General features: G+C 42.8%; 57 protein-coding genes, 1 pseudogene and 1 riboswitch (2 of these 59 only partly in view). Of the genes and pseudogenes, 43 read left to right on the top strand and 15 right to left on the bottom strand.

The genetic code is table 11. From position 1 onward, the window contains the following. From MHI27_RS22920 to MHI27_RS22895, 6 genes are all read left to right on the top strand, one after another. Positions 1 to 124, top strand: partial view of a LysR substrate-binding domain-containing protein gene (locus tag MHI27_RS22920; protein WP_341146056.1) — the end only. 761 nt of this gene lie to the left of the window's left edge; only the last 124 of its 885 coding nucleotides appear in the window; its start codon lies beyond the left edge, outside the window; it ends in the stop codon at positions 122 to 124. A 421-nt stretch (positions 125 to 545) separates the two neighbouring features. Next, positions 546 to 1,169 (top strand): hypothetical protein, encoded by a 624-nt coding sequence (locus MHI27_RS22915; RefSeq protein ID WP_405174779.1) that lies wholly within the window; start codon positions 546 to 548, stop codon positions 1,167 to 1,169. Positions 1,170 to 1,243: 74 nt separating this feature from the next. Then, on the top strand, positions 1,244 to 1,432 hold the full coding sequence (locus MHI27_RS22910) for a hypothetical protein (protein WP_042129995.1): 189 nt from the start codon (positions 1,244 to 1,246) through the stop codon (positions 1,430 to 1,432). 574 nt (positions 1,433 to 2,006) lie between these two features. Beyond that, the gene (locus tag MHI27_RS22905) at positions 2,007 to 2,990 is read left to right on the top strand and encodes an ABC transporter ATP-binding protein (RefSeq protein ID WP_341059884.1); all 984 of its coding nucleotides are present in this window, start codon (positions 2,007 to 2,009) and stop codon (positions 2,988 to 2,990) included. Then, the gene (locus MHI27_RS22900) at positions 2,968 to 3,741 is read left to right on the top strand and encodes an ABC transporter permease (RefSeq protein WP_076284690.1); all 774 of its coding nucleotides are present in this window, start codon (positions 2,968 to 2,970) and stop codon (positions 3,739 to 3,741) included. The genes MHI27_RS22905 and MHI27_RS22900 overlap by 23 nt, the downstream gene beginning before the upstream one ends. A gap of 128 nt (positions 3,742 to 3,869) precedes the next feature. After that, entirely contained in the window at positions 3,870 to 5,009 is a 1,140-nt protein-coding gene (locus tag MHI27_RS22895) for a 5-methyltetrahydropteroyltriglutamate--homocysteine S-methyltransferase (RefSeq protein ID WP_076300776.1), read from the top strand. Positions 5,010 to 5,399: 390 nt separating this feature from the next. On the opposite strand, the gene MHI27_RS22890 is transcribed toward MHI27_RS22895, so the two are convergent. From MHI27_RS22890 to MHI27_RS22875, 4 genes are all read right to left on the bottom strand, one after another. After that, entirely contained in the window at positions 5,400 to 5,537 is a 138-nt protein-coding gene (locus MHI27_RS22890) for a hypothetical protein (protein WP_405174778.1), read from the bottom strand. 65 nt (positions 5,538 to 5,602) lie between these two features. Then, positions 5,603 to 6,544, bottom strand: a complete 942-nt coding sequence (locus MHI27_RS22885) for an NAD(P)H-binding protein (RefSeq protein ID WP_405174777.1) — start codon at positions 6,542 to 6,544, stop codon at positions 5,603 to 5,605. 78 nt (positions 6,545 to 6,622) lie between these two features. After that, a complete protein-coding gene (locus MHI27_RS22880; RefSeq protein WP_405174776.1) occupies positions 6,623 to 7,522 on the bottom strand; it encodes a LysR family transcriptional regulator in 900 nt (299 codons plus the stop codon). 89 nt (positions 7,523 to 7,611) lie between these two features. Next, positions 7,612 to 8,802, bottom strand: coding sequence for a coenzyme F420-0:L-glutamate ligase (locus MHI27_RS22875; RefSeq protein ID WP_405174775.1), 1,191 nt, complete (start codon positions 8,800 to 8,802; stop codon positions 7,612 to 7,614). A gap of 205 nt (positions 8,803 to 9,007) precedes the next feature. On the opposite strand from MHI27_RS22875, the gene MHI27_RS22870 reads away from it, so the two are divergent. After that, complete coding sequence (locus tag MHI27_RS22870) at positions 9,008 to 9,955, top strand: helix-turn-helix transcriptional regulator (protein WP_405174774.1); 948 nt, start codon at positions 9,008 to 9,010, stop codon at positions 9,953 to 9,955. Between the two features lie 64 nt (positions 9,956 to 10,019). Further along, complete coding sequence (locus MHI27_RS22865) at positions 10,020 to 10,565, top strand: DinB family protein (RefSeq protein WP_405174773.1); 546 nt, start codon at positions 10,020 to 10,022, stop codon at positions 10,563 to 10,565. Between the two features lie 61 nt (positions 10,566 to 10,626). Here MHI27_RS22865 and MHI27_RS22860 read toward each other — a convergent pair whose 3' ends face one another. Both MHI27_RS22860 and MHI27_RS22855 read right to left on the bottom strand, forming a co-directional pair. Beyond that, a complete protein-coding gene (locus MHI27_RS22860; RefSeq protein ID WP_405176781.1) occupies positions 10,627 to 12,234 on the bottom strand; it encodes a response regulator in 1,608 nt (535 codons plus the stop codon). A 14-nt stretch (positions 12,235 to 12,248) separates the two neighbouring features. Further along, entirely contained in the window at positions 12,249 to 13,937 is a 1,689-nt protein-coding gene (locus tag MHI27_RS22855; RefSeq protein WP_341124437.1) for a sensor histidine kinase, read from the bottom strand. A 431-nt stretch (positions 13,938 to 14,368) separates the two neighbouring features. Here MHI27_RS22855 and MHI27_RS22850 point away from each other — a divergent pair, with 431 nt between their 5' ends. From MHI27_RS22850 to gnpA, 4 genes are all read left to right on the top strand, one after another. After that, positions 14,369 to 15,847 (top strand): carbohydrate ABC transporter substrate-binding protein, encoded by a 1,479-nt coding sequence (locus MHI27_RS22850; RefSeq protein ID WP_405174772.1) that lies wholly within the window; start codon positions 14,369 to 14,371, stop codon positions 15,845 to 15,847. A gap of 90 nt (positions 15,848 to 15,937) precedes the next feature. After that, positions 15,938 to 16,879 (top strand): sugar ABC transporter permease, encoded by a 942-nt coding sequence (locus tag MHI27_RS22845; RefSeq protein WP_341124440.1) that lies wholly within the window; start codon positions 15,938 to 15,940, stop codon positions 16,877 to 16,879. A 9-nt stretch (positions 16,880 to 16,888) separates the two neighbouring features. After that, complete coding sequence (locus MHI27_RS22840) at positions 16,889 to 17,743, top strand: carbohydrate ABC transporter permease (RefSeq protein WP_339242971.1); 855 nt, start codon at positions 16,889 to 16,891, stop codon at positions 17,741 to 17,743. Positions 17,744 to 17,769: 26 nt separating this feature from the next. Beyond that, positions 17,770 to 19,923: a 1,3-beta-galactosyl-N-acetylhexosamine phosphorylase gene (gnpA, locus tag MHI27_RS22835; protein ID WP_405174771.1), complete on the top strand. Its 2,154-nt coding sequence runs from the start codon at positions 17,770 to 17,772 to the stop codon at positions 19,921 to 19,923. Positions 19,924 to 20,356: 433 nt separating this feature from the next. Here the strand turns inward: gnpA and MHI27_RS22830 are convergent, their stop codons facing one another. Beyond that, a complete protein-coding gene (locus MHI27_RS22830) occupies positions 20,357 to 21,262 on the bottom strand; it encodes a helix-turn-helix domain-containing protein (protein WP_405174770.1) in 906 nt (301 codons plus the stop codon). A gap of 173 nt (positions 21,263 to 21,435) precedes the next feature. On the opposite strand from MHI27_RS22830, the gene MHI27_RS22825 reads away from it, so the two are divergent. Then, positions 21,436 to 22,290, top strand: a complete 855-nt coding sequence (locus MHI27_RS22825; RefSeq protein ID WP_405174769.1) for a sugar phosphate isomerase/epimerase family protein — start codon at positions 21,436 to 21,438, stop codon at positions 22,288 to 22,290. A gap of 131 nt (positions 22,291 to 22,421) precedes the next feature. Next, on the top strand, positions 22,422 to 23,435 hold the full coding sequence (locus MHI27_RS22820; protein WP_042190630.1) for a Gfo/Idh/MocA family protein: 1,014 nt from the start codon (positions 22,422 to 22,424) through the stop codon (positions 23,433 to 23,435). An 87-nt stretch (positions 23,436 to 23,522) separates the two neighbouring features. Here the strand turns inward: MHI27_RS22820 and MHI27_RS22815 are convergent, their stop codons facing one another. Continuing rightward, on the bottom strand, positions 23,523 to 23,741 hold the full coding sequence (locus tag MHI27_RS22815) for a hypothetical protein (RefSeq protein ID WP_042190628.1): 219 nt from the start codon (positions 23,739 to 23,741) through the stop codon (positions 23,523 to 23,525). Positions 23,742 to 23,838: 97 nt separating this feature from the next. On the opposite strand from MHI27_RS22815, the gene MHI27_RS22810 reads away from it, so the two are divergent. The 5 genes from MHI27_RS22810 (at position 23,839) to MHI27_RS22790 (ending at position 26,988) form a co-directional block, all read left to right on the top strand. Next, positions 23,839 to 24,000 carry a hypothetical protein gene (locus tag MHI27_RS22810; protein ID WP_405174768.1) on the top strand — a complete coding sequence of 54 codons (162 nt, stop codon included), beginning with the start codon at positions 23,839 to 23,841 and terminating at the stop codon, positions 23,998 to 24,000. A gap of 7 nt (positions 24,001 to 24,007) precedes the next feature. Further along, on the top strand, positions 24,008 to 24,538 hold the full coding sequence (locus tag MHI27_RS22805) for a hypothetical protein (RefSeq protein WP_405174767.1): 531 nt from the start codon (positions 24,008 to 24,010) through the stop codon (positions 24,536 to 24,538). Positions 24,539 to 24,554: 16 nt separating this feature from the next. Further along, positions 24,555 to 25,202: a hypothetical protein gene (locus tag MHI27_RS22800; protein ID WP_405174766.1), complete on the top strand. Its 648-nt coding sequence runs from the start codon at positions 24,555 to 24,557 to the stop codon at positions 25,200 to 25,202. Between the two features lie 100 nt (positions 25,203 to 25,302). After that, complete coding sequence (locus tag MHI27_RS22795) at positions 25,303 to 26,415, top strand: hypothetical protein (RefSeq protein WP_405174765.1); 1,113 nt, start codon at positions 25,303 to 25,305, stop codon at positions 26,413 to 26,415. After that, on the top strand, positions 26,416 to 26,988 hold the full coding sequence (locus MHI27_RS22790; RefSeq protein ID WP_405174764.1) for a type 1 glutamine amidotransferase family protein: 573 nt from the start codon (positions 26,416 to 26,418) through the stop codon (positions 26,986 to 26,988). 56 nt (positions 26,989 to 27,044) lie between these two features. On the opposite strand, the gene MHI27_RS22785 is transcribed toward MHI27_RS22790, so the two are convergent. Next, on the bottom strand, positions 27,045 to 27,617 hold the full coding sequence (locus MHI27_RS22785; RefSeq protein ID WP_042190616.1) for a hypothetical protein: 573 nt from the start codon (positions 27,615 to 27,617) through the stop codon (positions 27,045 to 27,047). Between the two features lie 310 nt (positions 27,618 to 27,927). On the opposite strand from MHI27_RS22785, the gene rnhA reads away from it, so the two are divergent. From rnhA to MHI27_RS22770, 3 genes are read left to right on the top strand one after another with little or no spacing between them, the layout of a single operon-like run. Next, the gene (gene rnhA / locus MHI27_RS22780) at positions 27,928 to 28,590 is read left to right on the top strand and encodes a ribonuclease H (RefSeq protein ID WP_076284676.1); all 663 of its coding nucleotides are present in this window, start codon (positions 27,928 to 27,930) and stop codon (positions 28,588 to 28,590) included. A 44-nt stretch (positions 28,591 to 28,634) separates the two neighbouring features. Continuing rightward, on the top strand, positions 28,635 to 29,303 hold the full coding sequence (gene ung / locus MHI27_RS22775; RefSeq protein WP_076284675.1) for a uracil-DNA glycosylase: 669 nt from the start codon (positions 28,635 to 28,637) through the stop codon (positions 29,301 to 29,303). 31 nt (positions 29,304 to 29,334) lie between these two features. Further along, the gene (locus tag MHI27_RS22770; RefSeq protein WP_042190609.1) at positions 29,335 to 29,739 is read left to right on the top strand and encodes a hypothetical protein; all 405 of its coding nucleotides are present in this window, start codon (positions 29,335 to 29,337) and stop codon (positions 29,737 to 29,739) included. 93 nt (positions 29,740 to 29,832) lie between these two features. On the opposite strand, the gene MHI27_RS22765 is transcribed toward MHI27_RS22770, so the two are convergent. Continuing rightward, positions 29,833 to 30,942 (bottom strand): AI-2E family transporter, encoded by a 1,110-nt coding sequence (locus tag MHI27_RS22765; protein WP_076284674.1) that lies wholly within the window; start codon positions 30,940 to 30,942, stop codon positions 29,833 to 29,835. Between the two features lie 199 nt (positions 30,943 to 31,141). Then, a complete protein-coding gene (locus tag MHI27_RS22760; protein WP_405174763.1) occupies positions 31,142 to 31,441 on the bottom strand; it encodes a hypothetical protein in 300 nt (99 codons plus the stop codon). Between the two features lie 309 nt (positions 31,442 to 31,750). Between MHI27_RS22760 and MHI27_RS22755 the strand changes: the two are divergent. From MHI27_RS22755 to MHI27_RS22730, 6 genes and pseudogenes are all read left to right on the top strand, one after another. Next, positions 31,751 to 31,933: pseudogene (locus MHI27_RS22755) on the top strand (DeoR family transcriptional regulator); the annotation flags it as partial. A 51-nt stretch (positions 31,934 to 31,984) separates the two neighbouring features. After that, positions 31,985 to 32,524, top strand: coding sequence for a DeoR/GlpR family DNA-binding transcription regulator (locus tag MHI27_RS22750; protein WP_405176780.1), 540 nt, complete (start codon positions 31,985 to 31,987; stop codon positions 32,522 to 32,524). A gap of 146 nt (positions 32,525 to 32,670) precedes the next feature. Then, positions 32,671 to 33,582, top strand: coding sequence for a 1-phosphofructokinase (pfkB, locus tag MHI27_RS22745; RefSeq protein ID WP_341052500.1), 912 nt, complete (start codon positions 32,671 to 32,673; stop codon positions 33,580 to 33,582). Between the two features lie 38 nt (positions 33,583 to 33,620). Continuing rightward, positions 33,621 to 35,549 (top strand): fructose-specific PTS transporter subunit EIIC, encoded by a 1,929-nt coding sequence (locus tag MHI27_RS22740; protein WP_042190597.1) that lies wholly within the window; start codon positions 33,621 to 33,623, stop codon positions 35,547 to 35,549. A 259-nt stretch (positions 35,550 to 35,808) separates the two neighbouring features. Further along, positions 35,809 to 36,309, top strand: coding sequence for a Crp/Fnr family transcriptional regulator (locus tag MHI27_RS22735; RefSeq protein WP_042190595.1), 501 nt, complete (start codon positions 35,809 to 35,811; stop codon positions 36,307 to 36,309). Between the two features lie 317 nt (positions 36,310 to 36,626). Continuing rightward, positions 36,627 to 37,298, top strand: coding sequence for a YitT family protein (locus MHI27_RS22730; protein ID WP_076284668.1), 672 nt, complete (start codon positions 36,627 to 36,629; stop codon positions 37,296 to 37,298). Positions 37,299 to 37,555: 257 nt separating this feature from the next. On the opposite strand, the gene MHI27_RS22725 is transcribed toward MHI27_RS22730, so the two are convergent. Then, complete coding sequence (locus tag MHI27_RS22725) at positions 37,556 to 38,452, bottom strand: rhodanese-related sulfurtransferase (protein WP_405174762.1); 897 nt, start codon at positions 38,450 to 38,452, stop codon at positions 37,556 to 37,558. 481 nt (positions 38,453 to 38,933) lie between these two features. On the opposite strand from MHI27_RS22725, the gene MHI27_RS22720 reads away from it, so the two are divergent. The 8 genes from MHI27_RS22720 (at position 38,934) to metE (ending at position 49,750) form a co-directional block, all read left to right on the top strand. Then, positions 38,934 to 39,728, top strand: a complete 795-nt coding sequence (locus MHI27_RS22720) for a TIGR00266 family protein (RefSeq protein WP_042190589.1) — start codon at positions 38,934 to 38,936, stop codon at positions 39,726 to 39,728. A 1,076-nt stretch (positions 39,729 to 40,804) separates the two neighbouring features. Continuing rightward, a complete protein-coding gene (locus MHI27_RS22715; RefSeq protein ID WP_340971935.1) occupies positions 40,805 to 41,506 on the top strand; it encodes a response regulator transcription factor in 702 nt (233 codons plus the stop codon). Beyond that, on the top strand, positions 41,503 to 42,501 hold the full coding sequence (locus MHI27_RS22710; protein WP_405174761.1) for a sensor histidine kinase: 999 nt from the start codon (positions 41,503 to 41,505) through the stop codon (positions 42,499 to 42,501). The genes MHI27_RS22715 and MHI27_RS22710 overlap by 4 nt, the downstream gene beginning before the upstream one ends. A gap of 85 nt (positions 42,502 to 42,586) precedes the next feature. Continuing rightward, complete coding sequence (locus MHI27_RS22705; RefSeq protein ID WP_076300832.1) at positions 42,587 to 43,357, top strand: ABC transporter ATP-binding protein; 771 nt, start codon at positions 42,587 to 42,589, stop codon at positions 43,355 to 43,357. After that, a complete protein-coding gene (locus tag MHI27_RS22700) occupies positions 43,332 to 45,281 on the top strand; it encodes an ABC transporter permease (protein ID WP_405174760.1) in 1,950 nt (649 codons plus the stop codon). The genes MHI27_RS22705 and MHI27_RS22700 overlap by 26 nt, the downstream gene beginning before the upstream one ends. Positions 45,282 to 45,298: 17 nt before the next feature. Further along, the gene (locus MHI27_RS22695; RefSeq protein WP_042190577.1) at positions 45,299 to 45,922 is read left to right on the top strand and encodes a DedA family protein; all 624 of its coding nucleotides are present in this window, start codon (positions 45,299 to 45,301) and stop codon (positions 45,920 to 45,922) included. Between the two features lie 49 nt (positions 45,923 to 45,971). Then, positions 45,972 to 46,832 (top strand): undecaprenyl-diphosphate phosphatase, encoded by an 861-nt coding sequence (locus MHI27_RS22690; RefSeq protein ID WP_042190575.1) that lies wholly within the window; start codon positions 45,972 to 45,974, stop codon positions 46,830 to 46,832. Between the two features lie 257 nt (positions 46,833 to 47,089). Then, positions 47,090 to 47,296: riboswitch (cobalamin riboswitch) on the top strand. 153 nt (positions 47,297 to 47,449) lie between these two features. Then, complete coding sequence (gene metE, locus MHI27_RS22685; protein ID WP_405174759.1) at positions 47,450 to 49,750, top strand: 5-methyltetrahydropteroyltriglutamate--homocysteine S-methyltransferase; 2,301 nt, start codon at positions 47,450 to 47,452, stop codon at positions 49,748 to 49,750. A gap of 138 nt (positions 49,751 to 49,888) precedes the next feature. Here metE and MHI27_RS22680 read toward each other — a convergent pair whose 3' ends face one another. Then, complete coding sequence (locus MHI27_RS22680) at positions 49,889 to 50,041, bottom strand: DUF1540 domain-containing protein (RefSeq protein WP_076120659.1); 153 nt, start codon at positions 50,039 to 50,041, stop codon at positions 49,889 to 49,891. A 368-nt stretch (positions 50,042 to 50,409) separates the two neighbouring features. Here MHI27_RS22680 and MHI27_RS22675 point away from each other — a divergent pair, with 368 nt between their 5' ends. Both MHI27_RS22675 and MHI27_RS22670 read left to right on the top strand, forming a co-directional pair. Continuing rightward, complete coding sequence (locus tag MHI27_RS22675; protein WP_042190570.1) at positions 50,410 to 51,189, top strand: hypothetical protein; 780 nt, start codon at positions 50,410 to 50,412, stop codon at positions 51,187 to 51,189. Positions 51,190 to 51,426: 237 nt separating this feature from the next. Beyond that, entirely contained in the window at positions 51,427 to 52,557 is a 1,131-nt protein-coding gene (locus MHI27_RS22670) for a DUF4349 domain-containing protein (protein WP_405174758.1), read from the top strand. Positions 52,558 to 52,729: 172 nt separating this feature from the next. Here the strand turns inward: MHI27_RS22670 and msrA are convergent, their stop codons facing one another. Both msrA and MHI27_RS22660 read right to left on the bottom strand, forming a co-directional pair. Then, positions 52,730 to 53,716 (bottom strand): peptide-methionine (S)-S-oxide reductase MsrA, encoded by a 987-nt coding sequence (gene msrA, locus MHI27_RS22665; RefSeq protein WP_341059928.1) that lies wholly within the window; start codon positions 53,714 to 53,716, stop codon positions 52,730 to 52,732. Between the two features lie 99 nt (positions 53,717 to 53,815). After that, entirely contained in the window at positions 53,816 to 54,436 is a 621-nt protein-coding gene (locus MHI27_RS22660) for a TVP38/TMEM64 family protein (RefSeq protein ID WP_076284445.1), read from the bottom strand. Between the two features lie 165 nt (positions 54,437 to 54,601). Here MHI27_RS22660 and MHI27_RS22655 point away from each other — a divergent pair, with 165 nt between their 5' ends. The 5 genes from MHI27_RS22655 to ric all read left to right on the top strand — a co-directional run. After that, positions 54,602 to 55,537 (top strand): Gfo/Idh/MocA family protein, encoded by a 936-nt coding sequence (locus MHI27_RS22655; RefSeq protein WP_405174757.1) that lies wholly within the window; start codon positions 54,602 to 54,604, stop codon positions 55,535 to 55,537. Between the two features lie 25 nt (positions 55,538 to 55,562). Continuing rightward, entirely contained in the window at positions 55,563 to 55,886 is a 324-nt protein-coding gene (locus MHI27_RS22650) for a hypothetical protein (RefSeq protein WP_405174756.1), read from the top strand. Positions 55,887 to 56,010: 124 nt separating this feature from the next. Further along, positions 56,011 to 56,328 (top strand): helix-turn-helix domain-containing protein, encoded by a 318-nt coding sequence (locus MHI27_RS22645; RefSeq protein ID WP_042129916.1) that lies wholly within the window; start codon positions 56,011 to 56,013, stop codon positions 56,326 to 56,328. A gap of 250 nt (positions 56,329 to 56,578) precedes the next feature. Further along, positions 56,579 to 57,310: a hypothetical protein gene (locus MHI27_RS22640; protein WP_076300835.1), complete on the top strand. Its 732-nt coding sequence runs from the start codon at positions 56,579 to 56,581 to the stop codon at positions 57,308 to 57,310. 200 nt (positions 57,311 to 57,510) lie between these two features. Then, a protein-coding gene (gene ric / locus MHI27_RS22635) for an iron-sulfur cluster repair di-iron protein (RefSeq protein WP_405174755.1) crosses the window boundary here: on the top strand, positions 57,511 to 57,671 show its 5' portion. 589 nt of this gene lie beyond the right edge of the window; only the first 161 of its 750 coding nucleotides appear in the window; it begins with the start codon at positions 57,511 to 57,513; its stop codon lies off the right edge, out of view.

Here is a 57,671-nt window from a genome sequence, read left to right as displayed (position 1 = left end):
GAATCACGAATTGGTACGGGAAATTGCTCTAATATGGCACAAGAGTCGGTACATTTCTCGGGCTGCTTTGGAATTTCGTGAGGTAGTTGTAGAATATTTCGGATCGTTATCCAAAGAGGTTTAAGACAATTGGGGATGGTTATCTAGAGGTATTTAACTGGATGCAAAAGAACAATTGCATCCAGCTCAAGGACGCATAGTCTATAGAAATATTTTATAATGAAGATGTAGAAGAATCAGGTAGTGTTTAGTTATCTGATGTTGGTTCTTCCATAAACCATGAGATATGGGTGCATCTCTTACAAATAAGTATAGCAGCGTTTTTATTCGCCCAGTCAAATCCTAGAAAGGATGCTCCGCTTGTGTTAAGCAGTTTATAATCCAGATGAAAGGTATCGTTTTGACAACAAGGACAGGTTATTCGCGCGCCTGCAGCACTGTATCTCATTTTAAAAACCTCCTGTGAATTTGTATAGTTCTTTAACGCATCGGAGGTTATTAAGGTTTCATGTACTCGAACTTACTAGTCAATTTGGGGTGGAATTATGAATAGCTGGGAAATAGCTTTGTCAAAGGTATGTGAGCTTTATTTTTCATCGGAAGTGAATTCGAAATTAGAATGGATCTTGGTTGGCTCGGTGGGTTCGGTTTTACAGGGCTGTGAAATGACTCCGGGAGACGTTGATATTTATACAAAAAATAAAGAAGGGATTGCACAATTTGCAGAACTTCTGAAGGAATATTCCTTGCTGGATAAATGTGAATTCCCTCATGGAGAGAACTGGTTATCCTCTTTAGAAGAACCTACATACACTCAGACCTTTTCTTCGGGCTTCTCATGGACAAAGGGGAGTTGGATCATCGATGGGTTTAAAGTGGAAGTTGTTCATATCTCCAATTCAGCGGGAATTCCTGATTCTATGGATGGTGATGGGATATGGGAAGGTGGTCAATTCATTTGGAATCGTTTTAGGAATGTAACAATCGGACGGTACACTATTCCTACGGTTCCTCTAGAAATACAGCTAGAATCAAATTTAAGAAGACAACGATCAGACAGGACACAAGCGATTATTACTGCATTGCAAAAATATGGCTACGATCAAGAACTAATCGAAAAAGCTCTATCAAAGAAACACTTACCTTATTTTTATTCTCAAATGAATTGAGCTAAGAAGGTTATTACTAAAAAGGGAATTAACTGGTATAATATGGTTTATAATCGAGAAAGGTGTTGATTTCTATGTCTGACTTTTTTGATCCAGGACCTAATCCAAATGTGACGGACCCTGGCGGTCATAAAGCAAACCATGATGTCAATGCGCAAAAATATCATACACAAGGTGTTCCTGGATTTTGGAGCGAGGTAATCAATCTCTTCATCGTGGTGGCAATAATTGCAGTTATTTTCTTACTCATATGGATCTTCTAATGGCCTTGTAATGAAAAAATGACAGCCCTCATTTAACTTGAGGGCTGTCATTATCGTTATTGAGCTGAGTATCCTCCATCGATGGAATTAATTTTCTGCCAATCCTCATCTGAGACAACATTAAATTTCATTCCATAAACATTCTGTTTCTGGCTTACTTTCTCTAGCGCTATCTCATTAATGTCTGCGGCAATAACGATAAGATCATTGTTAGTGTCAAAAATAGCCCGCCTGCGGTCATAACGCCACTTTTTGCAACTCCAAGCATTAAAGCCAGTCCTACTAATACCCACCACGCAAAATGGATTTTTTCTTGTTGTGATTCATGATGTCCTCCTCGTTTTCTCTATGATGAAATAACCTACATTTGCTCCATGCCGGACATTCACCCAATCATTCTTAAAAAATGCGATATTTCCTATAGACATATCATAGTTGTCGTCTATACAAATCTCATTCCTCAGACGGAGAAAGTATCCATCTGGAGCCAGTTATCTAAATTTAGATACTCAAATAAAATAAATTTAACAATGGAATCACTCTTTTAAATCGTACGGGAGAGGATGGTTATAAGGTGGAGAAAATTATAGAAGTACGGGGGATTAGCAAGGTCTACGAGAAAAGAAAGACGAAAGAGAAAATACATGCCGTTCGTGATGTTTCTTTTCATGTGAATCGTGGAGAGGTGCTCGGTTTACTAGGTCCCAACGGTGCTGGGAAAACATCAACAATAAAGATGCTCTGTGGTTTGTTAGAATCGGATGGGGGTTCTATATCCATTAATGGCTTAGATATTTGTAAGAAGAGACTCAAAGCGTTAGAGCATATCAGTGCTGTATTAGAAGGGAACCGGAATTTATATTGGCGTCTTACGGTTCGGGAAAATTTAGAATATTTTGCAGGTAACCGGGGGTACTCTCGGAAGCAAATTTCCGATCAGACAGATAAATTATTAGAGCAATTCAACCTTAAAGAAAAGGAGAATGAGCTGGTTAATGGATTATCTCGGGGGATGCAACAAAAGCTGGCAATCGCTGTGGCGTTATTAGCTAATACGGATGTCATCTTGCTGGATGAGCCAACGCTCGGTTTGGATGTTGAGGTTAGTTATGAATTACGAAATATTCTAAAAACGATAGTGAGGGAAGAGAAACGTACGATCATTATTAGCTCACATGATATGCCTGTCGTTCAGGAGCTGTGTGACCGTGCCATTATCATTAACAAAGGTGAGGTTGTGATTGACGACAGGGTGGAGAATTTACTTAAGTTATTTGAAACAAGGGCATATTCCATTAAATTAGGTGAGCAATTAAGCCCTGAACAGGAGAATAAACTGTTGAGTATATTCCCTTTAAGTACTTATAAAGCAAGCTCTCATGAAACGATCGTGGAAGTGAATTTAGAGCATGGTCAGGATATCTACGAGTTGTTCGATCTTCTGAAAGAGGAAGGAACGATGGTGGAAAGTATTGATCGAATAACCATTGATTTTGAACAAGTGTTTATTCAGATTGTGAAGGGAGGTAAGACTCATGAAATGGCTCCATTTATTTAATGCTAATTTTCGTAAGGAATATATTGAGTTGAAACGATATTTGCCGAACACGATTGCATTAGTAGTCACTTTTTATATTATATTTCTGGCTGCATTTTTTGGAATTATGTTCATAGGAGATCCAGCTAGTTTTGATACGAATGTCCAATATTCAATTGTAAGTGTAGTCTTTTGGAGCTTAACGATGATGACGATGAACTTTATTGGTTATTCGGTAATCACAGAAGCGACGCGTGGAACGTTAGAGCAGTTATATATGTCTCCCATGGGTGTGTGGAAAATTATGCTCACGCGGATCGTCAGTCAATTGGGCTTACAGTCCGTCATTATGATTCTCTTGCTGTTTGGTGCGATGCTAACCTCGGGACAATGGTTGAGTCTTAATCCCATGACAACGATCCCAATCATTATAGTTACTATGATAAGTATGGTAGGCGTTAGTTTTATGATTGCTGGTTTGGCTATTATTGTGAAACAAATTCAAGCATTTCTACAGATTTTCCAATTTGTCTTGATGGGACTTGTATTTGTTCCGATCACTGTAGCTCCGTTTTTAGCTTTTGCCCCATTCGTTAAAGGCGTGAATATGGTAAGAACGGTGATGCTGGAGAATCTAACGTTAACGGATCTATCTTTATCTGACTATGGCGTATTAATATTAAATTCGCTGGTTTATTTGATTCTAGGGCTCGTTGTGTTTGATCGCTGTGAGAAAATAGCCATGAAGAAGGGGCTTCTGGGGCAATACTAGCGCACACAATCGTTTATTTATTAGGTATAGCTAATACTTATAACCTGCCATAACTCATTGGTGTAACGGTATAGGCAATCGGATATGCTATATTAATTTTAATAATTTGTTCACGAGGAGATTAATATATGAGCACTCAAACCGAACCTAAAAAGCGAACCGTTACTCCATTTCGATATGATATTGTTGGCAGCTTCCTGCGCCCTCAGGCGTTGAAAGAGGCTAGATTAAAATTCAAGAACAGCGAAATTACAGCAGAGCAGTTGAAGGAAGTAGAGAACGACGAGATTGTGAAGCTCGTGCAAAAACAAAAAGAGGTAGGTCTTCAAGCGGTAACCGACGGCGAATTCCGCCGCTCTTGGTGGCATCTCGACTTCTTCTGGGGCTTTGATGGTGTAGAGCGGACCATTATTGATCAAGGCTACCAATTTAATGGCGCGGAGTCGAGACCAGAAACTGCCCGACTGACCGGAAAAATAAGCTACAGCAGCCACCCTTTTGTATCACATTATGAATTTTTAAAAGGCGCTGCTGGTGAGGACGTTGTTGCGCGTCAATCGATTCCTGCGGCTGCGCAATTCCTGTTTGAGCTGGATCGGGTAGAAAATAAGGAAAGCACGAATGAATTATACCCGAATCGTGAAGAGCTAATTTCGGATATTGCCAAAGCATACAAAGCGTCAATTCTAGCCTTTTATGCAGCGGGCTGCCGCAGCATTCAAATCGACGATTGCACGTGGGGAGCGCTGTGCGACGAACAGTTTATAGCATTTATGAATCAGGTTGGTGTGAATGTAGCTGAATATGCGAACGAGCTTGCGAAGTTGAACGAAGAAGTGGTATCCGGTCTGCCGGAAGATCTCGTTGTAACGACACATGTATGCCGAGGCAATTATGTTTCTACTTATGCTGGAGTAGGCGGAGGTTATGAACCTATCGCACAAACACTTCTGAACATCAATAACTACTCAGGTTACTATCTGGAGTTTGATACTGAACGTGCAGGTGACTTCAAACCATTACGCTTCCTAAAAGACAATCAGCAGGTCGTGCTTGGCCTGTTCTCTTCCAAATTTGGTGAGCTGGAGAGTAAGGAAGATATTCTAAAGCGTATTGAGGAAGCGAAGCAATATGTCGATCTAAACCGGATTTGCCTGAGCCCGCAATGCGGCTTTGCTTCCACGGAAGAAGGTAACCACCTTACAGAAGAGCAGCAATGGCGCAAGCTTGCTTATATTAAAGAGATTGCTGAAGAGATCTGGAATTAACTCTAATTAAAAAGTAGACAGAGACAATACACCTTTAACCATTCGGATGTTTATCCGTACGGTTAAAGGTGTATTTTGATTTAAAGAGTGTACATGGATTTACTTGGCGTGCTGTCACTATACCAGTGGATTGAGAGTAATTAGGGAAAAGCTCCCTAATAAAAGCCGATAATTACTTTAAATGAATGGAATCAGGGAATTCCTCCCTAAAAAACAGAGTGAAATCAAGATTTACCGTCAAATCAGTCGAATTTCAGGGAGGATTTCCCTAATTATTAGTCTGATGACCAGAATCCTCTGATAATAAGGGAGGAATTCCCTAATTATCTCCAGGGCGAGCATATGATTGAGCTTTACGGAGCAGAGAGACAGAGAATTAATTTGGAATTATTAACTCGCGGCACTTGCTGAGTTGCCCACGATTGTGGTTGCAATGGCAGAAAATTGTGAGTGTTCAGTAAGTAGAGGAAGCTTGGAATGCTCCTTCTGACCTTGGAGAACGAGTTGTTTTTGTGCCATCCTCAGCATTAAAGAAATCCCCCCCGTTTATTAAACGGGGGGGATTTAGTCTAAGAGGTATGAGGTGCCACTTATTAATTGTCTTTAGAGTGTCTTTCGCCAACCTGGAATTCATCGGCGTGTTCAAACATATATTTCACGGTCAGTGGCTCTTGCCCCGTCAATTTTTTAAAGTCGTCTGTAAAAATATCCATTTTCCCTTCACGGATAGCCTGTCCAAAAGTAACCATGCCTTCGGAAGAAAAGGGTGCTTCGGAACCTTCTTTAAATGCACCGTCGGTAGTTCTAGGCACACCCATGGCTTCGAATACGGCATAATTCTCTTCATCCGTATTTTCTTTGTAGGTGATATGATTACCGGTTACTACATTCCCGATCTTAATGAAGTCAGTAATCGTCATTAATTCTTGTCCATTGATATCAAGGATCGCTTCATGATAATTTTTGGAGGCTAGGGCATGAGCAACGGCTTTTGCACAATCCTTCCGCGAGATATAAGCCATTTTACCGTCACCCTGATTGTTTGTTAATACCCCGTCACCCTTCACATAAGTGAAGTAATTGGTAATCATCGCTTCCGCGTATTGGGAATTACGAAGGAAAATATAATCGAGCCCTACGCTTTGAACATAACGTTCGGTATAAATATGATCGATTTTTTCAACGCTTGGATTGGTTTCATCAGCCGCATTTACTAGAGAAGTATAAATGATCTGTTTGACTCCGGCTTCTTTGGCAGCATCAACCACATTTCTGTGTGCATTTTGGCGTTTCTCCCCAACAAAAGGCATGGAGATCAGAGCAAGTTTATCAGCATGAGCAAAAGCTTCGGCAAGGCCTTCCTTGTTATTAAAGTTGGTCACATGTGTTTCAATCCCTTGTTCCGCATATTCTTTCAAACATGCTGGATCGTAAGCGCAAAAAATGATTTGGTCCTTATCTACCAGCTCTAACAAATATTCCGCAGCTTGCTTCCCTAGATTTCCATCGACACCCGTCAACAATAATTTACCCATGATCATCGTCACTCCTTGTGGATATGATTTATACCCTTATAGTATGTGAAAAAATGAACATAGTCTAACACATAAAACTTATGGTCGATTGCTAAAACCAATTTGGATCTGCTGAAGGAAGGAGGGCAAGGCAGGGTTTGTATTATTTCTGAGATAACCAGCTTCGATTGCAAAGGTATGATGTGAATCCTCTAATGGGATTAACCGGACTTTATCTTGAAGATAGGCGAGCTGATAGTTATCCGGAAAAAAGCCAATTAAATTCTCCGTGATGATATAAAACAATTCTGTCTCCACATCGTCTGCGGTTCGAAGGATGTTAGGCTGATAGCCGTCTTCAATTGCATGCTGGATCATTAGATGATAAGAGTTTCCAATAGCTGTTGGATTCAGCATGACTAGTGGATGTTCATATAACTCCTCTTTGGCGATCGATTCATGATGAAAAAGAGGATGGTGATGACTCACAGCCGCACAATAACGTCCCTTATATAAGGGATAGGTTACAATGTCCTCTTTTCCCTGAAACTCGGAGTCAAAGGCAATAGCTACGTCGTAGATCCCCTTTTGCAAGTATTCTGCAATATCTTTTAGCAATACTTTATTCAGTTCCAGCTTAATATTCGGATGATGATCCTGAAATGAGGGAATCAATTTCAACAAACTTTGGATATCCGTCATCGCCGCATATTCGATACTCAGGGATTGCGTATTATACTTTTGAAAGTTTTCCATGCTCATCTTCATATGGTTATATTGCTTCCAGAGGATGAGAGCTTCGCCATAGAAAAGCCATCCGGCTTTGGTTGGTTCGATAGGGATCTGCTTTCTGTCAATCAATTGAATGTTGAATTCCTCTTCAAGCGCGGCGATTTGTTGACTAATGGTGGTCTGCGATACATAGTTCTTTTTAGCTGTTTCGGTAAAATTTCTGCATTCAACGAGATCAATAAAATATTTAATCCTTCTTATGTTCATAGGATCCTCCGCTTACCGCTGTTTGCTTTATTATACCCCAGATAGCAAGAAGAGAGCCTCATTTACGAGACTCCCTTTTTGTACTCATCCTATTTTGTATAGTTATCGAAATAACCTTGAATATAAATCATCGGTGTTCCTTTATCGCCACTACCAGAAGTCAAATCAGATAATGAACCAATCAGGTCCGTTAATCTACGAGGAGTAGTCCCTTGTGCTTCCATCGCACCAACCAGGTCATCATTTTTATTCTGGATGTATTTAGAAATGGCTTGTTTCAGCTCTTCACCACGAAGATGAGAGAAGTTGTTATCGGCCAAATATTTCAATTTCACTTCATTTGGTGTTCCATCAAGTCCTGCAGTGTAAGCAGGAGATACAACTGGATCTGCGAGCTCCCAGATTTTTCCGACTGGATCTTTGAATGCTCCATCGCCATAAACCATAACTTCTACAGTTTTACCTGTAATTTCTTTGATTTTTGTTTGGATACCATCTACGATAGGTTGGCAGTTGTTTGGAAATAGTTTTACGCTTTCTTCTGTTGCTTTATTGGATCCAAGCAGACCATAAGCTTCGTTAAAGCCACTGCCATCAATGGATTGTGTAAGAATATCATCCAGACCAAATACTTTTTCAGCACCGTTGTTTGTGAGAATACGCTTGGTTCTGAAGCGAGTGTGAATATCGCAAGTTAATACATTTTTTGTATAGTTTAAAATGGTTTTTGGGTTGTTGGAGAAGATGACTTCGCAAGCCACACCTTCAGCTTCAATCAAACCTTTATAATATTCGATATAGTCAACACCTGTGAATGGGTGCTTAATATAGCCGAAAAGCTCACGGAATTGAGCCTCTGTTAACACATCCGTCCATGGATTAACGCCCTTAGCATCTAATTCGTCGATGTCTACAAGATGGTTGCCCACTTCATCAGCTGGATAGCTTAGCATTAAGACTACTTTTTTTGCTCCTTTGGCAATTCCACGTAAGCAGTTAGCAAATCGGTTACGGCTAAGGATAGGGAAAATAACACCCACAGTTTCTTCACCGAATTTTGCCTTTATATCAGCAGCAATATTATCAATTGTCGCATAGTTTCCTTGTGCCCGAGCCACAATGGATTCCGTTACGGTTACAATATCACGATCCTCGATCGTGAAACCTTCGACTGTTGCTGCATTCAATACCGTTTGCACTACGATTTCTTCAATGTTATCCCCATTGTTAATGATAGGCCCGCGGAGTCCACGTACCACTGTTCCAACTACTCTTTCCAATATGATCTCTCCTCTTATAAGAGTATACTCTATATATAAGTAATGGTTATAAACCCTATATTACTATACCCTTTTAGAGCGATATAAGTAAAATTAATGTTTATAATATCTAATATAAAAATGGTTTATAGATATAGAAGCTTTTAGAGGTTTTTTGCATTGTCGTTAGAGATAGAAAATCAATTTCTCGGGGAGGGAGAGCCGTATGAACAAAATGGACCGTTTGTTAGCTATAGTGCTTGAATTGCAGCGTAATAAAGTGTTGCGAGCGGAGGATTTGGCGGCTACGTTTGAAACGAGCGTGAGAACTATTTATCGGGATATTCAGGCACTTAGTGAAGCGGGCGTATCCATAATAGGAGCGCCAGGGCAAGGCTACTCCTTGATTGAGGGCTATTTCCTGCCACCCGTTAGTTTCACGCTGGACGAAGCAGTGACATTGCTTATCGGGACTGACTTTATCGAGCAGTGGTTTGATGCCCACTATGGCAATAAGGCTAGAAGTTCTAAAGCAAAAATAGAAGCTATCCTGCCAGAAGCCATCCGCACTGAAGCATCACAGATCCGCAAAAGTTTTCGTTTATTTGCATCCGCAGCAGATATAGCACCAATACAAGAAAAGGCATGTCTGGAAGCTATTCGTCGAGCGATATTGGAGAAAAGGAAAATAAGATTTCGTTATTCCAAAAGAATCGCCGAAGCCGATGGGAACCGTCAAAGTATTCGTACGGTTGCTCCTTACGGACTTGTGCTTCATCAAGGATCATGGGTACTCGTCGCCTGGTGTGAATTGCGTCAAGACATCCGTCATTTCCGGTTATCCCGAATGAGGGAGCTTATTGATCTGGAAGATAAATTTATACGGCCAGCGGATTTTCAATTGGAGGTATACCAACCTCCTGATGATCGTAACGTTCATGTGATTATCTTAGTCCATTCTGACATAGCTGATAAGGTAAGGGAATCGAACAATTTCTATATGGAAACTATAGAGGATCATGCGGAAGGCTTACGGGTTACTTTTCGAGTTCGAGAGCCAGCGGAATTGCTGCAATGGGTGCTGGGCTGGGGAGGTGGCATGGTTGTGCTAGAGCCGGAATCTTTTCGCCATCAAGTGAGAAACGAACTAGAAATAATGTTAAAACGCTACTGACATAACGCTGTCAGTAGCGTTTTTGTATACTTGGATAATCAATGACTACAGGAGCTGATATATAATGATTACAACAAAAGAAGCCTTACAACGTTTCGAAGAAACTGCGACATACTATATTCATGAAGTAGAGCGATTCAATCTGGAGCAGCTGAAGCAAAAGCCAAGTGAAAACGAGTGGTCCATCGGACAGATGGTTCAACATCTCATTAACTCGGCACTGTATATGCAGCTTCGTAATATTGATCAATGTCTGGTGCTCAACCAAGATCCCTTGGTATCTCATGTGGGGAAAACCGAGGATGGTGCGGCTATATTTGCACAAGGCAGTTTTCCGCCCATTCGTATTCAGGTTCCGCCTTCCGCCCAATATACGCCGGAGCAGCCGGAGAGCAAGGAACAATTAATTCAAGGGCTACATTCAGTCATCCAAAGAATGAGAGAGATCGAACCGTCTCTTGAAAAAGCGTCCAAACAAAATACCGTATCTCACCCGCGATTCGGTGGACTATGCGCGGAGGAATGGTTCCTGCTTATTGAGATGCACTATCGTCATCATCTTCTGCAGCTGGAGCGATTAAACAATGAATTGTTTCGGAAAGTGTTGTAATACCAAAAAAGAGGCCGTTGCTGATCTACAGCAACGGCCTTTCGTCGTAAAAGAAAGGATCTTAATTTCCTGAGCCAAGCGTCGCTTGAACATAATCTTTATATTCACTCGGATTAACTCCAAAATGCTTCTTGAAAAGTCTGGTGAAATAAAATTGATCATGTATACCGATTTGCGTAGAAATCTCTTTGACATAAGGGTTGCCCTTTAGAATTAACTCTGCGGCTTTCTCCATTTTTACGGTGTTAATGTAATGAATGATACTCTGGCCGACTTCTTCTTTAAAGATTCTGGATAGATAGTTCTCACTTAAGTTGACCTGCTTGGCAATCAGAGATAAGGTCAGCTTTTTCTGATAATTTGCATTGATATAATCAATAGTTTGTTTAACATCCCTATTATGGGTAGTCACAATCTGTTGTTTTTGATGTGAGAATAATTGAAATAAAAGCTCCATCTGCGTTAGAATCTCAGCACTTCGTTTACTGTTTGCAATATTCTCAATAGTTGTTTTCAAAAGCTTTGGATCTTCAACGATAATGTGAGCATCGCATAATGGAAGATAGTGCAGACAATTGACGATGAATGTTTTGGCTTCAGCCGGCTTTATTTGTTTCGATCTGCAGGTCTCAAGGAAATTTTGAGTGGCTTGATTAACGGCTTCAACGCCCGAACGTTTCCAGGCCTGTATTAAATTCGTAGAGAACTCATGAACGTTTTCGAAATCGAGCGTATCATTTAAATGGACAATCTCGGGATCAATAATCGTTATTTCGTTGTAAAATTGGATTTCCAAGGATTCTTTACATCGTTCTAGCATTACTTTCGCCTCAGCGTATCCTCTAATGGGCTGGGAATAAACAATGGTAGGGGTAATGGAAATATACATTTTGATCAACTGAATGACTCTATGGATAAAGTCGGTACGGATAATTTGCTGATTGTCTAAGGTATCAGTGGAGATTAGCAGCAACAATGCATTCGATTCAAGCTGAATAATTTCGAATTGATCTACGGTTTCCAGGATATCTAAGATGATGTTTTCAATGAAGGATACCGATAGCTGGTTTTTCCGTTGGCTAGGGCTGGCGCTATTTTGCTCAAAGGTGATGTAGAACAAGTAGCAGCTATTTTCACTAAAAGCGAGTGTTATAGAATTTTGCTGCTCAAGCTGATTCATATCATAATATGGGTCGGTAAAATAATCTTTTAAAATCGCATTCTTCACACTCTTTAAATTGTGTTGCAAGAGCTGAGATTGTGTCTCTAGCTGCTGCTTGGACTGAAGCTGTTCTTGGATTAGCTGCGTGGATTTCTCCAGCAACTGGATGAGGTCCGCAGTCTTCATACTAATCTTAAGCATATAATCTACAGCGCCAAGTACTAATGCTTCACGAACCAATTCATACTCCCCGTGGTTACTTGCCACCAGGATTTTCCCGGCAAACCCTCTGTTATTGAGTTCTTTTATCAGCTGCAAACCATCCATATTGGGCATTTTGAGATCTGTAATGATGATATGTGGATTAAACTTCTCAACAAGGGTTAAAGCTTCAACTCCGTCAGAGGCTGTAGCACAGATCATATATCCAAGCTCTTCCCATGGAATCATGGTTCTGAGCGCGACTTTTACAATGGGTTCATCATCCACCAGCATTACATTATACATTGGATACACTAGTATCACCCCTTATCTTCTTCGTAGGTTTGTTTGGGGATAATCAGGCGGCAACAGGTTCCTTGACCCACCAAGCTTGTGATGAATAGTCCGTAGCTCTCACCATATTGAAGCTTAATGCGATCGGCTACATTAGAAATTCCGATACCGGACAGCGTATCAGCCTTTTCCGATTTTTTCGTGTCAAAGCCTTTTCCGTTATCAATGATTTCTATAACAAGTGTGTATTCATTTTTTGCGTATGCCCTAATGCGGATAAGAACTTTTCCTCCAATATCCGTAACCCCATGGATGATAGCGTTCTCAGCGATCGGCTGCAGAATAAGTTTAGGGATCAGACTATGTAATACCGATTCATCTAGATCATATTCAACATCAAATCGATCAGCATAACGTATTTTTTGAATAGCAAAGTAATTGTCCAGATTATTAAGCTCTTGTTTGATGGTTATTTCCTCATCTTGATCGATGATGGTACTGCGCAGTAATTCTGCGAGAGAGGAGATACCATCACTTAGCACCGGAACCTGGTTAATCATTGCGAGCCATCGCAAGGAATTTAGAGTGTTGAATAAAAAATGAGGGTTAATCTGTGATTGTAGCATTTGTAATTCAAGCGAACGCTGCCTCTTTTGATCTTTCTGTTGATCCTCTATCAGTTGCTCAATCCGGCTGACCATGCTATTAATCCTATTAGCCAGAACACCCATCTCATCGTTGCTGTGATCTTCTATACGATTGGATAAATTGCCATAAAAAATTTGATTACAGAAGACAATGATTTGTTTGATAGGCTTTAGGATACTTTTATACAAGACGATGATAATTAGGATACAAAGGATTACAATGATGCTGACGACGATAAGGAGTCCAGTGGTGATTTTACTTGTCTCAGAATTAATATAAGAGAAAGGAACCGTAGAAATCATGTACCAGCCTAATTGATTATTATTGATATAGGAGATCTGATGCATTTTGCCATTGACTAAGCCTTGAAAGGAATGGTTCTTCTGAGCCTCTTGTTCCTTGATTTGCTTAAACAGTTGACCTTTATCATAGGCTTCTCCAAGTGTTGTACCCTTTAGGTTGGAGGACATCACTATTCCTTCTCTATTCATGATAAGCAGATTAGAACCTGTTCCTAAGTCCACACTGGAAAGAATGACTTTTGAGAATAACTCCCCGCCGATAAAAACAAACACATAACCTAATGGAACGCCAATGTCTTCTTGATCAAAAATTTTACGCCCCAGGACAATCGTATGGGAAGCACGATAGCTTTTTACATAATTAAGACTGTCATAAGGGGCATTCAGATCTACCTGTTTCATGATTTCCCCATACTTTGGATTGGGAATGCCGTCATAGCCTAATTCATAAATAGGTTCGTTCTTGGAATCTATGATCCGAACGTTCTGAACATATCCCGGATAAATGGTTCTGTACACATTATCCATAGCGTGGTTAATAGTAGCATTGCTAGGAGCGGGTTCATTAGGTGCTGCCGTTAAACGCTCCTGAATAATAGGATTGGTAGAAACAGATCCGGCAAGATATTGATAGTTATTAAGCTCGCTTAACATCGTTCGATTGAGCAGTGTCAAAGCCTGAAAGGTAGATTTGCTTAATTTATTGTTAATGGATTTGGAGTAGATAGTATAGGAATAGAAACCTATAAAGATGATTGGAATCACGGAAACGATTAAGAAGATAACGGTTAAGCGATTTTGAATTTTAATTTTTCGTATGATTTGTGGGGGACTAGGAAAATACCGCTTCCCTTTGTTATGACTCAGGTGGATGACCTCCCATTCGATATCCTTTACTTACAAGTTAACATAAAAAGAAGAATGGAATATATATGCATGGGAGAAAAGCAAGAATAATCTATGGAATCGTTAGTATTATCCATTCCTTTAACCGCTAAGTTTACAAGTCATGTGATGCTGATGAATAAACATATCTGAAACCTGAATGAGAGATGGATAAAATAATACATAGGTACGTTTGTATTGTAAATGTAAATAAAACGTAAACACTTCTATACTTAATTTATCAGATAAAGCGTTTTCAATAATTAATCTGTGGTTGGGTCATTAGTAAGAACATCTTAAGGAGGGCGTTTATGAGAAAGACAATGAGTACGTTATTAGCAGTTACGCTGTTGGGTGTAGGATTGATTGGCTGTGGGAATAGCACGAATACACCAGCTGCCTCAAAGGATTCGAATTCAACAAAAGCTACGAGTACAGCGGAAGCGACAAGTACAACGAACGCCGAGAATACTTCTAAAGAGGATGCTAAGAAGGATTTTGATAACAAGGAACTGAGTATTGCTGTATTCCAAGGGGGATATGGCGCCGATTATTGGAATGAAATTGTCAGTAAATTCGAGAGTACTTATCCAGGGGTAAAAGTGAATATGACGATCAACCCTAAGGTTGGTGAAGTGATTAGACCACAGATTGTTGCCGGTAATCCTCCTGACTTCCTATCTGTTACGGATACAGAGCAAAGTGGGATTATGCTTTCACTCATTAAAGAAAAAGGACTTCTAGATATCAGTGATGTATTCGAAAGCAAGGCCTTAGATAAAGATGAGACGCTAAAGGATATGATTCTTCCAGGAATGCTGGACAGCACAAGATTTCAGCCGTATCAAGACGGGAAGATCTATCTGGCACCTTTTAACGCTGGACCGATGGGCTTGATTTACAACAAAACTTTGTTCGCGGAAAAAGGCTGGAGTGTTCCTGAGACTTGGGACGAGTTCTTTGCATTAGGCGATGAGCTGAAAAAAGAAGAGAACTTCTTGGTCAATGCAGATGGAACGAAAACGAAAAGAGCGTTGTTCACTTACCAAGGTATTTATCCGGACTATTTGGAAGAAATTCTGTATCCTGCGATTGCTAGTGCGGGCGGTAAAGAAACGTTGGATAAAGTCTTTGCTTATGAGGAAGGTTCATTTAAGAACGACACGATCAAAAAAGTATTGGATATATTCTACAAAATATCTAAAGACGGATATCTGATGGATGGCACGGTCGCTTTGAACCATACCCAATCGCAGACCGATATGATGATGGGGAAAGCGTTGTTTATTGTAAACGGCAACTGGATGGAAAATGAAATGAAGGATTCACCAAGAGAAAATGGCTTTGAATTTGGGATGACAACCGTTCCTGTATTTAATAAAGGAGATCAGAAGTACGTGCTTTCCAGCTATGAGCAATTCTCCATTCCAGCAAAAGCTAAAAATCCAGAGCTGGCTAAAGAATTCTTAAAGTTCCTGTATACGGATGAGTCCGTTAAATTATTCGCGGAAAAAGCTAATGGTGCGTACGCACTTAATGGTGCGAAGGAGCTGTCGAAGCCATACTTGACCAAAGGTGTATATGACATGTTTGAGGCTTACAATGGTTCCATTTCAATTCTGCAAGGCTGGCAATCCTTACCGAAGGGCTCCAAAGTTAGTGTAGTCACTGAAATGTTCAAGAATACGATGACGCCAGTCATGACAGGTCAAATGACCACTGACCAATGGATGGATAATGTTGAAAAAGCTTTTGCACAGATTCGTAAAGAGAAAGAAGCTAGTAAATAATTTATAGCATCTCATGCCAATGCATCCTGTTAAGAATGGATAAGGACATCTATGAACAGGATGCATTTTGCATGAAGAGGAGTGAGAAAGATGTCTGAGATGCAACTAACGGAAGTAGCTCCTAGAAACAGAAAAATAAAGACTAAGTCAACGAAAACTAAAAATCCGAAGCTATTCATAGCCGTATGTACCATTCCTGCGCTCCTGTTGACTCTCGTATTTATGATCATTCCAACCTTTCGGGCATTCGTTATGTCTTTTACGGATGCAACCGGGATGAGTGATGAGAACAAGTTTATCTTTCTGGATAACTATAAATATATGTTCCAAGATGAGATGTTCCTCAAAGCGCTTAGTAATACGTTCAAGCTGATGCTGGTCGTGCCGGTAGTTACCTTAGCCTTTGGCTTAGTGCTTGCTTTTCTATTGACGCAGACGAAGCTGAAAGAGAGAGGCTTTTACCGGACGGTATTCTTTTTCCCCAGCATTATCTCTTTGACGGTAGTCGGGATCATATGGTCCTTTGTGTTTCATCCGAACATGGGGATCTTGAACAATATTCTCTCAAGTATTGGGCTGGATCAACTGACTATGACTTGGCTTGGGGATAGCCGAACTGCATTATGGTGCGTTGCGGTCACTCTGATCTGGCAGGCGGTTGGTTACTATATGGTGATGTATATCGCTGCAATAGATGGGATTTCTGCGGATGTGTTCGAGTCGGCGACCATTGATGGTGCAGGATATTTCCGGAAGCTTGTCAGCATTACGATCCCACTGTTAAAAGAAATCATTGGAATAACCTTCGTGCTGTCCCTGGCGGGTACGATCAATTTAAGCTTTATAGTCGTAACAATCATGACCGGCGGTGGACCGGCAGGTGGTACTACTGTATTACTCCATTACATGTACACTCAAGGGTTCCAAAATGCGAACTTTGGTTATGCCATGGCTATCGCAATCTTTACGCTTGCGTTTGCCTTTGTCCTTTCTTTTCTGTCTAGACTACTTACAAATCGAGCAGAAGGGTAGGGGAGAAGGGTGAATAGTAATCAACAGAGTCTTATAAAAATGAACATTATCAATTGGATCACTCGGCTGTTTCTGATTGTAGCTACTATTGTTTTGTTATATCCGTTTGTATGGAATCTTTTAGCCTCATTTAAGAGCAATACGGAATTTCTAACCGATCCATTCTCCTTTCCACAAGCCTTACACTTGGATAACTATGTACGTGCTTTTCAGAAATCCAAGATGGGAAGTTATTTCCTGAATTCTATCTTTCTAGTGGTGCTTTCCACTGCGATTCTAGTTATTTTTGTGGTCCCTATAGCTTATGTATTAACGAGATTTAAGTTTTGGGGTTCCAAAATGATTCTTAATATTTATATGGCCTGTATCTTTCTCCAAGCTTCTTATATCATGGTTCCTTTATTTATTCAGGTGAATTCTTTCGGGATGCTGGACAATCGCGGGATGCTCGGTTTGATCTATGCTGTCCTTCAGTTTCCTTTTGCGATCTTTGTGTTAAGCGGATTTCTGCGATCTGTCCCTAGAGATTATGAAGAGGCCGCCAAGATTGACGGTTGCGGGAATACAGGGGTACTCGTCAGAATCATTGCGCCACTAGCTAAGCCGGGAATTGTAACGGTCTGTATGCTGGCAGCGATGGGCTTTTGGAATGAGTATCCACTGGCATTAGTTCTAATTCAAACGGATAGCAAAAAAACATTACCGGTGGGTTTAGCCAATCTGTTTGAGGTTCAAAGGTATGCTACAGATTGGAGCGCACTATTTGCCGCATTGATCTTGGTACTCATTCCAACGATTCTCCTATATGTGGTAGGACAAAAACAATTGCTCCAAGGAATAAGCGCTGGTGGAATTAAGGGCTGAACTACAAAGTCATGGAGGGAATTTGTGTGGACAAAGGAAGATTTACACTACCTGGTGAAACAGGAATGGAAGAGGTCATAGCCGATCTTGTAGAGAGATGGGGCGTAGATGCTGTACGTGACAGTGATGGCACGAGTCTATCGCAGGACATTCTTGATATGGGTCTGCAAATCTATTCAACGCTTTGTCTGGTACGTGAGGACAACGAGTGGGCAAAGCAGCATCCACAGTATAGACAGCAGATTTATCTGATGTCTGCACCATTGATTGTGACACCGAAGGTGAAGACCATCGATATTATGGCAGATTTTTTTGCAGATCAATTTGTTCCTAATACAGATGTGGATATTAAAAAGTATTGGCAGGTTGTAAACCGGACCACAGGAGAAATAGTACCTTCGGCACATTGGAGTTATGCAGAGGGGATCGTCACGCTTGACCAGGCGGAACAGTTTCACAAATATACCGTCAGTTTCTTGGCCTATCAGATTTGGGAACCGGTCTCTATGTACAATCACATCACGAATAACTGGACGGAAGAGCATCGCTTACCACTGGATGTTCGTTATCCCGAGGCGCAAGAGCATGTATTGAAGGTGCTGAAAGATTGGCTAGCAAAGCATCCGAAGACTGATATCGTTCGTTTTACTACCTTCTTTTATAATTTCGACTTGATTTTTAATAAGGAAGGTAAGGAGAAGCAAGTTAATTGGTTTGGCTATCTAAGCTGCGTAAGTCCATTAGCATTAGATCAGTTTGAACAAACTTATGGATATCGTCTGACTGCGGAAGATTTTGTGGATCAAGGACGATATAATACACCGTTTATGAATCCGACGCCAAGGTATTTGGACTGGATGGAATTTAATCAGAAATTCATTGCAGGTTATGCCAAACAATGTGTTGATATGGTGCATGATTTCGGTAAGAAAGCCATTATGTTCTTTGGGGATCACTGGGCAGGGACAGAGCCTTATGGTAAATATTTTTCCGAGATTGGGCTAGATGCAGTGGTCGGGGCTGCCGGAGATGGGGTTACGACCCGTATGATCGCGGATATTCCGATTAAGGATACCGAAGCCCGGTTCTACCCTTACTTCTTCCCAGATATATTCTTTGAAGGTGGAGATCCTGTTGGAGAGTCCATGCCGATCTGGATAAAATGTCGCCGGGCACTTATGCGTAAATCGGTTGGAAGAATGGGGTATGGCGGATATCTAAGTCTGGCGTACCAATTCCCTAATTTTATTGATCATGTGACGGAGATTGCGACTCAGTTTAAAGGAATTCATGCAAATGCTGAAGGGACTCAGCCGTATAAGGCATCGTTTAAAGTGGCGATTCTTAATACTTGGGGCTACATTCGCAGCTGGCAGACGCACCAAGTGGCTCACTCTTTATGGAATCAAAGATGTTATTCCTACATAGGGGCACTGGAGTCACTCGCAGGCTTGCCTTTCGACATTGAATTTATAAGCTTTGATGATATTAGACAACACGGGATTGATCCTAGTATCGGTGTGATCATTAACGCGGGTGATGTCCATACTTCTTGGAGTGGCGGAGATCATTGGAGCGATCCAAAAGTGGTGTCTAGCATTCGTGAATGGGTGCATCAAGGCGGCGGTTTTATTGGAATTGGTGATCCAACGGCATATGAGCATCAAGGGGTTCTTTTTCAACTAGCGGATATTTTAGGTGTTCAAAAGGAAATGGGTTTTACAGCAAGCGTTAATAAGCCTAAGGTAACGCCAGTAAAGGAGCATTTCATTACGGAAGATCTGGAAGGCGACATTGATTATGGTGAAGGGATGACCATGATTTATCAAGCGGAGATTGGAGCACAAGTCTTGGATATACACGACAATAGCTGCAATCTTGCCGTGAATTCATTTGGGCAGGGTCGAGGTGTTTATATTGCAGGGCTGCCGTATAGTATCCAGAATACTAGATTACTGAGCCGGGCGATCTTTTGGGCTGCACATCAAGAGGAACAATTGTATTCTTGGTTCTCATTGAATCCGAATGTAGAGTGTCATGCTTACCCTGAGACTGGCCGCTATTGTGCTGTAAATAACACAGCGGAGACCCAAAAGACGACGATCCTGATGGAGAACGATTTGAGAATAGAGCTGGAATTGAACGGGATGGAAAGTGTGTGGCTGGATATGAATATGTAACTTCACTTTAAGACATACATTTAAGGAGTCAGTCGTAACTACGGAGAATATTTGGACTTGCGGCCGCTGTTGTCTCAAACTTTCCTGAATTGTACCGCTTCGATAGAGTAATTGGGGAATTTCTCCCTGAAATTCCGGGATTTTTGGTCATTAGATTAATAATCAGGGAAAACCTCCCTAAAGTTTTGCTGATTCGATAGCAATTAAAGGAATCCCCCTTATTATTAGGGAGGATTTCCCTGATTTCGTTCGTTTAGAGCGAATTTTGATTATTTTCAGGGAGTTTTTCCCTAATTAGTTTTAGAGCCGCCCCCTTCTTCGATTTTTCAGGGAAGGGGGCTTTTGCTTTTTAATCATAAGCATGAATCCATCAACCGCAATGTTTTTGGCGAGTTCTTCTTACTTGGATTGAGATGTTCTGGGGTTTCCGTATCTAGAGAATCCGGGACAACTTGCGATACGCCCGCGGAGAAATCCCCTCATTCGCCGTGAACACCCTGCTGAAATAATGGATATCGGGATAGCCGACCTGATCGCCCACCCTCTCAATCGGCCAATCCGTTTCTCGCAGCAGCTTACGCGCTTCCCTATGCCGGATCGAGCGGAGATATTCTCCGGGAGGCATACCTGCGACCTCTCGAAAGAGCTTGGCAAAATGGTCCTCATGCATATTCATGGATGTGGCCATGGATTTATTGGTCCAGCGTTCTGTTAACCGCTCTTCTATCTCGTCTATTAATGCCCTGATCCGCTCGGTGTGAACTGATGACTTAGCTGCATCTCGGGAGCTTTGCGTTCGAAGCAGCGAAGTCAGAATACCAAGTAGTAGCCCTCGACAGACCCACTCATAGCCGGCAGGCCGCATAGTGAATTCATGAACGAGCTGTTCCATGGCATGAACACATTCGGGTGGCGGGGAGTAGATCGGTTCTTGTGACAATGGCATGAAGGGGACAGTTACGGCTTCAAAGGCGAATTTATCGTGTATGACTTCATCCTCATTAACTACCATATCTTCATCATGTGTAATAATTGATTCCCCAAAGAAATCAAAATGGATTCCAATAAGCTTAGTGTCTGAATCTGACAGGATAATATTCTGATGATATACCCCAGATGAGAGGAAAATAAGCTGCCCAGCGTTCAGTATATATTCTTCCTTATCCATCTTTGTTAATAATTTGCCCTGGCGAACATATAGTAGCTCGAAGTCATATAGCCTTCTTCTTTGGAAGGTGCAAGGTGGAAGTGTCTGCAATTGTGCATAGTGAATTCCGGGTGCCCAATCACGAGAGGGTACCTGCTTTCTTAGTGGGTAAGAGGGATCTTTGTCAGACATGTCACTGCCTCCTGAATGATTAATAGAATAGACCGGAATAATGCAAAAAGTCTCTTCTTCGCCTAAATAAATCGAATTTTAAATCTAGTATAATATAAATAATTAAAGGATACAAAGTGCATCTAAGCCTAGGAAGTGGAAAACGGAAAAGAACAAATAGGAGGAGGATTTAAATGAAAAAGGGAATAAACATCTGGTCGTTTCGCGAAGGAACTGAAATTAAAGAATGCGTACGTCTAGCCAAAGCGGCTGGATTTGAGGGGATCGAGCTGTCATTAAATGAGTCAGGTGAACTTGGCCTGCAAACCACTGAGAAAGAAGCGCGTATCCTTCGTGATTCTATTAATGAAACGGGTCTGGAGATCGCGGGGCTGGCAACAGGTCTATATTGGTCTTATGCGATGACTAGTGAATCTGAAGCGAATCGAACCAAGGCAATCGACGTATGCAAAAAGCAACTGGAGCTGGCGGCTGCGCTAGGTGTAGATACAATTCTTGTCATCCCTGGCGCTGTTGGTGTGGATTTCATCGAGGGCTGTGAGGTTGTTGATTATGAAAAAGCTTATGATAGAGCGCTGGAAGCGATTAGTCATTTAGCCAAGGATGCTGAGCAAGCAGGCGTTTCGATTGGTCTTGAAAATGTGTGGAATAAATTCTTGCTGTCTCCGCTTGAATTACGTACTTTTATTGATACGGTCGGTTCCAGTTATGTAGGTTCCTATCTTGATGTTGGAAATATCGTGCATTCCGGTTATCCAGAGCAGTGGATACGGATTCTAACCCATAGAATTAAAAAGGTGCATTTCAAGGATTACCGTCGGACGGCTGGTGGGCTTCATGGATTTGTTGATCTGCTTGCCGGAGATGTCGATTATCCAGCAGTTATGAAAGCGCTTGAAGACATTGGATACAACAATTATGTTACCGGTGAAATGATACCGTCATACACACATTATACGGAGCAAATTATTTTTAATACTTCTGCAGCTATGGATGCCATTCTCGGACGTACCACTTTCAAAGCTTAAAGTAAGGGGGAAGGTGATGCTCAGTCTATAGCAATCATTGAGGCTGAGATACAATCCGCTGGGCTGGAAGGTGCTTGGATAGAGCTTAGAGCTTGTTTAATTATTAATCATTTAGCTGGGGAGGCTTCACTATGTTGAAAATAGGTTTGATTGGCTTTGGATTTATGGGCCGGATGCATTTTGATAATTATGTTCGCTTAACGGAAGAGGGGCATCCCATCGCCCTTAAAGCCATCTGTGACTTGCGAATTGAGGAATTGAAAGACGGTAAAGCGGACGGCAATATGAGTACCGCTCGAGAAGTGTATGATTTAACAGCTTACAGTCTCTATGATGATCTGGAGAAAATGATAGCGAATGAGGAACTGGATATGATCGATATTGCAGTTCCTACTTACCTGCATGCTGAAATGGCTTGTTCGCTGCTGGAACGAGGATATCATGTCTTTTGTGAGAAGCCGATGGCTAGAACTTCAGTAGAAGCGCAGAAAATGGTAGAAGCAGCAGAGCGCAGTGGAAAGAAATTGATGATCGGGCAGTGCCTGCGTTTTTGGCCAGGGTATGAATATTTGAAAGAAGTTGTGGAAACTGAGCAATTTGGTAAAGTGACAGAAGGGTATTTCTACCGTGGTTCAGGGGCTCCTAAAGATTGGTTTCTGGATGAGAAGCTAAGCGGTGGATGCATTGTGGATATGCATATTCACGATACGGATATGATTAACTATCTGTTCGGCAGACCGGATAAAGTATCGACCTTGGGACGAAATGTTCTACCGGGAAGCGGATATGATATTGCTTCTACACACTATTTTTATAAGGATGCAAAGGTGATCAATGCTCAGGTGGACTGGACGCTGGAGGGCGACTTTGGATTCTACATGGGGTACAGGGTTAACTTCGAGCGAGGAAATGTTGTATTTGATGGTAGTGGAGTCAAGGTGAATCCCAATGATGGAGCAGGCTTTACGGTGGAGCTTTCCCCGGATGCGGGTTACTACAGAGAGCTGGTCTATTTCTTGGATGCGATTATTCAAGATAAGCCGATTATCATTTGTACGCCTGAGAGTGCAGCAGATTCTTTGGAAATCATAGAGGCGGAAGTACAGTCAGCGAATGCCGAAGGGGAATGGATTGTACTTAACTAGCAGGATATAGAGGATGCATAGGCGTGACTGGAGGAACGATCATTGCAGATGATTTCTCAGTCACGTCTTTTTGGCATGCATTCTCAGCTAACCTTTATTGCGCTGGAATTTTGTGTTGTCCCTAGCATAGTGTGATACGGAGCCGTCATATCTTCTAAGGCGTACCTGTACATCGGAGAACTCTTCAACGATTCCTGAGGCAACCTCAGAATACATTCCATCAGGATCAAGCTGTAGGGCAGTGATATAAGTTTGGGATAAAGCGGCTATGAAAAAATCAATATTTTTATTAAGTGTATGTGGCATGGTATTCCCTCCGGTGATATCTTCAACATGTATGAATATAAATAATCCTAAGGAACTATTTTACCACGATTTACGGATGAATTTGAGGAGGAATTACTTGATTTCGGTCAAAAATATGCGAAATTTGGTTGTAATTGTATTAAAATCCGAAGATCATCCGAAGGCAGGTAGCGAAGTTGTTTCGCTGTCTGTCTTTTTTTTACTTTCTGGTTTGAAAAGAAACCTGCGGACGGATATGATTTGTGTAGTGAAAGGATGATCGCCAAATGACTGAACAGCTACAAAGAGCCAAGGAGTTATACACACGATTCCTGGGTCATTTTTTAGATATGCATAAGGCAGGTTTGCTTAAGGAGTATAAGAGTTTTGAAATTCCTAGAGAACAAGAGATAGAATGGCTCAATGAAATGGCCTTGGCGTACGCCGAGCAGTTGTCAATCCGAGATTGGGATGCAATTACTGCACTAGACGCTTTATCGAGAAACTATCAAGACAGCTGGATTGTGGAGAAGGTATCTTCTTTTGCCTCGCGGAATATGATGAGTGCGGATAGTCTGGTTAGATTGATCTACACAGAGAAACTGGTAGGGATTATTGGTTCTCATAAACAAGTGATCTCAAAAGAACTATTATTTGAGGCCTGTAAAGTTGCTGTGCAAATTCTCGAAAATGTAATCTCACAGCCGCTGGTCATTGACCCTGGACATGAGCTTAAGGAGCTTGGCCTTAAAGATAAGAGAGCTTTGAACAGTCGTGCAGAGCAAAGCTTAGAACAGGTGAAGGTGCTAATTAATTAACCGTTGGAGGGGAAATATGAAATTACTCGTAGCGCAACCTAATCACGAACCCCATTTGGAGCATTTGCTCAAAGAAATGAGCAGACAGGATTCTTTTGACGCGGTGTTGTATCCAGAAGGTTATGTAGCAGATGAAGCCAGTGTGAAGACTTTATGTGAAGTCGCCAAAACATATGAAAAGCTGATCATTACAGGATATAGGAACAGCAATAACAAGGATAGAGCGCTAATGATTCATCCTTCTGGGGACATCATTTTGGAACGAGCCAAATCGCCGATGGATGAACAGCTGTATCGCCCGTCAGTTGCGGAAGCGGATGGCCTTAGTATTGGTTATTTGCTGTGTGTTGAGCTTCTGCAAGGATACGCTGGTTTGGAAGGACAGGCTAAGTCGTTAGATTTCATCGCACATCCGATTGGGGTAGGCATGTTCAGCGAAGAACAATTTGAATTATGGATCGAGGAAGCCACTAGGATTGCTGTGAAATATAACACGATGATTATTGGGACAAGCCATGCTGACGGATCTTACCGAAATTGTGGAATTTCGATTCCCATCTCATATTGGATCGACTCTACCGGACAACCTATTTATATTTCGCGTAATGATACGAGAAGTCGAATGATTAATCTCGATACTAGGCAGGTTTATGTTCTAGATTAGGGAATAGCCGAAGTTGACACACTGTTGTCAAATTGGGTGTGCTACGATTTCATAACAGATTAACTTCTGATGATTTATAGAAGAAAATGAGGGATACACAATGGCTGAACCTTTAAAAGCGATGTACAATGAACAATTTCTGCATGGTTTTGGCGAAAAGATTCGCAGTGTACATAGTGTTTTCGACACTGATGCATTTGTAATTTCGGCTATGGCTGAACCTTGGGATACGCTCGAACTGAAGGCAAGGATGCGGCGGATTACGGAGACACTGGGAAGTCATTTACAGCTTCCTTATGAGGAAGCACTGGCGATTCTGTTCGCTATTACTGAGGATTGTGTGGGATTTCCATACTTGATCTTTCCAGATTTTGTAGAGGTATTTGGTCAAGGGGCTGAGCATTGGGAGCTGTCTATGCAGGCGCTGGAAAGGTTCACACCGAAGTCGTCAGCAGAATTTGCGGTTAGACCGTTTCTCTTGCGTGAACCGGAGCGGATGATGGAGCAAATGTTAGTATGGTCGAAGCACCCCGATGAGCATGTGCGCCGGTTAGCAAGTGAGGGGTGTCGTCCTCGTCTTCCATGGGGACAGGCTCTCCCCATGTTTAAGCTAAATCCAGCCCCTGTGCTGCCTGTGCTTGAGCAGCTTAAGGCGGATTCTTCCCTATATGTGCGCAAGAGCGTGGCTAACCATTTGAACGATATTGCGAAGGATCACCCGGAGGTGGTACTTGAGACAGCTCGCCGCTGGATAGGTATAGATCCCCTCACAGACTGGATTGTGCGGCATGGTTGTCGTTCTTTAATCCGTAAAGCTAATCCGGAGATTATGGCTTTATTCGGATATGCGGAGCAAGCAGACGAAGCAACACCACTCATAACGAGTGCTTCTATAACGATTGATCCTACCCAATTGCGAATTGGAGAAAACTCTGAATTACAATACGAACTTCAAGTTTGTGAAGGAGCTCCAGCCCGTGTTCGAATAGAATATGGCATCTATTTCGTGAAGGCTACAGGTCGAACCTCTCGTAAACCTTTCTTATTATCGGATAAAACAGTACCTGGGGGTACAATTCTGTCAGGCAAACGGACGCATCGCTGGGCGGATTTAACCACTCGTCGTCATTATCCCGGGGAACATCGGATTGTACTGTTGGTTAACGGGCGGGAAGTTGCAGATACGTTGTTGAAACTTGAGGGGGATCAGTAAATGAAAAAAGAAGTATTGATTTTTATTTCTAATGGATATGCAGATTGGGAAGCTGGCTATATAAGTGCCGAACTAAACAAGCCAGAAAGTGAATACAAAGTTAAGACAGTTTCTTTAAATAGCGACAATGTACAATCTATGGGCGGATTTACTATTATTCCAGACTATACTATAGATAGTTTACCCGCCCAGTTTGAAATGTTAATTTTAATTGGGGGTACAGGCTGGAAAGATAATTCAGCGATTACTCCAGTGATTGAAAGTTGTATTCAGAATAGAACTCCTATAGCGGCTATATGTGACGCATCAACCTTTTTGGCAGAGCGTGGCTATTTAGATGAGATTCCTCACACTGGAAATTCATTAGATTACTTAAAAGAGTTCGCTCCTAATTATAAAGGACACGCAAATTTTTTAGAAAAACAGACCGTTTCGAGTGAGGATATCATTACTGCTAATGGTACGGCTTCTTTGGAATTTACAAGAGAAGTCTTGAAGAAGTTAAAGGTTATGCCATTAGAACAAATCGATGGATGGTATAACTTTTTCAAAAATGGGTTTTATCAAGAATAATGAAGTCATGAAAAAAGGTGTTCTCAGGTCTTATCGACTTGAGAGCACCTTTTTACTTACTTTTTCACTTCTGTAACACCCGTTACTTTTCCTTGATCCGAGGTATCGAAGGTGGATTGATACTTAGCATCTGCGAAGTAAACATTCCCTTCAACCGTTGCATTTACTAAACTGAAGCCATCTGCTTCGACGTATACATCACCAATAAATGTGCCGCCTTGAATACGGGCGTTTTTACTTTTGATCGTAAGTTTTGGTGCAGTTAGTTTATAGGAGTTAGTAATATTGTGCTCTGCATCTTGTGTGTAGAGAGCGATTTTTCGAGCAGGTTCATCTTTATTCGTGAATTGTCCGTCCAGCACGAGATCCTCGGTGAAGGTTAAGTCTTTCAGCGTAGCAGCAATCCAAGTACCGTCCGCACTGATTGCCTTTTTAAAGGCCTCTTCATTATCCACTACCGACGCTGAGGTTACAGCATCAGTGGTGTTATTAGTGTTGCCAGCGTTATTGGTGTTACCAGGTGTAGTTGTGGCGGTAGGGGTAACATTGGCATTGTTATTGGTTGAGTTTCCGCATCCGACCAACAGCACAATTGCAAATACTGCGGCTACGCTTGCTATCTTTCTCATCTGTATAACCTCCCTGAGTAATTGTACTGATATCCTACGAGCTTAATATAGACTGATTAGTTAGTATTAATGTGGTGTAAGCACAAACGCTTACCGTCCTTGAGGTACGCTGAAGGCGTTTCTGCTTGTGGACACAATAATATTTACCGATCATTCTACAAATGGTAATATAGGCCTGGACATCTCTGGCGTATAGTATGACCTGGAAAATATGAATTATTCGAAGAAATTCACGAAAAATAACATTCTTCTTTTGATGAGGAAGCATTTTGGATTACAATAAGTTAAGGTGAAAAAAGGAGCTGTACCAATGGCTAAACAGAAATATTATGTAGTATGGGAAGGCAAGCAGCCGGGAGTCTATAGCACTTGGGCGGAATGCCAGGCGCAGACCGATCACTATACCGGAGCCAAATATAAATCGTATGAATCTAAAGCGGCGGCAGATGCGGCATACACAGCGGGCTGGAAAGGTAATTGGGGAACAGGGTCATCAGCATCCGGTGCGGCTAAGTCTAAGGGGACAAGTTCTTTTAAACGAAGTGCTACAGTGGAAACCTCAGCGGAGATCGATTACAACAGCATTTCTGTGGATGTAGGAACTCGTGGCAATCCGGGTCCAGTCGAATATAAGGGTGTGGATACGCAAACCGGAGATATTATCTTCTCTTGTGGGCCGATCAAGAAGGGCACTAATAATCTAGGTGAGTTTTTAGCGATTGTGCATGCTTTGGCGCTCCTGAAGAAAGAGGGAAGTAATAAGACAGTCTACAGCGACTCTGTGAATGCAATGAAGTGGGTAAAGCAGAAGAAAGTAGCGACAACCTTGCCACGCGATGCTTCAACCGAGGAAATATGGGTACTTATTGATCGGGCAGAACGTTGGTTGCAAACCAATACATATGACAATAAAGTGCTTAAGTGGCAGACTAAAGAGTGGGGCGAAATTAAAGCAGATTATGGTCGGAAATAGTTACAGTAAGGTTCTGGGTTTCGGCTAGAGGAGGAGAATTGGGGATGTTCGGCAACGATTGGGATGAGATATTACAGGATGAAATGCAAAAGCCCTATTTTCTGGAGCTAATGGCTAATCTGGAAAGTGAATATAAGGAACATACAGTCTATCCGCCAAAAGAATTACTGTTCACGGCGTTAAAGCATACACCTTATAGTGAGACAAGGGTTGTTATTTTGGGACAGGACCCATACCATGGAGCGGGACAAGCACACGGTTTAAGCTTCTCGGTAAATCCGGGGGTGCGTATACCGCCTTCACTGCGTAATATTTATACGGAGTTATCGGAGGATATCGGTGTACCAATTCCAAATCACGGATCCTTACTGCGATGGGCAGAACAGGGAGTGCTTATGCTCAACTCAGTACTAACGGTACGTGAGGGAGAGCCGAATTCTCATAAAGGTCTAGGCTGGGAGACATTCACAGACACCATAATGAAGAAGTTAAATGAAAGAACTACGCCGATGGTGTTTATTTTATGGGGAAGTCATTCACAGAAAAAGGGTGCCTTCATAGACCAAAGTCGTCATGAGGTTATTCAGTCTCCGCATCCGAGTCCGCTCTCGTCGTATCGTGGATTCTTTGGTAGCCGTCCTTTTTCGAAGGTCAATCAGTTTTTGGAGTCGAAGGGAATGAAAGGAATCGATTGGTTCATTTCGGACATATAACTAATGGGATGTTGGGAAGGGGGAGGGAGCAATGAAGCATTGGGTTGGTAAACCGGTTATCATGTACTGCGGGGACGAACCTTACACGATCATGAAAGGCATTCTGCGCAAATGGGATCTTTCCGCTTCTGTAGCGGTCATCGGTCATCAGGAAATTGCTGTGCCATTTCGGGATATTGTGGTCATCAAAGCTTTGGCTCCTAGAGAAAGAGCACTGCCTCCAGTCTTGCATTCTGTGGGTTATGTGATGAGGGAACGGCAGCAATTTGATAATGCAGTATACTTTAAATCGGCTGTAAGTGTTTGGAAAGAAGATCGGCTGATTGCTCTGAATACGACCATCATTTCGCATACCAAAGGTTCAGTTACACTTCAGGATGGACAGAACCTTATGAAAGGCAATCATATTTTTGTAGTTCGTTCTTTGCGAGGTTAATTTCAGTAATCCTATAAAGAAGCACAAAAAGGTACATCTCCAATTGGAGATGTACCTTTTTTTATTTATGGAATCTCATTCAGTTCGTAAGTGCTATAGATTCTCATGCTTGAGAGGCTCAGCCTCTTCCTCTCGATCTGCAACAATAATCTCATACACTCGTAAAAAAATAATTTTGGCAATCATATAGACGGGCAGCGCAATAAGCACACCAATAATACCGTAGAAATCCCCACCTATAAGAACAAGTAGGACCGTGGTCAGTGGATGCACATCTAATGATTTGCCGTAAATGATCGGTGAGAGTACATTATCTTGGATTTGCTGTGCAATGAATATGACGACCAGCGACCATATTGCCATCGTGGGTGATTCAATGAATCCAACAATAACTACGGGTACTCCCGCAAGGAAAGAACCCACATAAGGAATGAAATTGAGCGGTACTGAAATTACTGCGAGCAGCAGTGAATAAGGCAATCCGATGATAAGGAAACCGATATACAACATAATACCGAGTACGACGTTTAGCACTACACGTGTGACGATGAAACTGCTCAGTGCGCTGTCGATATCCCCGAACATTTCTTTGCTTTCTTTACGGTACTTTCTAGGGATTAAGCCCTGTAGTTTTGGTGACAGCTTATAATCATCTTTTAGCATGTAATACAAAATGATGGGCAAGGTAGCGATTAGAATAACAATGCTGGAAACTACGCCGATCAAATTGGACATCGAATTGGTCACCCAAGTAATAGCCTCGCTAAGATATTCTGATATACGGGCAGCTACGTCGGAGTCCCCTTGGAAAAAGCGTGAGAGTGTCGGATTATCCCTTAAAGCATTGAACTGATCCTGTAATCCCTGAACAAGGTAAGGCGTGTTATCAATAAAGTTCTGAATTTGTTCTTGCAGTGTCGGCCAGACTAGAACCCAGAAGAGAATAAACAATCCGGCAAACAAGAAATAAATGAGCAGGATGGAGAATGCCCGGTTTAATTTTCTTTTCTCAAGAACTCTTACTAACGGTCGTAATAAGTAGTACATGAAACCTGATAGTACCATGGGAACGAGTAATAATCTGATAATGGCAGCCAGTGGTGCGAATAGAAACATTACTTTGGAGCCCAAGTACAAAATAAGTAAAAAAGCGATAATAGCAAGACTTGTCCGAAAATACTTCTGTTGTTGCAATAGGAACATCCCCCAAGTTCAAAATATAATCTATGTAGTTTAATAACCCTAATTCACATGACTTGATTCAAAAGAATGGATTACTCTCCTATAGGTAGTTCTTGGCATATCCGTGGAGGATGACCCTATGACTGAGGCTACGCCAAGTAAGTTGTTCACAACACATAACCATAACATCATCATATAAATCGCTCGGGGGCTTTGTGGATCATCTTAACTTCCGTCTAGAAGGTTTCTTCGTGGAAAGGGTGAATATTTCTGGTACTTCAATCTTGCCTCCGGTTTCCTTCGTAACTTGTCTTGCCTTGACGAGAGATAAAAAAGCAAAAAATTCCCCTAAAGTGGCCAGTGCGGCAGCAATGATTTCATAATCTTCAGCACTTAATTCTGCTGTTTCCTCACTATTACCGTTCCCGTTGTTATTTCCATTACTATTTCCATTACTATTTCCGTTACTCTTAGCATTGCTGTTACCGCCCATTTTTTTGTTATTTCTTCCGTTGGTCATTTCTGATCACCCGCTTTTTCCTATATGTAGTATTAATATGTTTTAAACATCAGTGAGGAGATAGGCAATTGGTATGTAATTTTCTTATGGGCTTGTTTCACCTTGAGCAAAGCATGAAATCATTCCATTTATTACATTTTGCCGGAGTATCATTTTTAATGTTAAAGCGCTTTACAGATGATGAAAACGCTGTTAAAATCATAAACGAGCACAAATGATCAATAACAGTCATATATAATCAAATAATGGTCATGGATTTCCAAAGATAAGCGCATTTAATAAATGGGATAGCACTGTAACTTAAAGGAGCGAACCACGATGTTGTTTGAGGAAGAGAGAAAACAAAGAATCGTGCTTTTTGTGGAAAAGAATTCAAGAGCTTCGGTACAGGAGCTAAGTCAGGAACTGGGCGTGTCTGAGTCTACTGTGCGCCGTGACCTGAAAGAGCTTGAAGAAGCCAAGTTGCTGAAACGAACGCACGGCGGGGCAGTATCCCTGCAGAGTGTTAACTTTGAGGCGACTTATCCAGATAAGGAAGATCGATTGTTGGATGAGAAGCAGAGGATAGCACGCAAGGCCGTAGAGATGATTCAGGAAGGCGATGCTATTCTGCTGGATGCTGGAACCACAACGCTACAGATTGCCAAAGAGCTGAGGGCTTTTTCTAATATCAAAGTCATTACGAATTCGATTATGGCGCTTAATGAACTGCGGGATTGTCGCAATATAGAAGTCTCGATTACAGGCGGAATGTTGCGGCCGGATACATTGGCTTTTGTAGGACCGATTACAGAGCGCTCTTTAGAGATGGTAAGAGTTGATAAAACCTTTCTTGCAACCAACGGATTAGACTTACGAGAAGGAATCACTACACCTAATATGCTTGAAGCAGCGACCAAACGTAAGATGATCTCGGTTGCGAAGCAAGTAATTCTTCTGGCTGATCATAGCAAGCTCGGTCAAGTATCCTTCTGTAAGGTTGCCGACGTGACGGAAATGGATCACTGCATTATTGATTCTGGTGCGTCAGATAAGTTCATCCGTGAGATTACGCAAATGGGCGTAGATTTCTCGCTGGTATGACCTTAGGTGGAGGATGTTCTACGGTTAGAAAATGTCTTAATTTGAGTGGTATGGAATCATTGTAAGATCGTTTGGAGAAATTACATTTGCCGCATGTTTAGCCGGTAATCTATGGCTTAGAAAACCAAAATAATTGAGGGATAATTATGATCTATACAGTAACGCTTAATCCTTCCATCGATTACATCGTGGAAGTTGAAGATTTGAGACTAGGTGGCTTAAACCGGATGAAACGTGATTTGAAGCTTCCTGGAGGTAAAGGGATCAACGTATCACGCGTGTTAAATCAGCTTGAGGTTCAGAATAAAGCTATAGGCTTCCTTGGTGGATTCACTGGACGATATATTGAGGAATGGTTGCGGAAAGAGTCGATTTCAAGTGATTTCGTATTTGTTTCTGATGATACCCGAATTAATATCAAGCTTAAGCATGGAGAGGAAACGGAGATTAATGGTGCAGGGCCCATCATCCGAGATACGGAGGCAGAGGCATTATTACAGAAGATGGCTGTTCTGAATACAGGCGATGTTGTGATATTGTCCGGAAGTGTTCCTCCTTCACTGGGTGCTGATTTCTATGACAAGTTGATATCTGTATGCAAGCAAAGAGGGGCCGAATTTGTCATTGATACTACAGGTTCAGCGCTGAAAAAGGCACTCCCTCATCAGCCGTTGCTCGTTAAGCCTAATCATCATGAGCTTGCAGAGCTATTCGGCGTTACGATACAGACTAAGGAAGAAATTATTACTTATGGTCGCAAGCTGCTCGAAGCTGGCGCGAAGCATGTGTTAGTTTCAATGGCTGGTGAAGGTGCCTTGTTCATTACGGAACAGGGGGTATACCACGCCAATGCTCCAAAAGGAGCAGTAAAGAATTCTGTAGGCGCAGGCGATTCTATGATCGCTGGATTCGTTGGCACATTTTCTTTGACTGGAGATTTAATGGAAGCTTTCCGTGCAGGTGTTGCCTCAGGTAGCGCAACAGCTTTCTCTGATGACCTGGCAGATAGAGCATTCATTGAGCAGCTGAGACCGCTGATCAACATCTCAGAAGTGTAAGCTAACAGCATTCAAAGTACTCAAGGGAGTTGGAAGATATGAGAATTACGGATTTGATGATAAAAGATACAATGATTATGGATTTAAAAGCAACCACTAAGGAAGGTGCAATTGATGAATTGATTGCCAGTCTTGCCGCAAGTGGTCGTATCAATGATCCTGTTCTATTTAAAGAGATGATCCTCAAGCGTGAAGAGCAGTCCAGTACTGGGATTGGTGGCGGTATCGCAATGCCACATGCCAAGACTAAAGCGGTGAATGAAGCGACCGTTGTGTTTGCCAAGAGTGCGACGGGCGTCGAATTCGAATCGCTTGATGATGAGCCGGCTCGGATCTTCTTTATGATTGCCGCCCCAGAAGGAGCGGGCAACATGCATCTTCGTACATTGGCCTCGCTGTCCAGACTGTTGATCGATAGCGAATTCATTGAACAGCTGATGAATACCCGAACGCCAGATGAGGTATCCGCCTTGTTCGATGCGAAGCAGGCGGAAGGAGAAGCCAAGGAGAAAGAGAGCGAAGCTGCTGAAGCTGTCAAGAAGTCAGAACCTGAAAAGCTAATCGTCGGCAACCCGGATTCCCAAGCATTCGTCGTAGCTGTTACTGCTTGTCCTACTGGAATTGCGCATACCTTTATGGCTGAAGATGCGCTCAAGAAGAAGGCTCTGGAAATGGGTGTTAATATCCGTGTAGAGACAAATGGTTCAGAAGGTGCCAAAAATGTCTTAACACCCGATGAGATTCGGCGTGCAAGTGGTGTAATTGTGGCAGCAGATAAACAAGTGGAAATGGCCCGTTTTGATGGTAAGCCAGTACTGCAAAGACCGGTTAGTGACGGTATTCGCAAATCGGAAGAGCTCATTCGCAAAGCAATGAACGGCGATGCACCGATTTACCATAATGAAGGTCGTAGTGGTAATGAAGGAGAGTCGAAAGAGAAGTCCGGCAGTATCGGGAGTAAAATATACAAGGACTTAATGAACGGTATCTCCCACATGCTGCCGTTTGTAGTCGGCGGTGGTATTCTGCTGGCGATCTCCTTCCTGATTGAACAAGTCGGTGGAGAGAATCACCCTCTATTCCAACTGCTGCAGACGATTGGTGGCGGTGATGGTGCCTTCCATTTCCTAATTCCGGTTCTTGCTGGATTTATTGCGATTAGTATTGGTGACCGTCCAGCCCTGATGCCAGGTATGGTTGGCGGTTACATGGCCTTGAATTCCAACGCTGGATTCCTCGGCGGTCTGGCTGCGGGTTTCTTGGCTGGTTATGTTGTTATCGGTCTGCGCAAACTGTTTGCAGGTCTTCCAAAAACGCTCGACGGATTAAAGCCGATTCTGTTATATCCGGTATTTGGTCTATTGATAACCGGTGGATTGATGTATTACCTGTTCGATCCGATCTTTAGCTGGATGAACGTAGGACTCATTAATTGGCTTAACGATCTTGGAACCGTTAATGCAGTAATTCTGGGTCTCGTTCTCGGTGGAATGATGGCTATTGATATGGGAGGTCCTTTCAATAAAGCGGCCTACACTTTTGCCATCGGGGTATTCACTACCAGTGGAAATACTAACGGATTCATGATGGCGGCTGTAATGGCAGGCGGTATGGTTCCTCCACTTGCAATAGCGCTGGCTACTACCTTCTTCAAGAACAAATTTACAGAATCAGAACGTAAATCAGGGTTAACAAACTATGTATTGGGCTTATCGTTCATTACAGAAGGGGCGATTCCATTCGCCGCTGCCGATCCACTGCGTGTCCTGACTTCTTGTATCCTAGGTTCAGCTGTAGCTGGTGGTCTCACTCAGTTTTGGAATATCAACGTACCAGCACCGCATGGTGGGATCTTTGTAGCCGCGCTTTCGAGTCATGCGTTGTTGTTCTTATTGGCCGTTCTGATCGGATCTGTTATTTCCGGATTAATGCTCGGATTATGGAAGAAACCTCTTGAGGCAAAGTAATAAAATAAATAATTTGAACTGCTGGGTGCCAGACGCTTCTTCTGGTGCTCGGCAGTTTTTTTGAAATATAAGAATTTTTATACTTACGCTAAAAACTATTCTTCTATTCATCGTCCCTAAGAGGAAGCCGAAGGCGTTCTTCTTACCTAAACTTTGACCACGTATGCCCCTCAACCCTTGCGAGAATAATCTCCTTCATTGAGGTTTATTTTTGTATAATTGAAAATATATATAACAAGAGGGCAAAGGAGCGAGCGAGATGATACTGCACAAGGGGGAGGTCTTGTTCCGTCAAGGGGACAGCTGCGAATTCTTATATAAGGTGAAAAATGGGCTGTTCAAGGTAACAAGGCTTCATGAAAATGGGAACATGGTGTTGTTCAACATCTTGTATCCTGGTGAGATGGTTCCCCATCATTCACTCATTTCGCCAAAGGAGGCGCATGGAACAGCGGTTGCGATGATGAAGAGCGAGGTGGAGGCAGTTCCTTCAGCGGAATGGTATCAACAGGTACGTGATGAGCCAGGTCGAGCGATGGAAATCGCCATCCTTCTTCAGGAGAAGGTACGGTTTATGCAGACTCGGCTTGATCACCTTACTGTTGGAACACCCGCAGAACGTATGGAGCTCTTAACCCGTTGGTTCAATGACTACTCTCATGGCGCAGCGCTAACAGAGCTTTTGACACAGGAAGAAATTGGACAATTAATCGGTGTGAGACGCGAAACAGTCAATCGTTTGTTGCGTACCGTGGAGTGATTCCTGCCTATTTTTATAGCTAACTGTTTAGAGTAGGGGATCTCCGTGGTATAATGTATTCAGAACTTATTAAATTACAGAAAGGATCAGGATACCATGTGTCCCCGAAGGACGATTCCCCAAAGGACGATTTGGAAACGTTATGATCTGTCTTATACTTAGCTTCCCTGTAGAAGGTACGTGAACCGTTGTTACTCGACGAACCGCCTCTGCGAGGGGAAGGAGTATATATATGCGAAGGAGCAATACCTCCGGTTTTACCCGTCGTAGAGGTTGGTGGGACGTTTAGCCGCCATATACGATAAGGGGAGACCTGTATGAGGAACCACAATTACGGAGTGAATGTACTGCTCCGGTTGACAGTCATTTTGTTTGGAACATTTTTGCTTGCATTTGCTTATTATCACATCAATTTTCAGAACCATTTGTCTGAGGGCGGATTCGTAGGATTATCGCTACTCGGCAAATATGTATTAGGAATTTCACCTTCAATTTCAACTCTGCTTCTAGACGTTCCAGTACTCTTGATTGCATGGATGTTCAAAGGGAAAGCGTTCGTGTGCAACACTTTTGTTTCTGTAGGAGCTTTTACAATCTTTTACGGACTCATGGAACGTTATTCCGGTTTGGTCATCAACTTGCAGAGCAACTTGGCATTAGCAGCTCTTTTGTCTGGCGTACTGACAGGTTTAGGCGCGGGAATTATTCTGCGAAGCGGCGGCGCAAGTGGTGGAGACGATATTTTGTCGCTGCTGATCAGTGAATGGAAGGGAATTAAAGTAGGTACAGTATTCATCATGTTGGACGTAGTCGTTCTGGCATTATCACTCTTTTATATGCCTGTTAGAGAAACGATGTATACGGTGATGGCGGTAGTTGTAGCTGGTTATGTGATCACCTTTACAACCTCTTTAGGTAAACCAAAGTTAGTGAAGGCGCCAAAGATTCAGTCTACGCTTCGTAAGCCACATGATGGTACGGTAATATGAATAAGACTGTATAAACAGCTTATTTCGGGGATATACTATATTTAAGGTCAGCCAGAATTTCTGGTTGACTTTTTTTGTTGTATAAGTGACGTGATTTAAAGGGTTGAAGATCTCAGTGGCGTTGCTTGGACGTTTCGCTCATAACAAAAGGTGGCGTACAGTGAAAATCCTGTACGCCACCTTTTAGTTAATTTAAGACTCTCTTGTGCTCGTCTTTGAATCGTGTAGAGACATTTGCGACCAGCTTGCCCTTTTATTTAGCCCACGGCATTCGTGATGGCTTCGCATTCGTCCGAGCAATGACCACTGTGCTGTGCTTCACAGTCCTCACAGCAAATATGCTGAAGGTGGCAAGCATCGTTGGCGCAGTTGATGAATTGGTCAGCTGGCTGACCGCAGTGATGGCAACGACCAACAATGATATCCTCGTCGGTATGATTAATCTGTACGGAGATCCGCTCATCGAAGACATAACATTTTCCATCAAACAGTTGGCCCTGTACCTCAGGGTCTTTACCATAAGTCACAATGCCGCCATCCAGCTGGTACACCTGCTGGAAGCCTTCCTTCATCATAAACCCGCTTAATTTCTCGCAGCGGATTCCGCCTGTACAGTAGGTTAGGATTGGTTTATCTTTTAGCTCGCTCATATTCTCGCGAATCCAGTCCGGGAATTCTTTGAAGCTGTCTACTTCAGGGCGGATGGAACCGCGGAAATGACCAAGATCGAATTCGTAGCCGGTACGACCGTCTAGAATTACCACATCATCGCGCTTCATCATTTCATAGAAATCTTTAGGCGCCAGATGCTCTCCGGTAATCACGTTAGGGTCCAGTTCATCCTCGACCCGGAACGTCACGAGTTCCTTTTTATAACGAACGAAGATCTTTTTGAAGGCATGACCATCAGCCTCATCGATCTTGAAGACGATATCGCTAAACAGCGGATTTGCGCGCAAATCCTTCATGTATTGCTCGGTTTGGGCAATCGTACCGGACAGTGTCCCGTTAATGCCCTCATCTGAGATGAGAATTCGTCCCTTTACGTCAAGCTCTTTGCAGTAAGCCAAATGCTCCTGAGCGAATTGTTCTGCATCCGGCACTTTTACAAATTTATAGTATAGCAGAATTGCATATTCCGATTGTGGTTTCATTCTTTTCACCTTTATCATTAGAATTAGACTACTAAATAAACGTTTAAGTATAAAAAGTATTGTAACATATTATCAAGACTTGAAAAAGATACTCTTGAATCGGTAATGGTTAAAACTTGGATATTAGTAAGAAAAACAGCGCAATGAATATGTCTGAATCATCATGCCTATGGGGGAAGTCTGCGAAGTGGCGGAGCGAGTGGATGAGACGATATTTTGTCGCTACTGATCAGTGGATGTAGGAGTCAAAGTAGGTACTGTATTCATCCTGTTGGATGTAGTCGTTTTGTCGGCTGGGATAACCTGCATTTTTCGGGGATACTACGATTAAGGTCAGCCAGAATTTTGGTTGACTTTTTTTGCTGGAAATAGGCGAATAACATGGATAGTTATGATTGGCGAAACCATGAATCACAACGCGCGTATTAATTTTCATTCGAAGAGTCACATGGTGACTTTAATAATAAGGAGGAACTGCGGGATGAGTGCTCACGAGATTGATTATGTCATTATGGGCGAGGAAATTCAGTGTGTGGAGGTGCAACTTGACCCCGGAGAGAGTGTAATTGCCGAAGCTGGAAGCTTCATGATGATGGATCAGGAAATTACGATGGAGACGATCTTTGGTGATGGTAGTGGGGGGACGCGAGGAAGCGGACTGATGGGTAAGCTGATGGGTGCGGGCAAGCGTCTGTTGACAGGGGAAAGCTTGTTCATGACCGTATTCACACACAGCGGTTCTTATGGACGAAAAAGTGTCACCTTTGCTGCCCCATATCCAGGGAAAATCATCCCGCTCGATCTTCAGCAATATGCTGGAAAAGTGATCTGTCAAAAGGATTCATTCCTCTGTGCGGCGAAGGGAGTCTCGATCGGTATTGAATTTCAGCGCAAGCTGGGCACCGGATTTTTTGGTGGAGAAGGCTTTATTATGCAAAAGCTGGAGGGCGACGGTCTTGCATTCGTACACTCTGGCGGCTACGTTATGGAACGCACACTGCAGCCGGGAGAGACGCTCAAGTTGGACACAGGTTGTCTTGTCGCTATGACGTCTTCCGTGGATTATAATATTGAATTTGTAAAAGGTGTCAAAACCGCCCTATTCGGCGGCGAGGGCCTGTTCTTCGCCACGCTGCGCGGACCCGGCAAGGTGTGGGTGCAGTCACTGCCATTCAGCCGTATGGCTGACCGCATTCTGTCCGCAGCTGGTAACAGCGGACGCAAAGAAGAAGGCAGCGTACTTGGGGGACTCGGCAATCTGCTGGATGGCAGATAGGTTTGGGCGAGGTTGATGGGTAGAACATTCGAGGCACAGAATAAGCGGTTTTAGCGAGTGGCTTATTAGGGGGAGACAAGGGCAGAAATACCCTTGTCCTGTGCGTGTTGGCCCGAATAGCGCGAAAGAGGGGCAAAAATGCCATAGATTTCTGGGAAATGGCCCAAATGGAGCGAAAGAGGGGTAAAAATACCCTAGATTTCTGGGAATTGGCCCAAATGGGGCGAAAGAGGGGTAAAAATGCCCTAGATTTCTGGGAATTGGCCCAAATGGAGTGAAAGAAGGGTAAAAATGCCCTAGATTTCTGGGAATTAGCCCAAATGGAGTGAAAGAAGGGTAAAAATACCCTTGATTTGCACGGATTGAGCGAATCCACCAAAAGAACGGTATAAATCCCGTAGAAATGGCCGGATTGAGCAAATCCAGCCAAAAGAACGGTATAAATCCCGTAGAAATGGCCGGATTGAGTGAATCCAGCCAAAAGAACGGTATAAATCCCGTAGAATGGCCGGATCCATTTCTAATTGCTTCAGCAAGACATTGGTTACTTATGTTCGATGTGATATCACCATTCGACGTTTGAATTATCGACTCTGTGATGTCCACCGCTACTGTATCTGCAACTAACTATATAGTGAGACCCGTGAATGATTATGCTCATTCACGGGTCTTTTTTTAGAGGTTGGGCTTGGGATAGTTTAATTCATAACCATCAAATACCTGCCTCGCGTTAGGCATGACGATTTGCCTCACATTACGCATGACGATCAGCCTAACTTTACGCTGACGATCTATCGCACAATCCCCCTAACAATTTGACTAACCCTGTCCGCGATGTATATATTATTTGGCAAAGCCCTTATAAGAGGTTGTTCAAAAAGTCCGCTTTTGATCACGAAGTATTCCAAGAAGATTATTCGACATCGAATATTGAATTCAGGCGAAACTTCCGGTGCTCACGTAGCTTCCACTACGCTCCGCTCCTCAGTTTCTATCTTCATCCAATCTTCTCGGTGCTGAAAACCGTACTTTTTGAACACGTACTATATTGTTAAGGCTGTGACCGGAGGCATGATATGTTCAAAATATTTATTATAGAAGATGACCGTGGACTGGTGGCTCTGCTACAGGATTATTTACATAAGTTTGGATATGAAACACAGGCTGTGAATGATTTCGAGCGGGTTCGCACTCAGTTTGAGACGTTCGCTCCGCACTTGGTTCTTTTAGATGTTAATTTGCCAAAATACGATGGGTATTATTGGTGCCGCCAGATTCGTGGGATTTCCACCTGCCCTATCCTTTTTATATCTGCCCGCGATGGCAAAATGGATCAGGTGATGGCGTTGGAGAACGGAGCCGACGATTATATTACGAAGCCCTTTGATTACGAAATTGCGATGGCCAAAATTAAAAGCCAGCTACGACGCGCCTACGGTACTTATGCGGGAAGCAACAATGAGCGTACACTAACCGTTGCCGGAATGGCACTGGATGTGGAGCGACTAGTCCTTACCCGAGGAGAAGCCAAAGTGGATTTAAGTCACACGGAAGCCAAGATACTAGATGAGCTGATGCAAAAGTCGGGAACTATTGTTACCCGCGACAGACTGCTCGAAAAAATCTGGGATGATCAAGCCTTTGTGGATGAGAATACGCTTAATGTCTATGTCACCCGTGTACGTAAAAAGCTTGCTGCTCTTGAGATTACGGACGGTCTACAAACCGTTCGAGGTCAAGGCTACCGCTTGATTCCGAATTGGGGGGATGAGGATTGAAGCTATTTTTAAGGGAGCAGATCCCTTTAATTGTTGTCTATCTAGCACAGCTCATCTTGATCACACTAGTATATCGGCTGGATGGGGGCAGTGGGGTGAGTGTTAGTCTGTACGCTGCTCTTCTCAGCACTTGTCTGCTGCTTGGCTACCTCGCTTATCGGTATATCAGCAATCGTACGTTCTATGAACGACTGGAGACTGTACCCACCTCTCTAGATGAAGCTGGCGGTCCATCACAGGATTCTCCGCTTGCCGTGAGTTTACGAGGACTACTAGGGTCACAATTCCGCCTCTACAAAAATGATTTACACAGCTACCGCCACAAGCTGGAGGAACATATTCACTTTATTAATCAGTGGGTGCATGGGATGAAGACGCCATTGTCTGTCATCCATTTGATGATTCAAGATAAAGACGGACCGCCTTTTACGGCGATAGGTGATGAACTGGACCGTCTGAAAAAAGGACTGGACACTGTACTTTATACGGCTCGGCTAGATACTTTTGAGCATGATTTTTACGTGGAACGTTTGGATTTGGAAACCCTCGTACGTAGCGTGACCTCAGAGCAGAAGCGTCTGTTCATACGTAACCGTATATTTCCTACTATTAAAATAGATGAACGAATCGCCGTAACCACAGATGAGAAATGGCTAAGTTTTGTGCTTACGCAAATTATTACGAATGCAATACGTTATACGACGGAAGTCGGCAAACATGTATATTTCCATGGGTACATACAAGAAGAAAAGAGAGCAGTACTGGAGATACGAGATGAAGGGGTTGGCATTCCAGCAGGTGATCTGCCGCGTGTGTTTGATCCTTATTTTACAGGTGTGAATGGACGAACCTTTCAAGAATCCACGGGGATGGGTCTATATCTTGTGAAACAGATCTGCGGAAAACTTGGTCACGAGGTGAGCATTTGCTCAGAAGAAGGTAAGGGCACGACCGTGCGGATAGTGTTTAGGGAGTCCAACCTTACAAAAATGTAAGGTCATTGTAAGTTAGAGAAATGGCAGCCTGTGTATACACTTTGTATAATGAAGGCAATCCAGTCGAAAGAAGGAGAGGTAACACTTGCCCATTCTAGATGTTCATAATTTATCAAAAATATATGAGGGTAAAGTGTCCACTCAGGCATTGAATCATATTCGTTTTTCTGTTGAAAAAGGGGAGTTTGTTGGCATTATGGGACCTTCGGGGAGTGGAAAAACAACACTGCTCAACACGATCGCCACCATCGACCAGCCGACCTCCGGTCAGATTCTGATCAACGGCCGAGATCCCAATCTGCTTAGCAGAAAAGAAAAGGCACTCTTTCGCCGCCATGAGCTTGGTTTCGTCTTTCAGCATTTCAATCTGCTGGATACGCTCACTGTAGAGGAGAACATTGTGCTGCCTCTCACGCTTGCTGGTGTCCGTGTTACGGAAATGGAGAGCAGATTGAAAGAAGTAGCAAGTATGCTGGACATTGAGCATTTGCTGCAAAAAAGGACATACGAGATTTCAGGTGGACAGATGCAGCGGACCGCCATCGCCCGGGCGATGATTCATCGCCCTTCATTGATTTTAGCAGATGAGCCTACAGGGAATCTGGATTCCAAAGCTTCAGGTGAAGTCATGAATATGCTGACAGAGGTGAATCAGGAAGAAGGGGCAACCGTGCTGATGGTCACACATGACGCAGTGGCTGCAAGCTTTTGTAACCGAGTCATCTTTATTAAAGACGGACGTTTTTATAGTGAAATGTACAGGGGGAGCAGTAGAGGCGCCTTCTTCCAAAGTATCATTGATATGTTGTCTCTGCTTGGGGGAACTAGCCATGACCTTTCGGCAATTCGCTTATAGGAATGTTACACGTAACAAGCGTAAATATGCGGCTTATTTTGTCGTCAGTGCTTTTTCAGTGATGATCTTTTTTGTGTGCGCATTGTTTATTTACCATCCGGATATTTCTAAGAGCTTGGTTTATAGTACAGCTGCTCATACAATGATGGCGGCAGAAGCCATTATTTATGTGTTTTGCTCCTTGTTCGTTCTTGTATCGGTCGGATCATTCCTGCAGTCACGTAAGATGGAGTTTGGGATTTTATTGATGCATGGAATGACGAAGCGACAGCTGAACATGATGGTATTTTTGGAAAATATGATGATCGGCACCTCTGCCATCCTGACAGGTACTTTACTTGGGTTAATTCTAGGTAAGTTGTTTTTGATGATCGGATCTACTTTTCTAGGGATACCTCTTTTAACGTTTCATCTTCCATGGCAGGCGCTTGTACTAACGATATGTAGCTTTGCGCTGTTATTTATTCTAATCTCGCTAAGCACGTTCTTCTTTATTGGGAATGAATCACTGATGCGGCTGTTTCAGGGAGAACGAAAAGCAGAAGAGGAACCTAAAGTTTCCTTGGTGTTATCTATACTGTCTGCTTTATTGCTGTTAACGGGCTATTTTATGGCAGCTACAGCACAAGCGGCTTCGGTTGAAAAGGTGATGTTCCCCGTCGTTATAATTACGGTTGCGGGTACCTATCTCTTTTATACTCAGCTCAGTATTTACACTGTTAAACTACTTAAGACGATCCGGCGCCTGTATTGGAACCACACGAATATCATTACTTTATCGGGTTTGTCTTACCGCTGGAAAGAGAATGCCCGAATGTTTTTTATGGTGACGATTGTATCCGCAGTATCTTTTACTTCAGTGGGAGTATTCGCATCGATCCATACGCTTTCCAGAGAGTTGAAATTGGACTATCCCGCAGCAGTTGGTTATGTAGCCAAAGGCAATCAATTGCAGGATCCTTTTGATCAGCATTTGGACGAAATTAAGGAAGAGCTTACAACGCTCGGTTTACCCTATGAGACACTTAGTATTCCGATTAAATACGCAGAGGTGGAATCTCAGACCGGGCCAGATCGCACGTTAAGGCTTCCCTTGATTGCTTACAGTGATTATAAGCTTGCTCTGCTTCGTGCAGGGTTTACGACGGATGAGCAGCCTCTAAGTGGAGATGAAGGACTGGTGATGATCGGTTCGCAACGAGACCGAAGTCTGCAAGCGGGTAGAGTAAAGCCGGTATATACCTTGAAGCAAGGTCTTTCCATTCGAGAAATGGGTTATACCCAAAATGTTCCGATTGCTGAATATCTATTGCCGGAGCTGGATGGAAGGGATGGGGGAGATTTCAGTGGTGTTGTGATTAGCGATGAGCTTTACAAGGCTATTCATCCCGTACAGACCGATTTGTATACAGGATTTTACATGGATGACTTCCCGCGAACAGTAGGTATAGCGGCGGATCTTGCTCATAAAGGGAAACGGTCCTATGAAAGTAACTCGCCATACGCGATTGTTGTTAGCGGCACGCTGTTTGAAATACAAAGAACATTGTACAACACGATGCTATTCGCTTCTTTACTGGTGGGTACTGTCTTTTTCATTGCAGCAGGCAGCTTCCTTTACTTCCGGCTGTATACAGATCTAGATCATGATCGCCATCAATATTCTACATTGTCCAAAATGGGACTTACAGATCAAGAGCTAAACCGAATTGTAACGATACAATTGTCGTTGTTGTTTTTTGTTCCGGTTGGGGTAGCCATTTTGCATAGTGTGTTTGCCTTTATTGCGCTTCAGCGGTTGTTTTACTTATCTATTGCTGTGGAGACCGGGGCGGTGTTATTGGGATATTTGGCTGTCCAGGGACTTTACTTCTTTTTTATTCGCAGCCGTTATTTACGCAACTTGAAGAAGAACTTGATCTGAATAATGGGGGTTACGAAATGCAAGCATGGATTACAGATTTTATGGAGCAGTTTGGTTACTTTGGTATTTTCCTTATGCTCGCTTTTGAAAATATATTTCCACCGATTCCTTCCGAAGTGATCCTTCCTTTTGGCGGATTCATGACAACCACAACGAATTTGACCATTCCTGGTGTAATTATTGCTGCTACGCTTGGCTCACTGCTGGGTGCAGTAATTCTCTATTATATCGGTCGTTTGTTGGATGTAAATCGCTTGGAAAAGATCGTTGAACGCTGGGGCGGCCTACTCCGGATTAGCAAAAAGGACATCCACAAGGCTGACGCTTGGTTTGACAAATACGGCTATTGGACCGTATTATTTTGTCGGATGGTTCCACTAGTGCGTAGTTTGATTTCGATCCCTGCAGGGATGTCGGGCATGAAATTTGGAGTGTTTATGATCTTCACAACGATTGGTACGCTGGGATGGAATCTATTGCTGGTGCTTATTGGTGCGGCATTGGGTGAGTCCTGGGAAGACATCGCCATGTATATGGATATGTACTCCAACGTAGTGTACGTGCTTCTTGCAGGTGGAGTAGTGATCCTTGGGTATTTGTTCTTCCGCAAGCGCAGCCGGAAAATGAACACCGAAGGTTGAGCCGAGAAGGACTTATAGATAAAAGTTATGATTAAAAGGAGGAGAACAAATGGAGCTATTAACGATTATTAAAGCTATTATTTTGGGAATTGTTGAAGGATTGACTGAATTTGCTCCGGTATCCTCCACAGGTCATATGATTATTGTTGATGATATGTGGTTAAAATCGACAGAGTTATTTGGGCAATATACGGCCAATACGTTCAAAGTGGTTATACAGCTGGGGTCAATATTAGCAGTTGTAGTTATTTTTAGAAATAGGTTCATTGAATTGCTGGGCTTAAAGCGCTTCAGCCGCAAGCAGTTGGATCCTGTAACCGAGCAACAACCACAGCTTGAAAAAGGCGGCCACCTGAAGCTTACACAGGTGCTTGTAGGTTTAGTGCCAGCAGGCGTGCTGGGGGTTCTGTTTAATGATTATATTGACGAGCATTTATTCTCTACATCCACCGTGTTAATCGGTCTAGTAGTCGGTGCTGTATTAATGATTATTGCGGATCTATTCGGACCAAAGAAGATTCAAACGGAGAGTGTCGATCAGATTACATATAAGCAGGCGCTAGGTGTTGGTCTGGTCCAGTGCTTCTCCTTGTGGCCGGGATTTTCTCGTTCCGGGTCGACGATTTCTGGTGGTGTTCTTCTGGGTATGAGTCATCGCGCTGCTGCTGATTTCACGTTTATTATGGCTGTTCCAATCATGGCAGGCGCCAGTTTACTCTCACTGATGAAGAACTGGCAATATTTCACCATCGATGCCCTGCCGTTCTTCATTGCAGGCTTTATCAGTGCCTTTGTATTTGCACTATTATCGATGCGTTTCTTCTTGAAATTGATCAACCGGATTAAGCTTTTACCATTTGCTATATATCGCATAGTACTTGCTGCAGTAGTATATTTCGTGTTTTTCTAAATCCGTTATAAGGAATCGATATAACAAAAGCCCCCGTAATCTATTGCAGATGACGGGGGCTTTCACGTATGATGACATCAGATTTAAGACACTCACTTTATCCTTATAATTCTCGCATAAACGCTTACCGTCCTTAAAAGGACGCTGAAGGCGTTTTAGCTTATGGATGATAAGAAAGTATAAGTATCACGAAATACTTTCTTATAATTCTCGCATAAACGCCTACCGTCCGTATAAGGACACCGAAGCGTTTTAGCTTGACAATATCGGAGACAGGTGCTTGCCGGAAATTAGTAATTCGGTAGGCTTAATAGGGAAATTCGGTTTGAAGCCGATGCGGTCCCGCCACTGTAACGGAAGAGTCCATAGCAACATATGTCACTGGCAATTTACTACTGCTGGGAAGACTGCTAAGGATGTTGACACCGCTAGCCAGGAGACCTGCCTGTTTCAACAGCACTGCTTCACCTACGGAGGATAGGAAGGTGTTAGACGTTAACCATAGGTATATTATGGGCGTCTTTCCCTTTGACTTTTTTAGGGAAGGGCGCTCTTTTTTATAGGAATGCAAGTGATATCGAGTCCAAAATAAGAAGATGGAGAAGGGGAGCTGCAAAGTGACGAACAAAGTAAAAGTAAGCAATCTTGGCTATCCAAGAATCGGAAAAAACCGCGAGTGGAAGAAAACGTTGGAAGCCTTCTGGGCGGGAAAAATAAATGAGGAAGCGTTCCGTACTGAAATGACAGGAATTCAGCTTCAGCATTTGAAGACTCAGCAGGAGGCAGGCATTGATTTAATTCCGGTAAATGATTTTACGTTCTACGATCATGTGCTAGATACAGCTGTAATGTTCGGGATCGTACCTCCACGTTATGCGTATGATGGTGGCGACATTGGGCTTGATCTTTATTTTGCGATGGCTAGAGGAAATGCTGAGGCTACCGCTTGCGAGATGACTAAATGGTTCAATACGAACTATCATTACATCGTTCCAGAGATCGGTGCACAAACGCCGCGTCTGACCGAGAATAAACCACTGGCAGCTTATCGTTTTGCCAAGTCCCAAGCGGGAATTGAGGGTAAACCTGTGGTTTTAGGCCTTTATACATTCCTTAAGTTGTCAAAAGGATTTGCATCTGCGGATATTGCGAAGATTGCTGCTCGGTTTCTTCCGGTTTACGTTCAGCTGTTGCAGGAACTGAAGCAAGAAGGAGTAAGCTGGGTACAAATTGATGAACCAGCGATTGTTACAGGAATTAATGAATCAGAATTATCCTTACTTCACTCGATTTACACAGAAATTGCTGAATCCGTGCCTGGATTAAATATTATTCTGCAGACTTACTTTGAAGCTGCTGAACCGCTGGAGGCACTGTTCAAGCTTCCGGTACAAGGTTTAGGTCTCGATTTTGTCCATGATGGAGGGACGAACCTGGCATCGATTGAACGTCTTGGCTGGCCTGAGGATAAGTGGCTGGGAGCGGGTATTATTGACGGACGCAACATCTGGCGCTCGGATCTGGATGCTAAGCTGCAGCTGATCAAGAAGCTGAGTGTACATGTACCGCTTGATCGTCTTATTCTACAGCCTTCTTGCAGTTTGCTGCATGTTCCGGTTACTGTTCAGGGTGAGGTGAAGCTGAAGGCAACCGTCAAGGCTGCTTTAGCTTTTGCTGATGAGAAGCTTAGAGAGCTTGGCCTGCTTGCTGCAGCCTTAGAGGGTACAGCAGAAGCTGCTGCTGCGTTGACAGCCAGTCGCGAAGCCCTTACGGCCTTCCGTGCACTTCCTGAACGCGGTCGTAAGGATGTGGCTGAGCAAGTTTTCGGACTTACAGATTTACCAGACCAACGTAACCTACCTTTTGCTGAGCGCCTGAAGGTGCAGCAGGAGAAGTGGCAGCTGCCACTTCTGCCAACGACAACAATCGGAAGCTTTCCACAGACCGTAGAAGTGCGCCAGGCAAGGTTGAAATGGCGTAAAGGCGTATGGAATCAAGAGCGTTACGACGGGTTCGTTCGTGAGCAGATTGCAGATGCAATCACTTTCCAAGAAAAGCTGGGTCTGGATGTACTCGTGCACGGTGAGTTCGAAAGAACCGATATGGTGGAGTTTTTCGGGGAGAAGTTGGATGGTTACTTATTTACTAGTAATGGCTGGGTTCAATCCTACGGATCACGCTGCGTTAAGCCACCAGTTATTTATGCGGATATAGCTTTTATCCAGCCTATGACTGTAAAAGAAAGCGTCTATGCTCAGTCGTTAACTTCCCTTCCTGTTAAAGGTATGTTGACTGGTCCTGTTACGATTCTCAATTGGTCTTTCGTACGTGATGATCTTAGTCGGGAAGCAGTAGCGAATCAAATTGCCTTAGCGCTCCGTCATGAAGTTAAAGCATTGGAGGATGCAGGCATAGAGATGATTCAAGTAGATGAACCGGCTATCCGTGAAGGACTTCCTTTGAAGGCTGAAGATCATGAGGCATACTTGAATTGGGCGGTGAAGTCGTTCCGTATCGCGACGAATCATGTGAAGGCTACGACACAAATTCATACCCACATGTGCTATAGCGAATTTAATGACATGATAGACTCCATTTCAGCGATGGATGCGGATGTTATCTCTATTGAGACTTCACGTAGCCATGGGGAACTGATCGTTAGCTTTGAGGAGCAGGCGTATGATAAAGGAATTGGTCTTGGTGTATATGATATCCATAGTCCACGGGTTCCTGCAGTAGAAGAGATGACAGCTAATATTGATCGTGCGCTGCGGGTGCTTGATCCTGAACAGTTCTGGATTAATCCGGATTGCGGTCTTAAGACACGTGGCTGGCAGGAGACAGAAGATGCACTTCGTAACATGGTAAAGGCTGCCGCTATTGCAAGAGAAAATGCAGGAGTTAGTGCTTCCAAATAACATAAGAAGTATACAATAAATCATAGCCGGGGAATTTCTCCCTGGCTTTTTATTTCAGCCACTTGATAATAATTCTCATTCTTGATAGAATGAGAAAAGAAAAGAAGGAACCGTGGAGGGTCCCTTCAAATCATCACCTTATTTGCTTTCGAAAGTCTTGCAATCTGTTTCTTCTGCACGTGTAGGTTCTTGGGAGCTGTGGAAAGCTACAAAGATAGAATCAGCACTGCATTTGTTCTCTTCTGCCCAGTGGGTGCAGGAGTTAACTTCGCAAATTACGTCTTTTGCCATGAGGGTTCACCTCCCCTTTTAGTAATAGACAGCATTATTAAAAAACTTCTCTGTTCAACAAGGTGGAGCTTGTCCGAACAGAACCGTGTTCTGCCCTCATTCATTATGAATAGAGGGTTTTTGGTATTTTTTTACGTGTTTAGACGTGGTAATTGTACCAAATAAAGTGCGTGTAAGCAAATGAGTTATTCGATAACAGAAATGTGACAAAGTTATACAAATAATTATAAAAAAGCACAAAAGATACTTATTACTTACATACCTAAAAATAGAAAATAATTCTAAATATCTATATTATTACAAGAATTATATGGTAATATTTTCGATAGGGAACGGCCGCTCCTAATCTGAAATATTGGAGGATGAAGATGTTGAAAAAGTTATTACTATTCCCTTTTGCCTTAATGCTCATCTTGTGCTTACCTATTTATGCAGGTGCAGAAGGTGTACATAATGACCAAGCTCCTCAAATAAGTGAATCAGAAATCATAAAAGTCTACAAAGCCTCAGCTACGGGATTGTCAGAAATTTCAGTAGAGGAGTACAATGAAATTCTTGCACAAGGTCAAGCTTTAGAAGCTGCTAAAGAGGGGCTGATACCAAGTATACCCCTGTTCATAACGGACTCTTCCTTTGATGACGCTTCTGTAATTGCACCTAGAGATGCTTATCAAACAACGATATACTCCTACCAACAAAATGGTTATGTCTCATATGTCACTAGAAGTGGTTTGACTAGAAGAATCTCTCAGCCTGTATATAATAGTGCTTCTGCAAATTCGTTGTTAAACATTAGCTATTCAGTATCTCAAGGCTATATCGCGAATACAAGCTTTGGTGTAACCGCAAAACAAACAGCTGTAAGTACTGGTATTACTGGTGGCTCATCATGGTCTAATACTTATGGTGGCAGTAACACGACAACTGCATCAGTGAATCCTTACAATTATGCTTGGATGGAATACACGCCGATTATGAATAACTCATTTGGTGTGATTACGGAGAAGACCTATGCCAATGTTCAGGGTTCTTCAGTTCTTGTAGGCACTACTAGTTATGATGTTGATATTTACATGGCGAGATTATTAAGCGGTTCGTTACCAGATGGCGTATATGCCATTAAACAAAGCGCTTCTAACCCAGGTTGATTTTTGCTTGAAAAATAACAGCTTAAACTAAAAGAGTTGCAGAAATGCGACTCTTTTTTTTATTTAGAGAACATAATTCATAAGAAACTGTACACAATTCCATTTTCCAGTGCAACCTTCCAAGTTTTGGAACGTCTTAGTAAAGAGTGACGGAAGAGATCTGCTTAGAACAAGACATTCCGTAACGATATTATGATCCGTGCAAGCGGTATCTATTACATTTTTGGAGGAATGAGAATGCGCAAATGGGGTCTGCATTACTTATGTTTATTAATTCTTACGGTAGTCTTGGCGGGTTGTGGCTCAGCGGATAGAAATTCAGCGGCAGATAGTTTGGCAAAAGAAAATGGTAGTACGAGTAACGACGCAGCAGTAGAGGTACAATCGCAAAGCTCGATGGCCTCAACAGCGGATCAAAGCACTTCGGCAGCTCCTGAGGCAGAAGCAACTGGCAGCGAGAATATGGCTGTAAAGGGCTCCACATCAGAAAATACAGTTCAAGCAAGTGCAGGATTTACTGGTAGCGATGTAGTAGCGGGCTTGAACAAGAAGCTGATCTATAAAGCGAATCTTAACATGGAAGTAGAAGACTATGGAAAAGCACAGACTGAAATACGTAATTTAGTAACCATGGCCAATGGATATATTATTGAGTTTAATGAAAATATGTCGCAGTACGAGCAAGGTGGGACGTTTATCCTTAAGGTGCCTGCCTCCGGATTCTCACCTTTTCTGAATAAATTAGAACAAGTAAAACACGAATCTCTACAGCGCAGCATTCAAGGTCAGGATGTCTCAGAAGAGTATGTTGATCTGGAGTCACGTTTGAAGGCAAAACAGCTAATGGAAGCACAATATACAGAGTTTATGAAAAAAGCGACGAAATCCACTGATCTGGTCGCCTTCGCGAACGAGCTTGGTTCGATTCAAGAAAGTATTGAGCAGATTAAAGGTAGAATGCGTTATATCAATCAGAATGTATCCTTTTCTACGGTAGAATTGAGAGTGTATCAGACGGATGAAAGCATTGCTGTGAAGGAGAAGGAGGAGCAAGGGCCGTTACTGGAACGTGCTTCAGATGCTCTTAAAGGAAGCTTAAATGCGTTATCTGTATTGTTTCAGTGGATTGTCGTTATCCTTGCAGGAGCGTTACCGATACTCATTGGAGCAGCTATAATTTTAGCTATTGTTTTAGTTTCCCGTAAAAATATTCGCGAGCGTCGGGAGCAGCAGACCGAGAGAATTCGTCAGCGAAATAAGGAGCTGAACAGAGAGCAAATCATCCCTGCGGCAACAGAGCCTAAGGAGGCAGTTTCAGAGGATAATTCGAAGTCTAATAAGGAAACAGAGGACTCAAAGAAAGAATAGCCCTGCAAGCATAAACGCCCTCGGCGTCTTCATAAAGACGGTAAGCGTTTAAGCGAGAAATATATGAATAATGTATAACGTGAAAATTATACTTTCTTATATTTTAAGAGAAAAAAACGGTTGTCATCCTAAAAGGACGACAACCGTTTTTTTATGTGCTGAGGATTGATGTTTAGGCAGGCTGGAAGAGTATACGATACTCCCCGTATCCTTCCTTCTCCAAATCCTCTTTCGGTACAAATCGTAGCGCCGCCGAATTTATGCAGTAGCGTAAACCGTTTTCTCCGGGACCATCGTCAAAGACATGGCCTAGATGGGAATCCGCTACTTTGCTGCGCACTTCAGTGCGGACCATCAAATGACTGAGATCCGTCTTTTCTTTCACAGCGTAGTCCCGGATGGGACGAGTAAAGCTTGGCCAGCCGCAACCGGAATCGTATTTATCCTGCGAGCTGAATAACGGTTCGCCAGATACGATGTCTACATAAATACCATCTCCATGGTGATCCCAAAAATCATTCCGGAAAGGAGATTCTGTTGCACTGTTCTGAGTGACTTCATATTGAAGAGGGGTTAAACGTTCTTTCAAACTTTGTTTGTCCTCTTTATGTGTCCAGTGGGTTTCGATAAAATCCTCTCGGCCAGAACCTTTACGATAACGTTTGTAGTGGCCAGGATTCTTATGATGGTAGCCTTGATGATATTCTTCGGCAGGATAGAAGGTGGTTGCCGGGAGAATCGGGGTTACAATCGGACTAGAGAATCGACCGCTTGCTTGCAGAGCTGCCTTGGAAGCTTCTGCTTGTTCTTTTTGTTCGTCCGAATGGGTAAAGATTGCTGTTCCGTAAGAAGTCCCGCGATCATGGAATTGTCCACCTGCGTCGGTAGGGTCAATTTGCTGCCAGAACAGCTCAAGTAACTTGCTATAAGGGAAAATATCTGGGTTGAACGTAATTTGTACAGCTTCAACATGTCCTGTCGTTTCAGAACAAACTTCTTCATAGGTTGGGTTCACTGTATGACCGCCGGTATAGCCAGAGACGACACTAATGATACCTGGCAATTCTTCGAACGGCGAGACCATACACCAGAAGCATCCACCTGCAAAGGTTGCTTTTTCCGTCTTGGTATTTATATGGTTAGTCTGATGTTCACTCATTGATATCCCTCCATTCACATAATGCAATTAAATAGATCACAATTTAATTATAAAGCAAATACTAACTGCCTGCCAGTTTGCAACCGATAAGTTCTTTTGCTATCGGCTGTTCTTCGCTTCTTGAGAGCGCGGGCGCAAGCTCAGTCCAGCGATAATTAGCACAGCGGCATAGGCGATGATGGCAATAACCGCACTTACAGGGTCCTGAAACAGATGATCCCCAAGGAAAGCGTATAATGCAATTCCCGGTATTTTTCCTATGCCGGAAGCTGCAATATAGCTCCAAAAAGGTAGACCGGCAGCTCCAGCGTAGATGTTAACCGCTGTTTGGGGAATGATTGGCATGAGTCGTGCTAGGACAATCGAAGCGAAAGGTCGCCGCTCAATGCCTACTGTGAACTTTTCGAGTGCGGGAATGGAGGCTAAATAAGCTCTCGCTTGGCTTTGAAACAAGTACTTCACAACACCAAAAAGGATTGCGGCAGCCAAATTAGTAGCTAGCCAGCAAATCAAGGCTCCCACTAAACCTCCGTATGCATAACCGAAGAATCCGATGACAGCTTTATAAGGGACAACTGGAAACAGGGCCAGTAAAGTTGCAATCCCTATAGAACTGAAAAGATTATGATCCTCTTTCATCCAGCTTAGGATGTCATATCTGTAGATAAACGCAAGGATTGTACCCGAAACATAAAGAACAATCGAGAACCATTTCTTCATAGATAATATGCCCCTTCTTCCACTCATTCATCTCATCATACGGGATATGAAGTAAATATTGAAGCAAAGATCAATTGTCAGAGAATGAGAAGCAGGTATAATAGCATTTGTAGAGAACAAAGAGAAAAGAACGATATATTGAAGTGTTAAGAGGGGGATGGATCAGTGATTGTACCTGAACGTAAAAGAGTCGCCATAATAGGAATCGGCAATATAGCCCGCAAAGTATATTTACCACTGCTCTCTCAGCATGATTATGCCGAGGTAGTTGGTGTTCTTAGTCATTCACCGACAACGGTGGAGCAGGCCGTTCATACCTACCGTTTTCCTAAAGGGACGACTAATCTGGAAGAGCTGTTATCTTGGGATCTGGATGCAGTATTTGTACATAGCCCAACAACTACTCATTATGATATAGTAACAAAATGTCTCGAACGTGGGATTTCGGTATATGTAGATAAACCACTTTCCTATGATCTAGAAGAGTCCAGAAGGATGGCAGAGCTAGCACAAGATAAGGGGCTTTTGCTAGGAGTGGGCTTTAATCGCCGTTTTGCCCCAATGTATGTCACCGCCAAGCAATGGCTTGAGGAAGTCGGTGGAATTAGTCATTGCAATGCGATTAAACATCGAACGAAGCTACAAACAGGCAGCAGCCGCGAAACCGTGCATGATGATCTGATCCATCTGCTTGACCTGCTGTTGTGGTTGTGCGGAGATCATTATGAACTGCTTCGTAGTCATCTTCACTCTAGTGGAGCAGGTCGTCTGCTGCAGGCATCTGGAATGTTGGGCTGGAATCATAGCGCAGTAGGGATGTACAGCATGGTTCGTCAAGCTGGAGTGAATCTGGAGAAGCTTGAGCTGCACGGAAATGGCAGATCGGTGGAAGTAATGGATCTGGACAAGGCCATTCTTTATGAAAAGGATGCCTTACCGCATATTCAAGGCTTTGGAAGCTGGGATACTATACTCGATAGAAGAGGTTTTAGTGGAGTGGTCAATAATTTTCTTAGCAACATAAATACACCAGAGCTTTGCAGCATTGCTGCTTCAGCGGTACTGCCTAGTCATATGCTGGCGGCACAGCTTGCTGAATGAGGTCTCTGAGAAAGGAGAAGAATATATGGAGGATAACCGTAAATTAGTGGAGGAACAGATCATCGAAAGTTATAAGCGCGAAGAAGAGATGATGATTCTTGTATTCGCTCAGTGGTGTGTAAATAATGGACTCGATCCACATGCTCTATACTTGCAGGCTTATCCGCAGCAGGAAGGGAATGAAGCCTTGCGTCAGGCACTTGCCCTCACGGTTTCCGCAGAGGAAGCGGGGGAGATTTCTGATGACACCGTTTTGGGTGTACTTTCGCTTTTTGGAAATGATGACTTGGCACAAATCGTAACTGAAGCGATTGCTCTAAGGGGATCTAAAGGACCAATGGGGGATTGACATTGGGGATATAATAATAGAGTCAGATGAACTTTTTTCGGTAAACGATGTTCATCATGGTTAAAATGTGTTAATATTATATATACTAACTAATAGTAAGTTTCGCTAGTGAGAGGTGAGAACAATGGAAGAACATCAATTTGCGATGTGTCCCAGATTTGAAACAGCCTTCTCTTTCTTAGGCAAACGTTGGAATGGACTTATTATTCAGACATTGATGAGTGGACCGAAGCGTTTTAAAGATATCTCCGGCCTCATTCCTTCAATGAGCGATAAGATGCTGTCCGAGCGGATGAAGGATTTGGAAGGTGAGGGTATCCTGGTTAGGCATGTATACCCAGAAACACCCGTACGTATTGAGTACGAATTAACAGACAAAGGCCGTGCGTTGCAGCCTGTTATGCAGCAGATTCAGTCTTGGGCTGAGAGCTGGGTAGACTAAAATTCACAGTAATGTTGTGGCCCTTTTTCCGGAATGGTGGAAAAGGGGCTTTTCAATTTCTAAATATTAGACAGTGACAGTTTTGTTCCAATCCTTTATGCTTGAAAAAAACTTGCACAGTTTAAAAATAATTGTAATATAATAGAAAAACATTGTATGATCCTTGAATGGAAACGCTCGCGTATTGGTTTTTGCTCAAATCTACTCAGCTGGAGTACAGGCATAGCAAAACTATTAGGAGGCGAGGGAGATGAAGACGAAGACGACCCTGTTTTCCCGGGAAATAACGTATGGAAAAAAGGATGTTGCTGAGCTAGAGAATGCTTCTATCAAAGTACAGCTCATCTATGACAAGACGTTGTTCATGCTGCATAGCCATCTTCCTGATTCCTTATGGGATGCGTGGATTGGCGTGCCTTACAGCATTATCTCTTCACTCTACAAAGGAAACAATGATAGTGGGACTATTTTTCAAAAATGGATTCAAAGTCCGACCGGCTGGAAGTGTATTGGTTGTGAACGGCACTGTCTGGAGTCCACGGAACCTCCACAGGATGTAAATGCGGCGAATCATGGGCGACAATATAAGTTTCATAACGGCATTCGCCAGAGTATGGTGCTTCAAGCCTTAATTTGGTCCATGTACGAGAATACCGTATTATTCAAACCCTTTTTAGGCGACGAGCCTTTTTTTGACGATGATGATTTGCATACGATATCCTCTTATTTCGTTCCAACTTATCTTAATGAGTTCCACCTTATTGAGCGGTCTAAGCCATGTAAAGAATACAAAGATCAGAATATACGAGTCTTTCAGGAATGGATTTCCGCACCTGATCTTGTCCTTAAATGGAATGGTGGCTTGACGGAAGGCAGATGGATGACCGGTGTTTATATGGATCACTCCCGTTTTGCCGGATTGGGACCTTATTTGAAGGATTCAAAGGGACAGCGGACGTATATGCAGGCTTATGTGCAATAAAGTGAGTTGAAAAAGCACCTTTGTAGGCAAAGGTGCTTTTTTGCGTTTACTTTGCATGTACATCCATCTCCAATTTCGTTCAAAAATAAGATACAATTTCCGTGCGTACAATCACAAGTCAAAGTTCCTTTCAGGGTTAAGGTGAAGAAGTGGATAAGATTTATTCAGAACCTAATCCCATAACCCAAGGAGGAGCTATAATGGAAACTAAACAACTTAATAATAGTATTTCGGATTCGAAGCAAGCACAATCGGTACAGGCTGGGTTTACCCCAGATGCACTAGTGAGGGATATTGTATTACAGTTCCCTAAAGCGGCAGATTATTTCAAAGCAAAACGGATTGATTTCTGTTGCGGTGG

This window comes from Paenibacillus sp. FSL H8-0261 (genome assembly GCF_045040645.1).
Taxonomy (GTDB): Bacteria; Bacillota; Bacilli; order Paenibacillales; family Paenibacillaceae; genus Paenibacillus_AQ.
Note: the sequence above shows the minus strand (reverse complement) of the source record. Positions and strands in the feature narration are given on the sequence as shown.

Bases quoted from the DNA above. Each gene is read 5' to 3' on its own strand.
- MHI27_RS22915 (WP_405174779.1), top strand. From the start codon at position 546: ATGAATAGCTGGGAAATAGCTTTGTCAAAGGTATGTGAGCTTTATTTT.
- MHI27_RS22910 (WP_042129995.1), top strand. From the start codon at position 1,244: ATGTCTGACTTTTTTGATCCAGGACCTAATCCAAATGTGACGGACCCT.
- MHI27_RS22900 (WP_076284690.1), top strand. From the start codon at position 2,968: ATGAAATGGCTCCATTTATTTAATGCTAATTTTCGTAAGGAATATATT.
- MHI27_RS22895 (WP_076300776.1), top strand. From the start codon at position 3,870: ATGAGCACTCAAACCGAACCTAAAAAGCGAACCGTTACTCCATTTCGA.
- MHI27_RS22890 (WP_405174778.1), bottom strand. From the start codon at position 5,537: ATGCTGAGGATGGCACAAAAACAACTCGTTCTCCAAGGTCAGAAGGAG.
- MHI27_RS22885 (WP_405174777.1), bottom strand. From the start codon at position 6,544: ATGGGTAAATTATTGTTGACGGGTGTCGATGGAAATCTAGGGAAGCAA.
- MHI27_RS22880 (WP_405174776.1), bottom strand. From the start codon at position 7,522: ATGAACATAAGAAGGATTAAATATTTTATTGATCTCGTTGAATGCAGA.
- MHI27_RS22870 (WP_405174774.1), top strand. From the start codon at position 9,008: ATGAACAAAATGGACCGTTTGTTAGCTATAGTGCTTGAATTGCAGCGT.
- MHI27_RS22865 (WP_405174773.1), top strand. From the start codon at position 10,020: ATGATTACAACAAAAGAAGCCTTACAACGTTTCGAAGAAACTGCGACA.
- MHI27_RS22860 (WP_405176781.1), bottom strand. From the start codon at position 12,234: ATGTATAATGTAATGCTGGTGGATGATGAACCCATTGTAAAAGTCGCG.
- MHI27_RS22850 (WP_405174772.1), top strand. From the start codon at position 14,369: ATGAGAAAGACAATGAGTACGTTATTAGCAGTTACGCTGTTGGGTGTA.
- MHI27_RS22845 (WP_341124440.1), top strand. From the start codon at position 15,938: ATGTCTGAGATGCAACTAACGGAAGTAGCTCCTAGAAACAGAAAAATA.
- MHI27_RS22830 (WP_405174770.1), bottom strand. From the start codon at position 21,262: ATGTCTGACAAAGATCCCTCTTACCCACTAAGAAAGCAGGTACCCTCT.
- MHI27_RS22825 (WP_405174769.1), top strand. From the start codon at position 21,436: ATGAAAAAGGGAATAAACATCTGGTCGTTTCGCGAAGGAACTGAAATT.
- MHI27_RS22820 (WP_042190630.1), top strand. From the start codon at position 22,422: ATGTTGAAAATAGGTTTGATTGGCTTTGGATTTATGGGCCGGATGCAT.
- MHI27_RS22815 (WP_042190628.1), bottom strand. From the start codon at position 23,741: ATGCCACATACACTTAATAAAAATATTGATTTTTTCATAGCCGCTTTA.
- MHI27_RS22805 (WP_405174767.1), top strand. From the start codon at position 24,008: ATGACTGAACAGCTACAAAGAGCCAAGGAGTTATACACACGATTCCTG.
- MHI27_RS22800 (WP_405174766.1), top strand. From the start codon at position 24,555: ATGAAATTACTCGTAGCGCAACCTAATCACGAACCCCATTTGGAGCAT.
- MHI27_RS22795 (WP_405174765.1), top strand. From the start codon at position 25,303: ATGGCTGAACCTTTAAAAGCGATGTACAATGAACAATTTCTGCATGGT.
- MHI27_RS22790 (WP_405174764.1), top strand. From the start codon at position 26,416: ATGAAAAAAGAAGTATTGATTTTTATTTCTAATGGATATGCAGATTGG.
- MHI27_RS22785 (WP_042190616.1), bottom strand. From the start codon at position 27,617: ATGAGAAAGATAGCAAGCGTAGCCGCAGTATTTGCAATTGTGCTGTTG.
- rnhA (WP_076284676.1), top strand. From the start codon at position 27,928: ATGGCTAAACAGAAATATTATGTAGTATGGGAAGGCAAGCAGCCGGGA.
- ung (WP_076284675.1), top strand. From the start codon at position 28,635: ATGTTCGGCAACGATTGGGATGAGATATTACAGGATGAAATGCAAAAG.
- MHI27_RS22770 (WP_042190609.1), top strand. From the start codon at position 29,335: ATGAAGCATTGGGTTGGTAAACCGGTTATCATGTACTGCGGGGACGAA.
- MHI27_RS22765 (WP_076284674.1), bottom strand. From the start codon at position 30,942: ATGTTCCTATTGCAACAACAGAAGTATTTTCGGACAAGTCTTGCTATT.
- MHI27_RS22760 (WP_405174763.1), bottom strand. From the start codon at position 31,441: ATGACCAACGGAAGAAATAACAAAAAAATGGGCGGTAACAGCAATGCT.
- pfkB (WP_341052500.1), top strand. From the start codon at position 32,671: ATGATCTATACAGTAACGCTTAATCCTTCCATCGATTACATCGTGGAA.
- MHI27_RS22740 (WP_042190597.1), top strand. From the start codon at position 33,621: ATGAGAATTACGGATTTGATGATAAAAGATACAATGATTATGGATTTA.
- MHI27_RS22735 (WP_042190595.1), top strand. From the start codon at position 35,809: ATGATACTGCACAAGGGGGAGGTCTTGTTCCGTCAAGGGGACAGCTGC.
- MHI27_RS22730 (WP_076284668.1), top strand. From the start codon at position 36,627: ATGAGGAACCACAATTACGGAGTGAATGTACTGCTCCGGTTGACAGTC.
- MHI27_RS22725 (WP_405174762.1), bottom strand. From the start codon at position 38,452: ATGAAACCACAATCGGAATATGCAATTCTGCTATACTATAAATTTGTA.
- MHI27_RS22720 (WP_042190589.1), top strand. From the start codon at position 38,934: ATGAGTGCTCACGAGATTGATTATGTCATTATGGGCGAGGAAATTCAG.
- MHI27_RS22715 (WP_340971935.1), top strand. From the start codon at position 40,805: ATGTTCAAAATATTTATTATAGAAGATGACCGTGGACTGGTGGCTCTG.
- MHI27_RS22700 (WP_405174760.1), top strand. From the start codon at position 43,332: ATGACCTTTCGGCAATTCGCTTATAGGAATGTTACACGTAACAAGCGT.
- MHI27_RS22695 (WP_042190577.1), top strand. From the start codon at position 45,299: ATGCAAGCATGGATTACAGATTTTATGGAGCAGTTTGGTTACTTTGGT.
- MHI27_RS22690 (WP_042190575.1), top strand. From the start codon at position 45,972: ATGGAGCTATTAACGATTATTAAAGCTATTATTTTGGGAATTGTTGAA.
- MHI27_RS22680 (WP_076120659.1), bottom strand. From the start codon at position 50,041: ATGGCAAAAGACGTAATTTGCGAAGTTAACTCCTGCACCCACTGGGCA.
- MHI27_RS22675 (WP_042190570.1), top strand. From the start codon at position 50,410: ATGTTGAAAAAGTTATTACTATTCCCTTTTGCCTTAATGCTCATCTTG.
- MHI27_RS22670 (WP_405174758.1), top strand. From the start codon at position 51,427: ATGCGCAAATGGGGTCTGCATTACTTATGTTTATTAATTCTTACGGTA.
- msrA (WP_341059928.1), bottom strand. From the start codon at position 53,716: ATGAGTGAACATCAGACTAACCATATAAATACCAAGACGGAAAAAGCA.
- MHI27_RS22660 (WP_076284445.1), bottom strand. From the start codon at position 54,436: ATGAAGAAATGGTTCTCGATTGTTCTTTATGTTTCGGGTACAATCCTT.
- MHI27_RS22650 (WP_405174756.1), top strand. From the start codon at position 55,563: ATGGAGGATAACCGTAAATTAGTGGAGGAACAGATCATCGAAAGTTAT.
- MHI27_RS22645 (WP_042129916.1), top strand. From the start codon at position 56,011: ATGGAAGAACATCAATTTGCGATGTGTCCCAGATTTGAAACAGCCTTC.
- MHI27_RS22640 (WP_076300835.1), top strand. From the start codon at position 56,579: ATGAAGACGAAGACGACCCTGTTTTCCCGGGAAATAACGTATGGAAAA.